Raw genomic sequence first — 54993 nt, forward strand, 5'->3', positions numbered from 1 at the left:
GGTCTCTTCCGCGAACGCGAAGACCGCCTCGGTGGGGCCGTCGGACTCGCCGGTGTTCGTCGGTTCGCCCTGGCGGCGGTAGACCAGCTGCCCCTCGCTGTAGGGCATGATCAGCGTGTCGTCGGAGTCGTTCTCGAGCGGGAGGACCTGCCCGTCGAGCGGGCCTCCGGTCAGTCGTGCGATAGCCATGCCCACAGCGTAGACCGCGGCCCCGACACCGCCCGGCGCCTTGACAGTGCTCGCCTAGAATCGCTCGGGTGACATGGACGGACCTGCCCGGCGATCGCCCGTTCGTCCTGCTCGCCACCCGCGCCGAGGATCTGCCGGCCGACGAGGAGTACGCGCTCTTCCTCCGCTACACCGGGTTGCCGCCCGAGCGCCTGCGCCGCATCCGCCTCGAGCGCGAGCCGATGCCACCTCTCGACCTCGATGAGATCGCCGGCATCATGGTGGGAGGAAGCCCGTTCAACGCCTCCGACGCCCTCGAGAAGAAGTCGTCGGTCCAGCGACGGGTCGAGGAGGAGATGGCCGCGCTGCTCGACGAGGTCGTCGCCCGCGACGTGCCCTTCCTCGGCGCGTGCTACGGCGTCGGCACCCTCGGCACGCACCTGGATGCCGTCATCGACGGCACGTTCGCCGAACCCATCAGCGTGGTCGAGGTGACCCTCACCGACGACGGTCGCGGGGATCCGTTGGCGGCGGGGCTGCCGCACCGCTTCTCCGCCTTCGTCGGGCACAAGGAGGCCATCACGACTCTGCCCGAGACGGCGGTGCTGCTGGGGTCCTCCCCCACATGCCCGGTGCAGATGTTCCGCGTGGGGCGGAACGTCTACGCGACGCAGTTCCATCCCGAGCTCGACGTCGACGGCATCGTCACGCGCATCCACGCCTACGCGGGATACGGCTACTTCGCCGCCGACGAACTGCAGACCACTCTCGCGGCCGTGCGCCGCGCCCCCGTCACGGCGCCGTCGCGCATGCTGCGCACCTTCGTGGAGCGGTACGCGCGATAGCCCGCCCACGCCCGCACGAACGACCGCGGTTGCCCGCCCACGCCCCGGGCACAGACGAGCGCGGTTGCCCGCCCCGGGGAATGACGAGCGCGGTTGCCCGCCCCGGGCACGGACGACCGCGGTCACCCGCCCCGGGCGCGGACGAGCGCCCGTGTCAGACCCGGTGACGCGCCGGCACCCGCACGACCGCTATCGCCGCGGTCACAGCGGGGTGCGCGCGGCGGAGCGCGGGCTCGAGCCCGAGATCGACGAGGTGCACGCGACCGGAGAGTTCGGGACCGCGGCCGAGCACCAGCCCGGCCTTGACGGCCCCGAACGTGACCGTGACGTCGGCGGGGAGAACGGCGCCCTCCGTCATCCCCTCGTCGGGGTCGAGCCCGCTGGGCAGGTCGACGGCGACGACCCGGGGACGCTCCGGGAGAGCGAGGAGGGCTTCGACGAGCGCGCGCGCGGAACCGCGGAGGCGTCGATCGCTCAGCCGGCCGATCCCCAGGATGCCGTCGAGCACGAGGGAGTATCCGCTCAGCCGGGCGCACACGTCGCTGGCCGAGACCACACGAGCGCCGGCGGCGGTCGCGGCATCCAGCGCACCCCGATGCACGCGGTCGCGCACGAGCACCACGTCGACCCGGTCCGCGCGGCCCGCGAGGGCGGCGGCCGCGTAGAGCGCGTCGCCGCCGTTGTCGCCCGCGCCGGCGAGCACGAGAACGGCACCCGGTGCGCCGCGCAGCTCGACGACGGCGATCTCGGCCAGGGCCTCGGCCGCCCACCTCATCAGGGGGCGGCCCTCGGCGATGAGGGGAGCTTCGGCGGCACGCACGGCGTCGGCAGTGTAGGCGGCGGTGCGCTGTGCGACGGGCACGGCCGAGCGGTCCTCGCCCTTCTCCCGGGTCTCAGACATGAGCGGTCCGTCCGGGGGCGCCGCCATCGGATCCGGTCGGTGTCTCAGACATCGCTCTTCACCCGCGCGTCGCGTTCGGCGTCGGTCTCTCGGGCTGCCGCTTCAGGGTCGGTCCGGGCGAGGGTCTCGCGCTCCTTCGCCTCGGCTTCGCGTGCGGCGTTCAGCTCGCCGAGGGCGGCGCTCATCGCCTTCTCGGCGCGCCGGACCCGGAACTGGATCAGCGTCGCCGCCCCGTACTTCGCCCGCACGCGATCGTGGTCCTCTTCGGTGGCGACCGTGATGTACGCGCCGGCGATGAGGATGACCTGGCTCGAGAGGTTCAGCCACAGCAGCAGGGCGATGAGAGAGGCGAACGTCGCCAACAAGGGGTTGCTGCTCGCACCCCCGACGAACAGTCCCGACAACTGCTGCAGGACCACGAGACCGACGCCGCCGATCAGTGCGCCGCGGACGAGCGTGCCCCGCCGGGCGCGCACGCCCGACAGGAGGGCGAAGGCCGCGGCGATCGCGGCGGAATCGAGTGCCAGTACGACCAGCGTCGACAGCAGCCACGTGAGCACGGCCGTGACCCAGGAGTCGGCGGAGACGCCGAGCAGTTCCCGCACGAAGGTCAGCCCCGCCGTGGCAAGGAAGGTGACCGCCGCGCCCGCCACGAGGGCGAGGCCGATGCCGATCGCGAGGGCGAGGTTACGCAGGAGCACCCACACGATGAGGGTGTCGTCGGTGGTGACGCCGGCGATCTGCCGGAGGGCTGCGCGCAGCGCCCCGATCGCGCCGATCGCGGCACCGATCAGACCCAGCGAGCCGAGGATGCCGGCGATCGTGAGTCCTGCGGGCGCCTCGATGTCCTCGACCTTGATCAGTCCGTTCTCCCCGACGAGCCCCGGGACCACGCTGTTCACTGACCGCACGAGGGCGCTGAGCCCTTCGGGATTCCCGGCCAACCAGAGGGACGCGAACGAGAAGCCGATGAGCACCGCGGCGAAGAGGCTGAACAGCGTGCGGTACGTGACGCTGTCGGCCAGGCTCGGACCGCGCGCCCTCGAGTAGACGAGGAAGGCGCGCACGAGGCGGAGCGACAGCGCCCACGCGGTGACGCGACGGATGAGGTCTAGCATGGGTTCAGCGTATCGACGCGTCGGGAACGGTCCCGCAGGGTTGACCGCGGCGCGCGAGCGAGACAGCGCCGACCGGTCCGGGCGGCGCACTCGATCCGCACCGCTTGCTCGCGACGCACCCGGTCACGGGCCCGCGAGAACGCGCGCCCACGCACCGATCAGCAGGTACGGCCCGAAGGCCATCGACGCACCGCGCGCGCCGGCGAGCAGCGCACCGGTCGCCGCGACCCCGCCGGCGACGAAGCCCAGCGCGATTCCGGATGCCACCGCCTCGGGGCCGACCCATCCGAGCACCGCGCCGCACAGCGCCGCGAGCTTGACGTCACCGCCGCCGAACGCGTCGGGCCGGGCGAGGTGCACAGCGAGGCAGGCGAGGAACGCCCCCGCCGCTCCTCCGGCGACCCCCACCGCACGCAACGGCTCCCCGACCGTCACGGCGGCTCCGACCAGCAGCAGGAGCACCGCTCCGGCGCCGGGCACGAGGACGGCGTCGGGGAGGCGGTGGGTGCGGGCGTCGATCACCGCGAGGACGCCGCCGAGCACGGCGAACACCGTCAGCGCGGGGGCGAGGGCCCAGGGCATCCGCGATCTCAGGCGTCCAGCACGTCGAGGTCGACCTCGACGCTCGCTCCGGGGTCGATCCCCTCGGCGTCGCGCACCGCGCGCTTGAGCGGAAGGACGTAGACGTCGCCCGCCTGGGGGAAGATCGACGTGCGCCAGCTCGACCCGCCGATCGTCGCCTCGACCCGCACGCCCCCGAACCCCCGACGGAACGTCTGCGTCTCACGGATGTCGGCACTGAGCTCGGGCGGGAGCGCGACGAAGTACCAGTCGCTGTCGCTGCGGGCCTCCCAGCGGAACACGTCGCCGTCGAATCGTACGATCACGCGGACCTCCTCTCGTCGCGGTCACCCTACTCCGCGCCTCGGACACCCCCGGCGCACCGTCTCCTGGGGAGGAGGCGCCCTCTGCCCGACCTCCAGCTGGCGGCGGCACTCCCTCGCCTCCACGAGACGGGAGCACACTCCCCCCACACCTCCACAAGACGGGAGCACACTCCCCCCACACCTCCACGAGACGGGAGCACACTCCCCCCACACCTCCACAAGACGGGAGCACACTCCCCCCACACCCCCACGAGACGGGAGCACACTCCCCCCACGCCTCGGTGGGTGGGATCACTCCTTCACGTCCGAGACGTCACGACTCGAACGTCGACCGCCCGCGGTGGATCACCCGTGAACCGACGGCCGCGTCGGCCGCGGCGGCGACCAGCACCGCGCTCGCGTACACGACCAGGTCGCGCGCGTCGAAGCCCGTACCGAGCACCAGCGCGATCGGCGGCACCCGCTCGGCGAGCGCAACCGGAAGTCCCGTCAGCTGCAGCAGCTCGACGAGGACGCACCACGCGATGGCCGCGACCCCGAGGATCACCCGCCGCGCCCGAGGCAAGAGCAGAACGAGGCCCGTGTAGACGGCGGCGGCGTACAGGGCGTCGCCCGCGACGTCGGTGGTCACCGACGACGGCAGGACCTTCGCGACCACCAGACCAGCCGCCACGAGCACGACCAGCGCCGCCAGCGCGACGAGACGACGGCGCGCGGGCGTCATGCCGTCACTCCCGCCGCGCGGGCGGGTTCCGCGTAGGCGCGAGCCAAGGTGGCGACCGTGTCGTGCGCGTTCAGGCCGCTCGGGTTGGGCAGAACCCACGTGGGCACGCCCGCGATCGACTCGTCCTGTCTGCCGGCGACGGCGCGGGGGCGCTGGAATCCCTGTCGGTAGGCCGTCAGACCCACCACGGCCACCACCCGAGGACGCCACGTCGCGACGCGGTTGGTGAGCGCATCGGCCCCCGCGCGCAGCTCGTCGCGCGACAGCTCCTCGGCGCGCGCGGTCGCACGGGCGACGAGGTTGCTCACCCCGACGCCGGAATCGAAGATCATGCGCCGATCGTCGTCGCCCAGCTCCTCGGCGTGGCGCGGCAAGCGGGGAAGCACGCCCGCTGCCACCAGCGCGGGCCAGAACCGGTTGCCCGGACGGGCGAACGGGGTGCCCGTCGCCGCGGTCCACAGTCCCGGGTTGATGCCCACGAAGAGCAACCGCACCCCCGGTTCGACGAGGTCGGGGATCGTGGCATCCCGGAACGACTCCAACTCGGCGCGCGTGAAACCCATGAGACCACTATGACCACTACCCCGAGCAGCGGCCGGGCGTCTGCCAGGATCGGAGGAATGGATGCCGTGCCCGCCCTGACCGAGATGCCCGCGCCGCAGTACGTCATCGTCGGCGACAACGTGCGCCTGGCGACGTACACCTGGGGCGACCACGACGCCGATCCCGTGCTGTGCGTCCACGGCTTCGGATCGAGCACCCGCGACAACTGGGTCAACACCGGGTGGGTGCGCGACCTGCTGCGCGCCGGGTTCCGCGTGGTGGCCGTCGACCAGCGCGGGCATGGATCGAGCGAGAAGCCGTTCGACGCCGCGTCGTACACGATGCCCACCCTCGTGTCCGACCTCGTCGCGGTGCTCGACACCTATCTGCTCGACTCCGTGCGCTACCTCGGCTACTCGCTGGGCGGTCGTGTCGGCTGGCAGCTCGCGGTCGACGCACCGGAGCACGTCGACCGCGCCGTCCTGGGCGGAATCCCCGACGGTCGCCCCCTCGCCCGCCTGAAGGTCGATCAGGCCCGGGCGTTCCTCGATCACGGCACCCCGGTCGAGGACGCCACGACCCTGCGCTACGTCTCGCTCGCCGAGCGAGTGCCGGGCAACGATCTGCGGGCACTCGTCGCGATCGCCGAGGGCATGCGCCTGGGCGAGACCGACCCCGACCCGGCCTCGCCGCCGCAGCAGCCGGTCCTGATCGCCACGGGCACACTGGATCCGATCCACGACCAGTCGGCGCACCTCGCCTCGCTGCTGCCGCACGGCGAGTTCGCCGACATCCCCGGCCGCCACCACGTCAACGCCCCCGGTGCGCGGACGTTCCGCGAGGCGGGTCTGGAGTTCCTGGCGCGCTGAGGCGGGCCAGGACTTCCCCACGCGCCAAGGCGAGCCGCGAACCCCGACCGTTCGACCCGCTCGGCTCAGCTGCAGGCGTAGACCGTCGAGGGGGCGCTGCCGTCGATCGAGCAGTTCTGCGTCACCCACTCGCGGATCTGAGACGAGGTCGTCGCGGTCGCCGTCGACGATGGTCCGCCGGGACCTGCCGCCCCTCCGCGGTTCTGCTGCCCCTCGATCACGTAGCGCACCTGACCCGACTCCACGAGGGAGATGAAGTCGTCGAGGGTGGGCACGGCATCCGTTCCGTTGAAGCCGCCGATCGGCAGGAACGAACCGCCGTCGGAGGCGACGATGAGCTGCGCGGCCGACTGCGCACCGAAGGTCGCGGCCAGGTAGGTCGATCCGCTCGCGTTGGTCTCGAGCCACGAGATCAGCGCGGTGTCGGCTGCGCCGCCGGCGCCGAAGCCGCCACCCGTTCCGCGCGCGCCGCCCCCGTCCCGTCCCGAGCCCTGGGCGGAGCCGCCCTGCGAGCCCTGCCCGAAACCGCCCTGCGGTGCGGAGCCGCCGCCGGGCGCGGCGCCTCCGGGCGCGGAGCCGCCGGGAGCCGCTCCGCCACCGGGCACGGCTCCCGAGCCCTGCGTGCCGCCGGCGCCGCCCGGCGTCCCCCCGCCGCCGAAGCCGCCGCGGCCGCCTCCGCCGCCGACGTTCGAGATCTCGGACACCCCGCCGGCCACGGGGTTGATGGAGCTCGGGTAGGCGATGGTGACCGCCGACCATACCGCGGGTGTCAGCAGCAGGCCCACCATGAGCGCCGCCATCGTGGTCGGGCGCGAACGGCGACGAGACCGCAGCAGGGCGATCGCGACCGCCGCGACCGCGGCCTGGGCGATCGACACCGGGACGCTGTAGCCGCCGGTGGCGAAGCCGATTCCGAGGGCCGTCGCTCCCGCGACACCGACGATCGCGATCTGCGGCCAGGTCTTCCCCGCGCGGTGCGCCGCGGTCAGGGCCGTGGCGATCACGAGACCCAGCGGGACGGCGAGCGCCGCGGTGTAGAACTGGTGCATTCCCGCCACGACGGAGAACATCGCGGCGAACGTCGCGAGCCACACCGTGAGCAGGACCGTGAGCGGGCGCGGGAAACGCAGCATCCAGAGCACGACGACGGCGAGGATCGCGGCGGGGACGAGCCACGCGATCTGCCCCGCGAGTTGGGCGTTGAACAGCCGCAGCACACCGGGGTCGCCCGAGAAGGGCGGGGTGAACGACTCGTACGCGGCGCTGTCGGACGTGGCCGAGAAGCGTCCGAGGCCGTTGTAGCCGAAGACCATCTCCCACGGGTTGTTCGACAGCGTGCTGCCGATGTACGGCCGGTCGGCGGCGGGGATGAGCGAGACGATCACGACCCACCAGAGCGACGCCCCCAGGCTCACCGCCCCGGCCACGGCGAGATGACCGACGCGCCGCGCCCAGGACTGCCGCGTGCACAGGTAGGCCGCGGCCAGTGCCGGCCACACGGCCCACGCCTCGAGCATGTAGAACTGGAACGACAGTCCCACTGCCGCGCCCGCGACGATCAGCCAGGCGAGGCTGCGCTGCTGCACGGCCCGCACCGAGGCCCACGCGGTCAGCGCGAGGCCGAGCACGAAGAACGTCTCGGGTTGGTTGGAGCGGGCCACCGCCACGAGGATCGGCGTGACCGCCACGATCGCCCCGGCGATGAGCCCGGCCCGCACGCCCGCGAGCCGGCGCGCGGTGACGGCGGTGAGCAGGGCGGCGCCCACGGCGGCGAGGGCGTTCGGCAGGATCACGGCCCACGCCGAATACCCGAACACGCGCACGAACAGGGCGGGGATCCAGAACGACCCGGGGATCTTGTCGAGCGTGACGGTGCCGGCCGGATCGACCGAGCCGAAGAAGAAGTTCGACCATGACCGGCTCATCGACAGGGCGATCGAGGCGTAGTACTCGCTCGGCGCGCCCGCCCACACCTGCCACCCGGTCAGGACGAGGGCGACGACGCCGATCGCGGCGAGTCCCACCGTCCACCCGCGCGGCCGGCGGACGGCCGTCATGGCGGGGGCGGTGGGCATCGGCGAGGGGTGCAGAGCGGTGGTCACCGGCGCATCGTAGGCAGCGCTTCCCTCACCGCGGCCTCGAGGACCTTATGCGCGAGCGATGGATGCCGACCCGCCCCGCGGGACACGAAAGATCGCGATGCCGCGACGCCGAGCATCGGCGCCCCCGCGTTCAGCGACGGTTTCCGTGGCGTTACGGGCCCGTGAAGCTGGAAATCACCATTGTCATCCGCGGTTGACCGCTGATACCGTCGCCCATCATGTCCTTCTCTCCGGAACGCAGCGCGGTGGTCGATGACGTGTCGAAGGCGATCATCGAGCAACTGCAGGAGGATGGGCGCCGTTCGTACGCCGAGATCGGCAAGGCCGTGGGTCTCAGCGAGACCGCGACGCGCCAGCGCGTGCAGAAGATGCAGGATGCCGGCATCCTGCAGATCGTCGCGGTCACCGATCCGCTGCAGCTGGGCTTCGCGCGCCAGGCCATGATCGGCGTGCGCGTCTCGGGCGACACCCGCGTCGCGGCAGCGCACATGACGGAGCTCCCCGGCGTGACCTACGTCGTCTCGACCGCCGGGTCGTTCGACCTCCTCGTCGAGGTCGTGTGCGAGAGCGACGACGACCTCATCGACCTGCTCAACGACCGCATCCGCTCGCTTCCCGGCATCGTCTCAACCGAGACGTTCGTTTATCTCAAGCTCCACCGTCAGCTCTACAACTGGGGAACACGATGACCCTTCTCGACACCGACCCGAACTCCACCCTTCAGGCGAAAGCCCGCGACCACCTCTGGATGCACTTCTCCCGTCAGTCGGTGATGACCGACGGCCCCGGCGTCCCGATCATCGTCAAGGGCGAGGGCCACCACATCTTCGACTCCACCGGCAAGCGCTACATCGACGGCCTCGCGGGGCTCTTCGTGGTCAACGCCGGCCACGGGCGACGACGCATCGCGCAGGCCGCGGCGAAGCAGGCCGAGGAGCTGGCGTTCTTCCCGCTCTGGTCCTACGCCCACCCCGCCGCGATCGAGCTCGCCGAGCGCCTCGCGCACCTCGCCCCCGGCGATCTCAACCACGTCTTCTTCTCCACCGGAGGCGGCGAGGCCGTCGAGACCGCCTTCAAATTGGCGAAGCAGTACTGGAAGACCCAGGGCAAACCCTCGAAGCACAAGGTGATCTCCCGTGCGATCGCGTACCACGGCACGACGCAGGGGGCGCTCGCCATCACCGGCCTGCCCGTCATGAAGCACATGTTCGAACCCGTCACCCCGGGCGGCTTCCGCGTGCCGAACACGAACTACTACCGCGCCGAGGAGTCGGGATTCGGGGGCGGGACGCCCGAGGAGTTCGGGCTGTGGGCGGCCGACCGCATCGAGCAGATGATCCAGTTCGAGGGGCCCGAGACGGTCGCCGCGGTGTTCCTCGAACCGGTGCAGAACGCCGGCGGATGCTTCCCCGCCCCCGCGGGGTACTTCCAGCGCGTGCGCGAGATCTGCGACAAATACGACGTGCTGCTCGTCTCGGACGAGGTCATCTGCGCCTTCGGACGCCTGGGCCACTACTTCAGTGCGTCGGCCTACGACTACCAACCCGACATGATCACTTTCGCCAAGGCGGTCACGAGCGGCTACTCCCCCCTCGGCGGCACCATCATCAGCGATCGCGTCTACGAGCCCTTCGCCCACGGGGACGCGTCGTTCCCGCACGGGTACACCTTCGGCGGACACCCGGTGTCGGCCGCGGTGGCGCTGGAGAACCTCGACGTCTTCGAGGAGGAGGGGCTGCTCGAGAACGTCCGCACCAACTCCCCCGTCTTCCGCTCGACGCTGGAGCAGCTCCTCGACCTGCCGATCGTCGGAGACGTCCGCGGCGACGGATACTTCTTCGGCATCGAACTGGTCAAGGACAAGGCCACGAAAGAGACCTTCGACGACGACGAGTCCGAGCGGTTGCTGCGCGGGTTCCTGTCGAAGGCGCTCTTCGACGCGGGGCTCTACTGCCGCGCCGACGACAGGGGCGACCCGGTGATCCAGCTCGCCCCGCCCCTGACCATCGGCCCGTCCGAGTTCGTCGAGATCGAACAGATCCTCCGCGCCACCCTCACAGAGGCGGCGAACCGCCTCTGAGGACCGAGGATGCCGGACCCACCCCGTTCGGCATCCTCACCCGTTCCGCTCCACGGCCAGACCCCGGCCGACACGTCCGCTCCCACTCCGAGCGGTGCTCCGCGTGCTGTACCCGACATCAGCCCCACGGACGCGACACCCGATCGCGCCCCGCACCCGCTCGCGCGACACCCGATCGCGCCCCGCACCCCTTAGGAGGAGCCACGAACGAGAACATCGCCGCCCCGGCGGCCACGTCCGGCTCGGCAGCAAAGCTCGCCCGCACCCTCGGCCTCTGGTCGATCGTGGGTCTCGGCCTCGGCTACATGACCCCGACCGTCGTGTTCGACACCTTCGGCCTCGTCGCCGAGGAGACGAACAACGTCGTCCCCGCGGCCTACGCGGTGGCCCTCATCGTGCTCGCCTTCACCGCGGTGAGCTACGGCAAGATGGTGCGCGTCATCCCGAGCGCGGGCTCCGCCTACACCTACGCCCGCGAATCGATCCACCCCGGCGTCGGCTTCGTCGTCGGGTGGACCGCCCTCACCGACTACCTGCTGCTGCCCATGGTCAATGCGTTGATCCTGCGCAGCTACATGGAGGCGCTCTTCCCCGACGTCCCCGGCTGGCTGTGGGTCGTCGTCTTCACCGCGGGCGTCACCGGCGTCATCTACCTGACGATGCGCGGCACCTCGAACGTCAACATGATCCTCCTGGTGTTCTCCATCCTCGTCATGACGGTGTTCGTGGTCATGGTCGTGGTGCAGCTCGTGGGCGGAGCAGGCGCGGGGACGCCCGTCTCGCTCGCGCCCTTCGTCCACGACGACGTGCAGTTCGGCGCCGTCCTGGCGGGCGCGACGATCGTGTGCTTCTCCTTCATCGGTTTCGACGCGGTGTCGATGTACTCCGAAGAGGCCAAGACGCCCAAGATCATGCCCCGGGCGATCCTCCTCACGCTCGTCGCGGGAGGGGTCATCTTCCTCATCGCCGCCTACGTCACGCAGCTGCGCTTCCCCGATTCGTCGGCGTTCCCGACCGAGGCGATCGAGAACAGCACCCTCCCCGAGATCGGCGTCCAGGTCGGCGGCCCGGTGCTGCAGGCCGTGCTCACGGCGGCAGGGTTCGCCGCCACACTGGCGTCGTGGCTCGCCTCGCACGCGTCGGTCTCGCGGATGCTGATGGTGATGGGGCGCAACAACGTGCTGCCGCGTCGAATCTTCGGCTTCGTCAACCCCAAGACGCACACCCCGACGATCTCGATCATCATCGTCGGCCTCGTCAGCCTGCTGGCCATCTCGTTCACCCTCGAGCAGATCGCGGCGTACATCAACTACGGCGCGCTCGTGGCCTTCACGTTCGTGAACGTCTCGGTCATCGCATGGTTCGCCATCCGCAAGGGCCTGCGCAAGACGCCCGGCGACATCTTCCGGTACATCGTGATGCCGGCGATCGGCGTGCTCCTCACGGGTCTGCTGTGGATCAACCTCGACGCGCACGCGCTCATCGGCGGTCTCATCTGGACCAGCCTGGGCGTGGTGTACCTCGTCATCCTCACGCGGGGTTTCCGCCGCCCGATCGCCTCGTTCGACGAGAACCAGCCGGTGACGGGCGTCAACAAGACGGTGTCGGGCCCGAGGTCCGAGGTCTGACGACCAGGGCCTGACCGGCGTCTGGGCCGCGGCACCCCCGACGAGGGGTGTCGCGGCCGCCGTGCAGGGGCGGAGCGGATGCGTGGCGCGCCCCGTTCTTCGGCGCCTTCGACCCCGCCGGCACGGTCACGCTGGACAAGCTCGCCGGTTTGGCCGTGCCGCAGGCCCTCGCACGCTCGACGGCCACGGTGAAGGCGGGGAGGTGAAGAAGGTGTCGCAGGTGGCGCTCTCCTCGTGCGGCACAGCATGAGGTGGACCGGTCGGCGTGACCACCCCCGGCGGGGCTCCTCCCACCCGCTCGGGCCTCTCCCCGCGCGCCGGTAGACTTCCCTCAGTGACCCGCACCCGAGCCGAAGCCGCGTATCTGCGCTCGGTCACGGCGTTCAAGAACCCCACGCTCGATCTGCTGCACGGACGGTTCGCCCCGTTCGTCGTGGCCGTGCTGTCGGTGCTGTTCTCGCCCGACCGTCCCGCCGTCGCGGTCGCCGACGCGCACGTCGAGGTGGCCGAGGCGATCGACGAGCTGCGCGCCGCCGGCCTCGACGGCGACGACGACCGCCGCATCCCCGCCGGCTCCGCCCGCGAGATCTGCCGCGGATGGGTGCGCGTGGGGTGGCTGGGTCTGCAGATCGAAGACGACGTCGAGGTGTACCGCCTGTCGGCGCACGCCGTGGGGGCCCTCGAGATCGCCGGTCGCGCCGGCGGCGGTCGGGCGCGCGTCTCGCGCTCGCGCGTGCGCACGCTTCTCGATGCGGTCGAAAGGCTCGCCCGCGACGCCGAGAGCGACCCCGTCCGCCGCCGCGAGGTGCTGCTCGCCGAGCGCGAAGCCCTCGACGCCGAACTCGCCGCACTGGAGGAGGGCGTCGTCGAGCCGCTCGACGACGAGCACCTGCTCGAGGAGGCCGAGAACGTCATCCATCTCGCCCGCGAGCTGCCGGCGGACTTCTCGCGCGTGGCCGAATCGATCGCCGCGATGCAGCGCGATGTCGTCGCCGAGCTCCGCCGCGACGTGCGCCCCACCGGCGAGGTGCTGCGCGAGTACCTCGAACGCGGGCGCCAGGTGATGCAGGCCACCCCCGAGGGTCGGGCCTTCCAGGGCGCGTTGCGACTGATCGGCGACCCCGAGAACATCGACGACCTGACCGACCAGCTGCACGCCGTGCTCACCCAGCCGTTCTCGAGGCTCATGACCGCCGAGCAGCGAGGCGAACTGGATGCCATCGCCCGCCGCGTCGAGGCCGGGGTGCAAGAGGTGCTCACCGCGCAGCGACGCGCATCGCACGTGATCACCGCGCAGGTGCGCACGCACGACCCCATCCGCGACCGCCAGGTCGACGACCTGCTGCGCGGGGTCATGGCGGGGCTCCACCGCTGGAGCCAGACCCGCGCCCCCGGCCGCGTAGAACCCGTGCGCACGCTGCCGCTGGCCGACATCGGGCATCTCCGGCGCTCGCTCAGCGACGTGCGTCCGAGCGGTGCGCCCGAGCCCCTGGCATCCGAGGATCCCGATGTGGAGTTCGCCGGCGTCGACACGCGCGCCTGGGGCGGACCGCATTACGCCGAACTCGAGGCGTACGTCGACACCCTCGGCCCGGGCTTCGACCTGGCGACCGCCTTCGCCGGGGCCGACGCGGCCACCCGGCGTCCGGTCGACCTCGTCGGTCTGCTCGAGATCGTGTACCGGGGCGGTCTGATCGAGACCGACGAGGTGTCGATCGTGGAGGCCGTACGACCCGACGGAACGACCCGGCGCTTCGCCTTCGGCGCGGTCACCGCCGGGAACACCAACGAAAGGGATGCCGATGACTGACGTCGACACGCTCGCACCCGTCGCCGCGACCCCGGCCGCGGGCGACGGCGCCCCCCCGCACGCTCGTCTGGACGACGCCGAGACCCCCGCGTTCATCGCCCCCATCGCGATGGAGAACGACCCCGACGCGCTGTTCGCCGGCGACCGCGGCATCCTGGACGCCGAGGTGCGGCGCGTGCTCGTGCGGATCCTCCAGCGCCGGTTCCTGCTGGCGGAGTCCTCACCCGCCGAGTGGAAGCTCCTGCTCGAGCATCAGCAGATGATCGAGTCGCGACTGAACGACCTGTTCGTGCGGCTCGTCGTCGACCACTCCCGGGGCGTGGCGTACAAGGAGCAGGTGCGCAGCGACGAGCTCGACGTGCCCATCCTCCTCAAAGACGAGGCGTACTCCCGCGCCGAGACCCTGGTGCTGGTGTACCTGCGCACGGTGTTCCAACGCGAGACGACCGCGGGAGCCGCGTCGGCGCGTGTCGACGTCGAAGAGGTCGAGCAGACCGTGCTGACGTATTTCGCCGAGACCGACGGCACGCGAGCCAGTCAGCAGCGGGCCGTGCGCACCGCGATCGCGCGACTGGACCGCGAGGGCATCGTCGAGGAGGAGTCCGAGGGCCGCTACCGCATCGGCCCCCTCATCGAGGTCGTGCTGAGCGCCGAGACGCTCCGCGACCTGCAGAAGTGGTTGGACGAGCAGACGGTGGATGCCGCGACGCCGGCTCCGCGCGAGCCCGAGGCCGTGGCATCCGGGGCATCCGCGGGTCCGATGACGGATGCCGAGCACTCCCCCGGCGGCGAGGCCGTGGCATCCCTCTCCTCCGACACCCTCGAGAAAGACCACCTCTCATGACCATGCTCGACACGCTCTTCGGGCTCATCCCTGCGGCGTCCCGCGGGCAGCAGTGGGTGGCTGAGGACCTGCAGCTGGTCAACTGGGGCGGCTACGACGGCACGCACCGGGTGCGCTTCGCGCCCACCGCGACGCTGCTGTGCGGAGGATCGGGATCGGGCAAGTCCACGCTCATGGACGCCTACGTGGCGCTGATGATGCCCCACACGACCCCCTTCAACGGCGCCTCCAACGGCGCGGTGGTGGGGCGCCCGCGGGGGCAGGAGCAGCGCAACATCCTGTCGTACGGTCGCGGCAAGCTCGACGAGTCGCGCACCGACGAGGGCACGAAGGTGCGGGTGCTGCGCGGCGACGGCGTCGACACGTGGACCGCCATCGCCATGACGTGGGCGGACCACGACGGCGCCCGGTTCACGGCGGTGCGGGCGTGGTACATCCCGGCCGCGGCGCGCACCCTCGACGACGCCGTCAAGGTGCGGGCGAGCGTGCACGGCGAATTCGACCTGCGCGCGCTGGAGCCGGCCGCGCGCACCCACCTGTCGGATGCCGCGGTGCGGGCGACGGGCCTGGACACCCTCGCGACCGACCGCGAGTTCTCGGCGCGGCTGCACGCGGTGCTGGGCATCGGCGCGGCGGGGGCGGGGGCGAAGGCGATGAGCCTTCTCGCGCGCATCCAGGCCGGTCAGCAGATCACGACGGTCGACGACCTCTACAAGCGGATGGTGCTCGAAGAACCCGAGACCCTCGCGGTCGCCGACGCCGTGGTGTCGCACTTCGACGGGCTCGAGTCCACGCGCACCCGCATGCTCGAGGCGCGGCAGCAGGTGCGGGCCCTGCAGCCCATCCGCGCGATGAGGTCGCGCATCGACGAGGCCGCCGAGCGGCTGCGCCTCATCGATGCGCTCGGGCGCTTCGGCGACCCCGCGTCGCGGGCATCGCTGTGGCGCGCGCAACGGCGCGTGGACCTGCTCGGCGCGGTCGAGGCGGAGCTGCGTGATCGCACGCACGCCACCGACGCGCTCGTGCGCGAACGGCAGGGGCTGGCCGATGCGGCCGAGGCCGAGCGCGAGGGACTCGCCGACGTGCTGCGCGCGGCCGGCGGCGACCGGCTCGACGCCGCACAGCGCGAGCTGCGGGGACTCGAGCGGCGCCTGGCGGGCATGCAGCGCGACCGCGAGCGGTTCGAGGCGGCGCTGGCGGTGCTGGCGGTCGAGGTGTCGACGGCCGAGGGATTCACCGCCCTCGCCGACGAGGCACGGCGCACCCTCGCCGACGCGGATGCCAAGACCGCCGTCCGCGACGCGTTCGTCGCCGCCAGCAGCACCCACACCGACCTGCGCCAGAAGCTCGACGCGCTCGAAACCGAGCACCGCCGCACGCAGACGCGCGACGACAACATCCCCCCGCGTCTGCACGAGGCGCGCGAGGCGCTGGCTGCCGCCGCCGGACTCTCCGCCGCCGAGCTGCCGTTCGTCGCCGAGCTCGTCGACGTCCGCACCGAGTACGAACCGTGGCGCGGGGCGTTCACGCTCGCCCTCGGCGGCTTCGCGACGACGCTGCTGGTGGACGCCGCGCACCTGGCATCCTTCCGCTCCGCGATCGACGGCGTGCGTCTGTCGGAACGTCTGCGGTTCGAGGGGGTGTCGACGGGACTGCTCGAGCGCACCGGCCTCGACCCCGCGACGCTGCCCGGACGCCTGGAGTACCGCCGCTCCCCCTTCACCGGCTGGCTGCAGGACCGGCTCGAGCAGCAGTTCGCGTTCGTGTGCGTGGACGACGCCTCGGAGCTGTCGGTGCACCGTCTGGCGCTCACGATCTCCGGGCAGAGCTCCCAGGGGTCGCGCGGGGCGCACGGCGGGTCCATCCGCCACAGCGTGCTCGGGTTCTCGTCGCGGGTGCGCCTCACCGAGCTCGGCGAGCAGATCGTCACGGCGCGTCGCGACCTCACCGCCGCGAAGGTCGCCGTCGATGAGGCCGCGGCCGCCCTGGACGCGTTCGACGAACGGCGCAGCGCTCTCGAGAAGATCGCCGACCTCACGTGGGACCAGGTCGACACGGCATCCGTCCACCGCGACCTCGAACGCTGGACCGAGACGATCGCCGAGATCACCGCGGGAAACCCGCGGATCGCGGAGTTGCAGGAGCAGATCGCGGGGACCCGCGCCCGCGCCGCGCGGCTGCGCGAGGAGATCGGCGGGGCCAAGACCGAGCAGCAGGCGCTCGCCGCGCGATGGGCCGAGATCACCGACGACGTGGATGCCGCCCAGATCCTGCTCGAGCGTGCGGAGGATGCGGGAATCGCCCTCTCGGCCGACGAGCTCGCCTATCTCGACGCCCTGTTCGTCGCGCCGGGCGCATCCGATGCCACGCCGTCTCAGCTGCTGGCGCGGTTCGATGCGGCCCTCGAATCCGCGTCGAAGCGTCTGCTCGAGGAACAACGGGCAGCGCAGGAGACCTGGGCCGACCAGCGCGACAGCCTGCGGAGGACGTTGACCGCCTTCATCGACCGCTGGCCGAGTCCGAACCTGCTCGCGGACCCCGACGAGTCGCTCGGCGACTTCGAGCGCATCCTCGCCGACCTCGAAGCCAGCGGCCTGCACGAACTCGAGGCCGAGTGGCGGGACTCGCTGCTGCGCCTGTCGGGAAACGACCTGACGAACCTCGACTCGGCGCTGACGCGGGCGATGCGCGAGATCCGCGAGCGCATCGCGCCGATCAACGACATCATGCAGGACCTGCCGTTCTACGACGACGCGCACCGTCTGCAGATCGTGCCGCGCGAGAGTCAATCGGAGGTGCGCCGCCGGTTCCGTCGGGAGCTGCGCGACGTGCGCGCCGCGATCGACGCGGCCGGGTCGGACGAGGAGCGCGAGGCTGTCTACGGACGGATGGCCCGGCTCATCGGCCGGATCCGACCGACCGCTCCGGACTTCGCCGACCTCGTCGACGTGCGCAACCACGTGCGGGTCAGCGCCGAACGCTTCCGCGCCGAGACCGGCGAGCACGTCGCCCTGTACGACCACATCGGTGAGAAATCGGGTGGGGAATCGCAGGAGCTCATCGCGTTCATCGTCGGCGCAGCGCTGCGGTACCAGCTCGGGGATGCCGGCGCAGCGCGCCCGCGATACGCGCCGGTGTTCCTCGACGAGGCGCTCATCAAAGCCGACGCGCACTTCACCAAGCGCGCCATCGGTGCGTGGCGCGGGCTCGGTTTCCAGCTCGTCATCGGCGCACCGAACGACAAGTACAGCGCGATCGAACCGCACGTGGACGTCGAGTACGACATCCTCAAGGACACGCGCGGGCGGTCGTGGGCGAAGGCGAAGGTGGGGGTCGCGGGCTGAGGGGTCGCGGGCGGAACGACCCCGGGGTACCTGGGGATCCGGACCGCGGCAGCCGTCACGGGAACCCGCGCGCGGCAGGGTGCACCTGGGGATTCGCACCGCAGCAGACGCCGCTAGAACGGCGGGGGGTCCTCCGCGATTTGCGCGCCCAGCGGAGACGTCCAGCGCAGGTCGCCGGTGTCGGGGATGCGGGATGGATGCCAACGGGATTCGTGGCGGAGGCGGTGATGATGTCGACACTCCGGCGCGAGGTTGTCGTCATCAGTGCTGCCGCCGTCGACCCACGCCGTGAGGTGGTCGAGATCGCAGTCCCGCGCGGAGCGTCCACACCCGGGGAACACGCACGTGGGTGACGTGACCCCGAGCCAACGGCGCAGGGCGGTGGGCACCCGGTAGGTCGTGCGGTCGAGCGCGAGCGGAACGCCGGTCAGCGGGTGCGTGAGGACACGGACCCACGAGGTCGCTTCGCCCGCGAGCCGGCGAGCGGTGTCGAGGTCGATCGGACCGTAGCCGTCGAGGATGGCGGGCTCCGTGCCCGCGCCCAGCAGGGTGAGCGCGGGGACGGTCACGACGACCGCCGCGGGACGTGTCGACGCCGGAGTCGCCGCGGTCGGTGAGATGGGTCCCGCCGGGGCGGTGGGCGTCGAACCACGGACTGCCGGGACAGCGGGCGTCGAACGACGAGCCCCCGAACCGCCGCTCCCTGAACCAGTGCCCACCGAACCGCCGCTCCCCGAAGAAGGCAACACCGATCCACCGATGTCGGCAACCCCGTCAGCCGGAGAATGCGTCTGCGATGCCGGCGTCGTCAGCGGCGTGGGCGGCGTCGTCAAGAAGTCGGTGAAAACATTGGCTCGTAGCTGCGCGAGCGTCCGGTCCTCGTCGGCGGCGACCCTCAGGTGACGGGCGGCCCGATCGACCCGAGCCATCGCGGCGGTGGCGCGATCAGCGGGCAGAAGGGCCGAGAGCATCGCCATACCGTCGAGTTCGGCGGTGAGCCACACGCCGCGGTCACGCGTCGCGCGTCGATGCCGGATCTCGAGAGACTCGCTGTGCACCCGCTCTCGCAGGGAGCGAGCGGCGACGACGAAGCGGGCGGGCGGAAGGCGGAGCGCGCGATCCAGCGCGCCTTGGTCGAAGGCCCGCCACGACTCATGCCCGTCGGACGAAGGACCGGACGGAGTCGTTGCACAGGAGGGATCCGGGGTCGGCGCTCCATCGTCCGCAGGGCAGTCATCGTCGGCCGAGTCGACCTCGCCGGAGCCGTGTCCGAATTCATCCGGCGACGCCGTCGCCGCGGCGGTTGGTACGGCCTCCGCGGCGGGAAGCGAGGTCGCCAAACGCGCCGACTCGATCGCGTGACGCTCGGAGATGGACCCCTCCACGAACGCCGCCCAGACGTCGGGGCAGCGCGTCTGCAGCGTGTCGGAGTGAGCGGCTCGCGCTCGCACCGTCTGCTCCGACACGCAGAGTCTCGTCGCCATCTCGGCGACAGCGGCTCGCTCCGCCATGTCACGTCGGTCGCGTCGCACGGCTGCGACCGTACGCCCGCGTGTGTCGTTCCACGCCAGGTCGAGAGTGGGATCGGGACCGACCCACGGCGCGGGGTCTGCCGCCGCGCGAGCGAGCACGAGCCGGATGAGCCGGTACTCCGCGGCCGTCGCACGGTGCCGTTCGCGCGCCGTCCGCTCCAATTCGTCGACGAGCTCCTCGGGGGCCGCGGAAGAACTCTCAAGATCGCGAACGTCGACCGTCTCGACGTCGAAGGCGCCGGGGTCGACGAGCCCGACCTCGAACGCCCAGGCGGTGTCGGCATCCATCCGCAGGTCGTCGTCGCTGGGCCACGGCACGCCCCACGCCGTGCACACCGGCTGCTGCCGGGTGCTGCGAGGTGCCGCGATGTCCATGATCCAACGTTAGCGAGGGGGTCCGACATCGGTCCCGGTCGCCGCTCCTCCCCCACGAGAAGAGCGGCATCCCCTCCGCGGCGGACCGCGCCGCTCCGTCCGCAGGAGACGGGCGCAGCTGTCTTCCCGGGCGACGGACGCGGCTGCGCCCATGCGCTCACCCACGCGGCCGGCGGAAGTGCGACCACGGCGTGGCTGTTCAGTCGTCGCTCGGGGCCGTTCTGGCAGCGCCTCGGGTTCGTCTCCGCCGATCGTGAGGAGCTCGCGACCGTCCTGGCCGATTCGCATCAGGTTCAGTCGTTCCGCGCGACGGGACAGCTCTCCCGAGAAGCGGCGTGGTCGCGACCTCTCAGCGCGACCGTGTCGGACTTCGACGACCCGCGCTGACGGTCGCGCTCACGGGTAGGACCGAGGCGCCACGGAGAGTCGACACGGCATTGATCGTCATGCCTTCGCCAGGTCGGCGGAAACCACGTCGGCGGAAGCCAGGTCAGCGTAAGCCAGGTCAGCGTAAGCCAGGTCAGTGCGAGCCAGCGCCTCCGCCGACGACACCCCGACCACCTCGCCCACCCTCCGCTCCCCCCACGCGGGCTGCGCGGACACCTGCATCGCGACCTGACGCACGAGTCCCACCACGCGTCCCGTCACGGGCGCGGCGCCGGGGTCGAGCGCACGGCGAACGGCATCCAGGATCCCCACCAGCCGCTCGTCGTGGCATCCGATGTCCTCCGCACCGATCCACGCGAGCATCTCGGCGATGGTCCAATCGCGGGTCAGTGGACCGAAGAACAGGGATTCGGCGGAAGCGGGGTGTCTCATCGGACCAGAATCAGGGGCTATGACCCTTGTCGACAGAGCCACTTCCGCCCTGGTGGACCATCGCACGGCCACTGTGTCGGCCGAACGCCTCGCCGAGCGTCTGGGCAGATGGGCCAGCGCCGACACCACGCTCGCGGCCGGCCTCGCCGACGGCATCGCGCGCCTCGTCCGCGAGGGCGAACTGCGCGGCGGCGACCGACTCCCCTCGGAACGCACCCTCGCCGCCACGGTCGCCGTCTCGCGCGGAACGGTCGTCAGCGCCTACGCACGCCTCTATGACGACGGCATCCTGGATCGACGCCAGGGAAGCGGAACACGCATTGCCGGCGCCGCCCCGACCGCCGCACGCCACGCCGCAGGGCGCGGAGAAGCGCTGTACGCCACCCTGCCCTCCAGCATCGACCTGCTGCGCGCCGTGCCCGCGATCTCGCCCCTGGCCGTCGACATCGTGCAGCGTCATCGTCCCGTGCTGAACGCCACCACGGTCGAGGCCGACCCCGCCGGTCTCGCGGACCTCCGCGCCGCGATCGCCGCCGCGATGGCCGCCGACGGCACGCCCACGACCTCGGCGCAGATCCTCGTCACGCACGGCGGGCAGCAGGCGCTCAGCCTGCTCGTCGACGAGCTCGTCTCCCCCGGTGACACGGTGCTCACCGAAGAGGTGGCCTGGCCCGGACTCACGGATGCCGTGCGCCGGCGCGGCGGGCTCGTGCACGGCATCCGCCTCACCCCCTCCGGCATCGATGTCGAGGCCCTCGAGGCGGCGATCGTGGTGCGCCGGCCCGTGTTGATCGCCCTGAACCCGCACAATCACAACCCCACCGGCGTCCAGACCAGTTCTCCGGTGCGTCAGCGCATCGCCGAGCTGTCCGCCGAGCACGGGATCACCGTGGTGGAGGATCGCGTGCTCGCCCACGCGTCCTTCGACGGCGTCACCCCACCCTCTCTCGCGGCGCTCCGACCCGACGCCCCGATCGTCGTGGTCGAGTCGCTGTCGAAGTGGGCCTGGGAGGGCCTGCGGGTGGGCTGGTTGCGCGCGGATCCGGTGCTCGTGCGGCGCCTCCGGGGTCTTCGCCAGAGCAGCGACCTGTCGACGAGCGTGCCCGCGCAGCTGCTCGCGCTCGACCTGCTCGCCGAGGCGCCGGCGCTGCGGCGGGATCTCACCACGGTGCATCGCGAGGCCGCGGTCGCCGCGGGGAGGCTGCTCTCCGCGCACCTGGCCGACTGGGAATGGCGACCGCCGCGCGGCGGCCTGTGCCTCTGGGCGCGCCTCCCGACGGGCTCGGCCGGCGCATTCGCCCGGCACGCGGCGGGCTTCGGGGTATCGGTCGCCGGCTCCGCGCAGTTCGCCTCCGATATGGATGCCGACGACCACATCCGCATCCCCGTCACCCCGGCCCCGCACGTGCTCGAGGAGGGCATCCGCCGCCTGGATGCGGCCTGGCGCACGTATCGCGGCGGCGAATGAGGATGCCGATCGGCTCAGTCCGCTCAGCACGTTGCGGGCGTGCCCCTCTCTTCGACCGGGCTGCCATCGCGGGGGCGGAGGGGCGCTGACGGCCCTGCCGAGCGCGACCCGCGGGCTCGCCGCGCGACGCTGGAAACGATGACCCTCGGGAATGTCCACCCCCCTCTCTACGCTGAGGTCAGGGGCACGGCGAAAGGCGGCACGAATGCAGGGACTCGAGATCACGGTCCTGTTGGGCCTCGCCATGCTCGTGGGTACGGTGCTGGCACCGCGGCTCAGGGTGGCGACGCCGCTGGTGCTGCTCGTGATCGGCCTCGCACTCGGGTTCATCCCCCAGCTCCGGCAGATCGAGCTCCCGCCCGAGACTGTGCTGCTGCTGTTCCTGCCGGTGATGCTGTTCCGCGAGGCGTGGACGACGTCGCTGCGCTCGGTGCGCCGATCGCTTCGCTACATCATTCCGATGAGCACGCTGCTCGTCGTGGCATCCGCCTTCGCCGTCGCCGGCGTCGCCACCTGGATGGGGGTGCCGTGGGAAGCCGCCCTCGTGCTGGGCGCCGCCGTCGCCCCGCCCGATGCCACGGCGGTCGCCGCCCTCGGCCGCCTCCTGCCCCCCAAGACGTTCATGAAGCTCAAGGCCGAGAGCCTCACGAACGACGGCACGGCCCTGGTGCTCTACGCGATCGCGGTCGCTCTGCTCCTCGGCGACCAGATCACGCCGTTGCAGATCACGGGCATGGTGCTGCTGTCGTACCTCGGCGGGGCTGCCGCCGGCATCGCCGTGGCCGTCCTCGCGTTCTTCGCCCTGCGCCGCATGCAATCGACGCTCACCATCAATCTCACCCTGGTGCTCGTGCCGTTCGTGGCGTTCCTCATCGCCGAGATCATCGAGGCGTCGGGGGTGCTCGCCGTCGTGTTCGCCGGCCTCATCGTGGCCTGGGTCTCCCCGCGCATCACCACGGCCCTCTCCCGGCGGGCCGCGGATGCCACCTGGCCCTTCGGCGTCTACCTGCTCAACGGGGCGTTGTTCGTGCTGATCGGGCTCGAGGTGCAGCTCGTGCTGCACGAGATCTCGCCGTCGGAGATCGGCATCCTGCTGCTCATCACCGTCGCCGCCTGGGTGGCGCTGTTCGTCGTGCGCTATATGTTCCAGTGGCTGTTCTCGCCGTTCTCGCGGCCGCCGGCGGCATCGACGCGCTCGCTCCGGCACCGTTCGCGGGTGGTGAGCACGGTCTCGGGCTTCCGCGGTGCCGTCTCTCTCGCCATCGCCCTGTCGGTGCCGACCGTGACCGCGGCCGGCGATCCCGTGCCGGGGAGGGATGCCATCGTCTTCGTCACCGCGGGTGTCATCGTGCTGACCCTGCTCGTGCAGGGGCCGCTGCTGCCCGTGGTGATCCGTTGGGCGAAGCTGCCGAAAGACGACGCGGCCATCGAGGAGTACGAGCTGGCTGAACGCGCGATCTCGGGTGCGGCGCTGGCCGCCCTCGACGAGCTGGCCGTCGAGCACGGGGTCAGTGACCGGGTTCGCGATCGCGCCCGCCGCGAGGGCTACGAGCGACTCGAGCTCGCGAACGCGCGGGCCGTCGCCCGACAGCGCGCGGCGGAGGAACGCGACCTCGCCGAGCTCGACGCATCGCTCGACGACGATGCGCCGTCGGCCACCGGGCCCATCCCGCCGGGAGCCTCCGACGACGACGTCGACGATCGCGCACCCTCCGCGGCTGCGCTCCCGCGACCGATCTTCGGCGCGGGACGGGGGACCGACGAGGGCCGGATGATGGACGCGGGACGGGCGACCGACCCGGCGATCGGTGCAGACTCGGGTGTGGGAACGGGCGCGACGAGGCCGATGACGGGGCCCTTCGAGATGCTCGCCGTGAGCGACGACATCGACGTCACGCAGCGCTCCCCGCTCCTCCGACACAAGGAGGCGCAACGGCTGCGTCTGGCGATCCTCGACCGCAAGCGCGAGGTGCTGCTGCGCCTGCGCCGCGAGGGCACCATCGACGACCTCGTCGCCCGGAAGATCCTGGCCGGCCTCGACCTGGAGGAGATCCGCGCGCGGGGAGTGGAGAAGTCGGCCGAGTGAGAGCGTCTCACGGCGTGGACGGACCCGACCGGGGCTCTGCCTGTTCGCGTGCGGAGAAGGGACCCAGCACGCAGCACCGGGCGCGCAGGACCGAGCCCCGCGCGCAACCGCACCGTCAGCGCCCCTCGCCGGCTGAGAACTGCCCCGGCACGAGCAACCCGCTCTCGTAGGCGGCGATCACGAGCTGCGCCCGGTCGTGTGCGCCGAGCTTGAGCATGATGTTCTTCACGTGCGTCTTGGCCGTGTGGGGCGAGATGACCAGGGATGCCGCGATCTCATCGTTCGACCGACCTCGGCCGATGTGTCGCAGCACCTCGCGTTCTCGGTCGGTCAGCATCGTCAACGACGGCGCCTCGCCCGACGCGGGAGAGGTGCGCCGCACGTACTTCTCGATCACGCCGCGTGTCGCCGCGGGTGACAGCAGGGCGCCCCCCTCGTCGATCGTGAGCACGGCGCGCACGATCTCTTCGGGCTCAGCGCCCTTGCCGATGAACCCGCTCGCGCCCGCACGCAGCGCCGCGACAACGTACTCGTCCTCCTCGAACGTCGTGAGGATCAGCACGCGGGTGTCGGTGAGGGCGGGGTCGGCGCAGATGCGCCGGGTGGCTTCGATGCCGTCCATCCTCGGCATCCGGATGTCGCACACGACCACGTCGGGCCGCAGGCTCGCGGCGAGCGCGACCGCCTGCTCCCCGTCGGCGGCGTCGCCGACCACCTCGATGCCGGCGGCTTCCAGCAGGTCGCGCACCGCCGCGCGGATGAGCGTCTGATCATCGACGATGAGGACGCGGGTCGGGCTCACGGGGCACCTCCGGGCCGGGACGCCGATCGCGGGGCGTGCACCGGCAGACGCGCGGCGAGGCGGTAGCCGCCGGGGGCGGGACCCGCGTCGAGCAGACCACCCGCGGATTCGACCCGCTCGCGCAGTCCGATCAGTCCGAAACCCGAGGGCGAGGGCGGTGTCCCGGACTCCGCGCGATCGAGCGGATTCGTGACGACGATCTCGATGTCGTCCCCCTCGCGGCGCAGCAGCACGTGCACACGGCGGGCGGTGCCGTGCTTGAGGGCGTTGGTGAGCCCCTCCTGCACGACCCGGTACGCGACGATGTCGACGCCGAGGGGCAGCTGATCGGCGGGGTCGCGGTCGTCACGGACGACCACCTCCCACCCGGCGACGCGCACCGACTCGACGATGTCGGCGAGGCGCGCGAGTCCGGGTTGGTCGCGGCCGTCGACGTCGTCGGGGGTGCGCAGCACGGCGAGCATCGACCCGATCTCGGCGAGCACGTCGCGGGAGGCGGTGCGGATGGTGGAGAGGGCCTCGCGCGCCTTGTCGGGGCGCGTCTCGAGGGCGGAGCTCGCCACGCCGGCGTTCAGGCTGATGACCGAGATCTGGTGGGCGACGGCGTCGTGCAGGTCGCGGGCGATGCGCAGGCGCTCCTCGCTCACGCGACGCCGTGCCTCCGCGTCTCTCGTCTGCTCGGCCCGCCGGGCGCGCTCGAGCACGGCCGCGACGTAGGCGCGGCGGGAGCGGGCGGCATCTCCCAACGCACCGGCCAGGGCGACGGTCAGCCCGACCTGGAGAAACCGGGTGTCGAGACCCGTCGTCTGGGTCACCACGATGCTGGCGCCGACGAGTCCGGTGACCGCGGCGATGGCGACGGGCGCGGCCTCACGGCGCCCGATGCGGTCGGCCATCGAGTAGGCCGCGATCACGACGGCGAGGGCGGCACCGGGGGCGAGGGTGCCGAGGGCGAGGGCCGCGACATACAGGGCGATGCAGACCACGAGCGTCACGCGCGGCCACCGGCGGCGCAGCGGCAGCAGGAGCGCCGGCAGGACGACGAGCACGTGTACGAGCGGGCTCCCCGGACGCAGTTCCGGGAAAGGCACCGGAGCAAACGACGGCACGACGACGAGCACCGCGATCACCACGTCGACGAGCCAGGCGCGCCCCGGGGGTACCAGGCGCGGCGGGGTGTCCGTGGCCGGGTCGGGTCGCATCACCCCAGTCTGGACCGCCCGCGCGCGGTCGGGATCACCCGCGCAGGGCATCCGTGGAATACCCCCACGGGGGGAGGAGGCCACCCCGCGGGAGCGACGCGGGGCACCGACCTCGCGAGCGACAGTGAGGGCATGGCATCCGAATCTCCTCCCCCGCTTCTCTCCGTCACCGACCTGCACAAGTCGTACGGCCGTGGATCCGCGCGCTTCGACGCGCTGCGCGGCGTCAGCCTCGACATCCGCCGCGGCGAGAGCCTCGCGATCGTCGGCAAGAGCGGCTCGGGCAAATCGACGCTCATGCACCTTCTCGCCCTCATGGATGCCCCCTCGAGCGGCTTCGTCCGTCTGGAGGGGACGGATGCCGCGACCCTGCGCGGCCGTCACCTCAACCGCACGCGCAACAAGACGTTCGGCTTCGTCTTCCAGCAGTTCTTCCTCACCCCCAACGCCTCGGTGCTGGACAACGTCGTCCTGCCGTTGAAGATCGCCGGCGTGGGGCGCGCGGAGCGGCGCCGCCGTGGACTCGCGGCGCTGACGGAGCTCGACATGCAGGACAAGGCCCGGAACAAGGCGACGGCCCTCTCCGGCGGCCAGAAGCAACGCGCCGTGATCGCCCGCGCACTCGTCAACGACCCCCGGGTGATCTTCGCCGACGAACCCACGGGCAACCTCGATTCCGCGACCGGCGCGGTCGTGGAGGACATCCTGTTCCGCCTGAACAGGGAGCACGGCATCACCCTGATCGTGGTGACCCACGACGAGGACCTCGCCGCCCGGTGCGACCGCCGGGTACTCATCCGCGACGGCGTCATCGTCGCCGAAGAGCGGAGCGCCGCATGAAGACCACCGATCTGGTCGCCACGGCGGCCGCGAACACGTTCCGCTCCAAGACCCGCACGATCCTCACCGTGCTGGCCATCTTCGTGGGCGCCTTCACCCTCACGCTCACCAACGGCCTCGGCACGGGCATCAACCGATTCATCGACGACACGGTGTCGTCGATCGGCGCGGCCGACGTGCTGACGGTGACCAAGACCGGCACCGGGGACGCGGCATCCGGAGAGCCACAGAAATACGACCCCGAGGCGGTGTCGTCGGCCAACACGAACCCGGGCCGCCCGGGCGCCACCGCGACCGTGTCGGCATTGACGGATGCCGACGTCCAGACCTTGGAGGCCCTTCCGGGCGTCGCCTCCGTCACGCCGGCCAAGGCCGTTCAGATCGACTACGTCCAGGTCGACGACGGCGAGCGGTACGTCGCGAGCGCCGGTTCGCTCATCGGCGGGCAGACCCCGCAACTGGCGTCGGGCAGCGCGCCCGACGGATCGGCCGAGGCGCTGCAGACCGCGATCCCCGAGTCGCTCGTGACTCCCCTCGGCTTCACCGGCGCCGAAGACGCCGTCGGGGCGACGCTGACCGTCGCCGTCTCCGACCCGGTGCGCACGCAGCATCTCGTCGAGGCCACCATCACCGGCGTGACCGAGGGCGCCTTCGCCTCCACGACGTCGCTGACCACCAACCCCGCCTTGGAAGACGCGCTGTTCACGGCGCAGAACACCGGGGTACCCGCGGACCAGCTCGATCGATACGCCAGCGCGAGCGTGACGCTGACCTCGTCGAGTGCGCAGGAGGTCGACCAGGTGAAGACCGCCCTGACGGATGCCGGGTACTCCGGCCAGACCGTCTCCGATCAGCTGGGAACCTTCAAGGCGGCGATCGACGGCATCGTGCTCGTGCTGAATGCTTTTGCGGTGATCGCGCTGCTGGCGGCGAGCTTCGGCATCGTCAACACGCTGCTCATGTCGGTGCAGGAGCGCACACGAGAGATCGGCCTGATGAAGGCGATGGGCATGGGCAGCGGCCGGGTCTTCTCGCTCTTCAGCCTCGAGGCGGTCATGCTGGGCCTGCTCGGCAGTCTCATCGGTGCGGTCGTGGCCATCGGGGTGGGAACGGCCGTGAGCGCGCAACTCGGGCAGACGCTCTTCAGCGACCTGCCGGGCCTGCAGCTCATCGCCTTCGATCCGGTGTCGATCCTGGTGACGACCGTGGCGATCATGGCCATCGCCTTTCTGGCGGGCAGCCTCCCCGCCGCCCGCGCGGCCCGGGCCGACCCGGTGGAGTCGTTGCGCTACGAATGATCGCGACCCGGGCTGTCCACGCGGGTCCGCGCTTCGAGACCCGCGGATGCGCTCCCGCTCCCCGCCCTTACGCGCGTGAGTGCGCCGACGCGCGCGTCACCTGGTCGGGGGTGGGAGTGACGCCGGTGTATCTCGCGAACTGGCCGGCGGCCTGCAGGGCGATCACCTCGGCGCCCGTGATCACGCCCTTCCCCGCGGCGCGGGCGGCGCGGATGAGCGGCGTCTCCGCCGGGAACGCCACGACGTCGAACACCGTCTCGGCCGCGGCGACGTGCGCGGGCGAGAAGGCCAGGGCCTCGGCATCCGGTCCGTCCATTCCGATCGGCGTCACGTTGACGATGATGCGGGCGCCGGGTTCGGGGTCACGATCCACCCACCGCGCACCGTAGGCGGCGGCGAGCGCGGGCCCCGCCTCGGGGTTCCGAGCGACGACCGTGAGATCGGTGAAACCCGCGCCGTGGAAGGCGGCGACGACGGCCTTGGCCATTCCCCCCGAGCCGCGCACGAGAACGGATGCCGCGGGGTCGAGCCGGTGGCTCTCGATGAGGCTCGCGATGGCTTCGTAGTCGGTGTTCGAGGCGGTGAGCACCCCGTCGTCGTTGACGATGGTGTTGATCGAGCCAATCGCCGCGGCGGACGGCTCGATGCGGTCGACGAGGGGAATGACCGCCTCTTTGAACGGCATCGACACGGAACAGCCCCGGATGCCGAGAGCCCGCACACCACCGATCGCCGCCGCGATGTCGGTGGTGGTGAACGCCTTGTAGACGAAGTCGATGCCGAGTTCGGCGTAGAGGAAGTTGTGGAAACGCGTGCCGATGTTCGACGGGCGCCCCGACAGGGAGATGCAGAGGGTGGTGTCTTTGCTGAGCTCGGGCATGGGTCTCATCTCGTCAGGGCGGCGGATCCCTCATGCTACGGCGGACGTCGGCGCGAGATCGTGCAGCCCGCGGGCGCGCGGTGGTCAGACCGGCGTGGGTCGACCGGAGGCATCTGCTGCCGGCACGACGAAGGGCCGGAGCCTTTCGGCATCCGACCCTGTCGTGGTGAACCTCGCACGGAGGTTCGGGGCGATTACGCTCCCCCGTTGATCACCGAGAGGTACGACCCGAAGGGACGCTCGGTGTCGATGGCGGCGAAATCGTCGGCGATGCCCTCGTGAGGCGCGGTGTCGTTCTTCATTTGTCGAGTGTCGCGCACGCCCCCGCGGAGGACGAAGCTCTTGACACTGCCTAACATCTCACCTAGCTAACTACTTGAGCCTCTAGGCTTTCGATCCGCTGCTCGAGGTACGAGATGTAGTCCGCCATGTACGACAGCTTCGCCTCGAGCCGATCCAGGCGAGGACTGATGTGCCCCTGATTGAAGCTGAAGGGCACCTTGAGCGGATTATCCGAATCGATCTTGGTGATAACGGCATGCAGTCGGTCCACGTCTCCGGGCACGTTGGTCATGTACGCCAGCGTACGCTCGGGGCACTTCAGGGCGCAGGTGTTGACGGGGCGAGCACGATGATCCCCGCTCCCACGAGGGCGACCGCCGACCCGACGTAGTCCCACACCGTGGGACGGAAGCCGTCGATCACGATCCCCCAGGCCAGGGACCCGGCGACGAACACGCCGCCATAGGCCGCGAGCACGCGCCCGAAGTGCGCGTCGGGCTGCAGGGCTGCGATGAACCCGTACGCACCGAGCGCCACGATGCCGAGCAGCGCCAGCCACCACCCGCGGTTCTCCCGCACCGCCTGCCAGATCAACCACGCACCGCCGATCTCGGCGACGGCGGCGAGCGCGAACAGCAGGATGATGCGGGCCGTGGTCATCCCGCCATTATCCGCGGAGGGCTCCGCCCACCTCACGCGGTGCGCGGGGGACCACCCCGCGGGATCGGGGCGCGACGGGCCGCGTTACGACAGGGCGTACGGCGCGTGACGCTCGAGGAACATTCCGCCCGGATCGACACCATCCAGGCTAGATTTCGGGCCGGAGGTGCTCATGTCCCGACCCCGAACCGTGACGCACACCTACACGCTGCAGGGCGGGTGGCAGAAGTCGTCCGAGGGCGCGTTGACCGCCGACCTCGCCGACGCGCTGCGCCGCAGAGGCGTGTCGATGGTGCGCGCTCGACGCGGACTGTTCGACGTGCGCGAAGTGTCGCTGCTGAACGATCCCCCGCCGCGGTGACGGCCTCCGCCACCCCGACGCGGCGACCCGATGCAACCGCCCGGGCGCTGCGCCCCGGGCATGACAGTCTCGACACGTGAAAGCCTTCCGATGCCGCGTGTGCGGCAATGCCCTTTACTTCGAGAACTCCGTCTGCCTGTCGTGCGGGACGGGTCTCGGTTACTCGCGCGATGAGGCCGACATCGTGCCGGTCGACGGCAACGGCCGGTACGTGGATGCCGCGGGGCTGGTCTGGCACGTGTGCCGCAACCTCAACCTGTCGGGGTGCACCTGGCTCGCGCGCTTCGAGGGCGGCCAGTGCTCGGCCTGCGATCTGACGCGAGTGCGTCCGAACGACGCGGATGCCAAGGGGCTCTCGCAGTTCCCGGTCGCCGAACGCGCCAAACGCTGGCTGCTCGTCGACCTCGACCGCCTCGGCTTCGCGGTGGTCGGAAAGGGCGAGGACCCCACGTACGGCCTGTGCTTCGACCTGCTGTCGAGCGTCGCGGAGAACGTCACGATCGGCCACGCCGACGGGGTGATCACGATGGATCTCGCCGAGAGCGATGACGCGTACCGCGTGCGTGTGCAAGAGCAGCTCGGCGAGCCGTACCGCACCATGCTCGGTCACTTCCGTCACGAAGTCGGTCACTACATGGAGTGGCGCCTGGTCGAGGGCACCGACCGTATCGGCGAGGCTCGCCGCCTGTTCGGCGATGAGACCGCCGACTACCAGGCCGAGATCGACCGCCACTACTCTCAGGGGCCGCCGGCGAACTGGTGGGAGCGCTACATCTCCACCTACGCCACCATGCACCCCTACGAGGACTTCGCCGAGACGTGGGCGCACTTCCTCCACATGACGGACACGGTCGAGACCGCGCACATCTACGGTCTCGCGCGGACGGGCGGCATCCAGGACTCCCCCTCCTTCCGCGCGTTCGTGACGGACACGTGGATACCGCTGTCCACCGCGCTCAACATGGTCAACCGCTCGATGGGTAAGGCGGATCTGTACCCGTTCGTCATCCCGGAGCCCGTGCTCGACAAGCTCGACTTCGTCGCGTCCCTGCGGCCGGGGAGCTGACGGCGGGGTCGGGGCTCAGGGACTGAGGGACTCGGGCGCCGGGGCTCAAGGACTGAGGGTCCCGCCGCCCAGGGGCCGCGTCTCAGCGCCTCCGGCCCGGGACCTCGGGTCTCGGGCTCGGGGTTCGGCGCGGGGGCGTGGGCGCTCGACGCCGGTAGTCTCGCGGCGTGCGCATCGTCGTGTCGGGGACCCACGCCAGCGGGAAGAGCACCCTCATCTCGGACGTCGCGCTGCGGCATCCGCGGTTCACGGTCCTCCCCGATCCGTTCGAGTTGCTCGACGACGCCTCGGATGTGCCCTCCCCGGCGATGTTCACTGCGCAGCTCCGCCTGTCGGCCGACCGGCTGACGGAGGAGACCGCGACCGACGTCATCGCCGAACGCGGACCCCTCGACTTCCTCGCCTACCTACTCGCCCTGGCCGAGCTGTCGGGCCGCCCCCTCGACGACGGGGTGCGTGGGCAGGCCGTCGCTCGCGTCGTCGCCGCGATGCGGACCGTCGACGTGCTGGTCGTCCTCCCCCTCACCGCGCGGGATCCGATCCACGTCTCCGACGACGAGCACCTGAAGCTGCGCCAGACGATGAACGACGTGCTGCTCGAGCTCGTCGACGACCCCGACCTCGTCGGCGGGCACCTCCTCGTCCGCGAGATCACGGGAACGCCGGCGAAGCGCCTAATGGCGGTGGAGGACCTGTTGGGCTGATCGGGCACGGCACCCGCTCGGGCCCTTCATGAATCCCGTTCACGCCGTGGCATCCCGACCTTCCCTCGACCCACGCCCGCGGGGGCTACCCCCTCGCCTGGGGGCGGGTGTTGGCCTACGCTCGCGGCATGAGGAAGATCGGTGCCACGGCGGCCGCGATCCTGGTGGCCGCAATGCTCTCGGGGTGCGGCGCGCTCCCTGTCACGCCGTCGCGATCGGCCTCGGCGGCGCCGACGCAGACGAGTTCCGTGACCGAAGACGTCCTCGCGCAGGAGTCCGCGTACTTCCGAGCCCTCCGCCAACAGTTGCCGCAGACGGATCTGTCCAACCCCGGCCTGTGGATCGACCTCGGCCAAGCGGTCTGCAAGGCGTTCGACGAGGGCCTCACTCCGAAAGAGGTCTTCGACTCGATGTCGGGCGGTGCGATCACGCAGCCGGAGGCCAGCGCGGTCGTCGTGCTCTCCGGCATCCATCTGTGTCCGGAGTACGCGCCGACGCCGTGAGCGCGTTGACGCATATCGCCGTCATGCACGACATGCAGTCGGAACGTCTCCGGCTTCGGCCCTGGGCCGTGGAGGACGCGGCCTTCCACCGCCGGTTGTGGGAGGAGCGCGACCCGCGGGTCCCCGCCCGGCGGCGGATCAGCGCCGACGGTCACCCCACCCTGGCCGACATGCAGCAGTGGCTGAGCACGTACCGGCCGGAGCCCGCGCCGGGTCTGTGCGTCGTGGAGCTTCGGGAATCCGGCATCCCGGTCGGTTACTGCGGTCTCGTTGCGAACAGCGTCGGCACGCCCGGGGAGCCGGAATTGGCTTTCGAGTTCCTCCGTGCGTTCTGGGGTCGCGGCTACGCGACGGAGTCGTCGCGGCTGATCGTCGACCGGGCGGCGTCTCTCGGCTACGACCGCCTGGCTTCGACGGTGCGCGCCTGGAATGCCGCGTCGTTCGCCGTGCTGGACAAGCTCGGGTTCGTCGACACCGGGGAGCGGGAACGGGATGCCGTTCACGGGGACTCGGTGCTGATGCGATTGACCGTGCGGTGACAACGGGCGGGCGGTTCCGCCCCCTCCCGCGTGGAGCCCTCGCCGCGCAGAAGTCACGCCCGGGAGTAGCGTGGATCGGGTGACGGAACCGCAGTGGCATCCCTCGGACGACGGCATCAACTTCCACACCCGCAAGTGGGTGAAGCCGGAAGACCTGAATGCGAACGGCACGCTGTTCGGCGGCAGCCTGCTGCGCTGGATCGACGAGGAAGCGGCGATCTACGCGATCATCCAGCTCGGCAACTACCGCGTCGTGACGAAGTTGATCTCGGAGATCAACTTCGAGGCATCCGCGCTGCAGGGCGACCTGATCGAGATGGGCCTGACGGCGACGACCTTCGGTCGCACGTCGCTCACGATGCGCGCCGTCGTGCGCAACATGATCACGCGCAAACGGATCCTCACCATCGAACGGCTCGTTTTCGTGAGCGTCGACGAGGACGGGCGCCCCACGCCCCACGGCTACACCGACATCACCTTCGACCGTGACAGGATGCCGCACGAGCACCCCGCGACCGGGAGCATCTCCCTGGAGTGAGGTCGGCGGCGACACGTCGTCTGGACGAACACGCCGAAACGCCCGTCGCACGGGTACCAGCAGGGGCACGAAGAGATGAGGGTCTCATGACGCACACCATTCGAGTCGTGTACTGCACGCAATGCGCGTGGATGCTGCGAGCGGCCTGGATCGCGCAAGAGCTGCTGACCACGTTCCAGAGCGAATTGATGGGCGGCGGCGCGACACTCGAGCCCGGCACCGGCGGGATCTTCGAGGTCTACGCCGACGGGGAGCGCGTGTGGTCCCGCAAGAGCGACGGCGGCTTCCCCGACATCGTCGAGCTGAAGCGCCGCGTGCGCGACCGGATCGCGCCGGAGCGGGACCTGGGGCACGCGGATCGGGCGGCGCGGGCGCAGCAGATCGGGGCCCGGGCGGGGGCCGGCACGGATCCGGCGGCGCGGGCGTAGCAGAGGGGGGCTCGGGCGGGGGCCGGCTCGATGTCACACGAATCCGGCGGCCGAACTCGGCGAAGCGGTCCTGGGCCGGGAAAGCGGGCGCGGCGCGCGACGCCCGAGCACGGCGCGACAGTCCTCTCCTCCGGTGTCGGGTTCAGGAGCTGAGCACCGGGGTCAGAGCGGGGGAAAGTGCGCGATCTGACGCGGCGGTCGCGCCCGCGATACCGCCGTGATCAAGGGAGCGATCGCCTCGTTGCCGCCGTCATCATCCCAGTGTTCGAGGGCGACCTCATCGTCGTCGTGTGTCGAGTTGCCGTCCATGTCTGGACTCTACGCGCGACCGTCCAAGCCGGATAGGTGGGCGCGAGCAGACCGCTCGTCCACCGCGGAGGCGGTGGTCTCCGCATTCTCCTTGGGTAAGGGGCGGTGGACCCGATCGTTCACGCCGACCGCCCACGTGGACTCACATTCACCTGGTCACGAAGATTCCCGCGTCCGTCGTCCACCGTCTGCCGCCCGGAACGACAAGAGGCCCGAACCCCCGCGATTCTGCGGAAGTTCGGGCCTCAACTGTCGGGGTTATCCACCTCTGTTCCAATAATTCAGCGGCCCCGGTTACGCCTACCCAGATCCGCGAGATTCTGGGCTCAACCGGGGATTCTCCGCGCGAGCTCCAACCAAGAGTCAAGCGGGGCTGGAACCGTTTGAGCGATAAAACACGGGACGAAGTTGCTGCGCGCTACGAAGCCGGCGACACCACTACGCAGCTCGCAAAGGAATACGGCGTCGCCAAGTCCACGATCATCGGCATACTTCGCGAACGGAAGGTTGTGGTCCGCCGACAGCCACTTCCAAGTGAGCAGGTGAACGAGGCTGCGCGACTCTACGAATCGGGACTGTCGCTGTCGCAGATCTCAGCGCAGTTGAGCGTGAATCAGGAGACTATGCGGACGGCGATCATCCGGGCTGGTGTCGCCCTCCGCGAACCGACGAAGGCGAAGATCGCGTAGGCGACGACCCCTTCGTAGAAATAGTGAAGGACCGCCCGTCCTTGCGGGGCGGTCCTTCACGTGTCTGGGCGGGTCGTCACAGGTCCGGAAGGTCATCCAGGTTGTTGCGGGTGGTGTTGTCGCGATCGGTGCGGAGGTGATTGCCGTGCGCGCCGTTCACGACACGGATCTCCGTGCGCTTCTCCGGCCACTGGACGAAGTACGTGTGGATGTGGAGCTCAATGTCGCTGATCGCGTCTGCCTGTGCGCGGGGCGACCAGAACTGGCCCGGTGTGCCGATAGCCGTGATGTCGCCATCACGGTGCTTGCGGGAGTGTGTTATTCGTCGATCTGCCATGATTCATTCATTTCTCTTGATGAGGGTGAGATGAAGGCAGTGGTGAGTGGAGTCGGTGACAGCGCGCGGCGCCGACTCCACTCAGTCACTTCTCGTTGCGGACGCCCTTGTGCTGATCGGGGCTGCCGTTCATGATTCGACCCGTCGCGGTGTCGCGCTTGAACCAGGTCTTTCCGACCTGAAACTCGCTACGTCCCTTGACGGCTCCGATGCGGTGGCCGTTTCCAGTGTTCTTCGCCATTTCCGGCTCCATCTCCGGGGCTGACCATCAGCCCCTCACCAAGTAGTCGGAGCACAGGGGCGTTGAGTTAGCGGCAGCTCTCGCAAAAGCCGTCAACGATGACGCTGGAACAGTTGGAAGCAGTCGCCCTGGCAGGCCTCCTCAGTTCTTGCGGCTCGATCGCAGTTGCACCTTTTACAGACCGGGCAGAACCCTCGTCCGCACGTATCGCAGGGGTAGCCTCAGAATGAGCGGTCCTTTCCGCAGCACTGGATCTGAAGAAGCGGGCGGCGGTCGAAGTCGCGGGGCTGGACCGTGTACGTCGGCTCGACCTCCCAGACGTCATCCCCCGCAAGAACAGCGATGATCCGCCGGTCATCAGCGATGGCATCCGCGTAGAACTCTGCCGTTCTGTTCCAGGTATCGCGCCACGTAATCCGTCTGGTGAAGTTCGTGCCGGGCGCAAAGGAACGGAGCGCGTGGCCTTCCGGCGGCACTTGTCCGCGCCACGGGTAGACCTGGGGCCACCCATCGTCGGGATCGGGCTGGATGCTGGCGTGGTTCATTTCACCGTCGTAACGGTTGATTAGGACCACTGCACCGAGTCCTCGGATACGCCTCGCGATGGCGATAGCGCAGGCCTGATAGCTCGCTTGGCTGGCGTCGAAAAGATCCTGAACGTGTTGAGCACGCACAAGGCTCGCGCCAACGACGTCGTTTATCAGCTCCTCGGGAAGAAGCAGGCGCTGGGCAATCTGGTCGCAGACCGTCTCGAGTAGAGCCGCGGCGTCCGACTGATCTGCGATCCAATCGAACAGTCCTTGATCCTGCTCGACGATCCAGTGGCCCAGTTCATGGGCGAGCGTGAAATTCTGCCGGCGGCTGTTGGGCGTCGGCGCGTAGAGAATGACGCCGTCTTCAAGAAACGACATCCCGTCACAGAATCCGCCATCGTCGCGGCTACTTGAGAGCGAAGTGACGCCGCGGACATTAAGACCGAGGTGCGTCGTGAGAGCAGCCACTGGGTCGAGAGCGAACTGCTCCCGTGTGGGTGCGTCCAGAATTGCCACCGCACGATCAACCCAGGGCCCGAGCTTCATTGGCCGCCAGGTTCTTCCACAGCGCTCACCATCGCTTCGAGCGAATCGAGCAGGACTTCCGCTTCGGGAGCGCCGCCGCGGTGGACCGCCGCGAGCATGCGCGACTCAAGCGCTGACGACGCCAACGCAATCGTGGTGCCCTGAAGGCGTGCCCAACGTTCCGCGAGATTCTTGAACGCCGCCGACGACATGACGGCTGCCAGCTTGGAGCGTTCCGGATCCTCCCCCGACCGTCTTCTAAGTCGATCAGGGTCAGTCCCGACTTCATTGGCCAGCGCATTGATAAGCGCCGGAACCTTCGGCGCGTTGCGTTGGCTCTCCCAGGCGAAGACTTCCTTGCTCGTGACATCCCAGCCGCGTGCAGTGAGCCGGAGCGCCAAATCGCTCACGGTCAGCCCCGCTCGTTTACGAGCTGCAACGAACGCTGGACCGTCGAGTTCAATCTCGGGGTCCGGTACGAGACCGAGCACGGCAGCGACCGGGTCGTCCTCGAGCGCTGGCGCTCCCTGCGCGCTGGACCACGCCAGGTCAGCAGCTTCCACCAATCCCCGGAGATCTGGTCGCCCTTCAAGACTCGCGGCACTCGAAGCGAGCGCTGATTGGCCAGCCCGCGCGTCGAGTATCTGCGCGATCTCGTCGTCTTTGTCATCTGAGCTCATCATCACCCTCCTTCCTGTATCGCTGCGTTGATCTTCGACAAGACGCTCGTATTGATCTAACTAACTCGGGCAGGCGTGACACCAAGCTCTGCTGCGACATCACCACGCAGGCGGTCTAGCACGATGTACTGCGCCAGGACATAGTGCTCCTGGGCATCAAGACGTGCAATCACGGGTCGCGCCCGCGCTATCTTCTCGAGACGCTCGAGCGTTTCATCTTCGCCAGAACCCACTTCGCCCGGCAAGAACTCTTCGGAGAACTCGAAGCCGCGGACCACAGCGGCCGATCGAACCATGTCGAGTGCTCGCCGCTCGGCAGTGACCACGAGCAGCGGTTCCCAGCTACGTGGAGTCTCGGCGGGCGGCGACTTCATGAGCGAGACCATCGCCTCCTGCACGGCATCGGCGGCGAGGTCCACACGCCCGCTTCCGCGCAGCACTTCGTAGGCAACCCCATACATCGCGTTGCGATGCTTCTGGTACAGGGCTGCCCAATCTATGTCGGCGTCAGCCATGAGCTTGTTTCAATCGAGGGGTTTGCATCTTGTCACTTCTCCAGTCGGAGCGGGTGGTCACGCTTACAATGTAGTCGGGCATCGCGTTCGGGGAGTTAGCAACGTACTGAGATCCGCCGGACGGCGAGTCTGATCGCTCTGTCAGGATTCTGAGGTGGCTGAACTTGTGGACATCGATGAGACGGGATCCCTCGGCAAGCGTGCGCAGTTAGCCGCACCTAACCCTCGTCGCGGTGATTGTCGATGAGTCCGGTCTGCAGCCACTAGCTGAGCGAATGCAGCGGCTTGCAGTCAACCGCGGCTGGAATCGTTTGAGTGACGATGCGCGGTACGAAGTCGATGCGCACTACGAAGTCGGCGACACCACGACGCAGCTCGCGAAGGAGTTCGACGCCGCCAAGTCGACGATCATTGGCATCCTCCGCGAAAGGAACGTGGTCGTGCGTCTGCAGCCACTCTCCAAGAAGCAGGTGGGTGAAGCCGCGCGCCTTATCAATCTGGCCTGTCGCTATCGCAGGTGGCGGCGAACCTGAGCATCAACCAAGAGACCATGCGGGTGGCGATCATCGCCGCGGGGATACTACTTCGACTGCCAACGAAGGCTAGTTCGGAGGTTGACTGATGATTGCGACGGCGACTACGGATCTGCAAGCAACTTCTCCGGGCCACTGAATCGAAGAAAAGACGACTGGTGGTTAGAACATCGAATGGAACCGACGCCGGTCGTCTAGTAGCGCCACCGAAAGAATGGCTCCGCCGTAAATCGGCGCGTTGTTCGACACATTGAGAATGTCTTTCAGGTGACTTCCATCGAGGCCGTGCGCGTCCCAGGCCCTAGCCATCAGATCGTGGTCGTGGTTGCTTGAAGAGGTAGACACGAGGACGAGTGCGAGCACAAGTTCGCGTCGCTTTCCGAGCAAGTTCCACACGCCCGTCTCCCACATGCTCTCGAACAGCTCGCGCGCTCGGTCGCGGGCGACGAAGAGCGCGAGCTCCAGATACGAGTTCCAAGTCGCCGGGGAATCCTCGATGCCTGCCGGCCGAAAGAGGCCCCAGGCACCCGGCAGCTCTAGCTCGATCAGCCTCAGGTCTCGAGCCTCCAAGAGCCGAAGCGCCCCATCTATGTCGAATGAGTGATCCCGGAGGAGCGCACCAACTGGCCCGTTCAGAATCCGCTCGTCGGCCGTCAAGGAAACGACGCGTCCACCCACCTCGATGGACACGGCCGGGCTGAGCTCGGGCGCGACAATCATGAAAGTCAAGCTGCCCGCGTGCTCGCCAGGATCGAGCGGCACCAACAGCGTCTTTTCCTCAGTCTTGTCATTGCCGTAGTCGAAGATCATCTTGGTTCCCGACGCGTCAACCTTCGCCGTGCCCGCGCTCGTCCCGACGGTGAACACGTTCCGGATAAGCAGTGCGTCATGTCCGAGTGGGTCGACCATCGCCTGCTGCAACTCATTCGTCAGGAGGTCGGCGGCAGCTTCCACCGCGTCCGCGTCCCAGACGTGCCGACTTTGAGCGAAATCACTGCTTAGACCACCTGTGGCTAGGTCGTGATCGAAGCGAGCAAGGTCATCCGGGACGGCACTCCGGAAGTCCTGTGAGGAGACGAAAGCGATTCGATCACGAACCTTTTCGGCAAGGAAGCTCACAGCCTCCCTGCGATCATCACTCGTTCGGAGAAGAGCAACGATCAAGCCAGGATCTTCAAGAACAACGGATTGCACATAGCTGAGCATGAGGTCGGTGTCCGAAGCCAGACCACTCGCGCTTTCGCAGATGCCAGCGAACGCCTTCACGCACAAGTACCCAGCGAGGTATCCGCCATCGGCGAAATGCAGCGGTGAGAGTAGGAGATCGGCCTTCTTTGAGACAGATTGCTTGGCAAATCGCATTCGCGCGAGCTTCTGCGCGATAAGTTCGGACAGGTCGTCGTCGCTGATGCTGCCACCGCTTTGAGCTGCTTTCGCGCGAAGGTCCTCGGCGACGAAGTTGGAGAGGAACATCTGCCCGACCGACGACAGTGACTCTGCACCCCCCGGAGTCGCATCAAATTGCGCGTAACAGGCGATTCCCTCAAGCCAGGGCCTCATCAAATTGCTGAACGCGGCAATGCGCGCTGCATCCGCTGCCCGTTGAGACTCCGGGCGGTCGCGAACCGTTGAACTCGCCCTCAACCACAGAAGAGTCAGAGCGGTGCCCAGCCACCGGCTCATCGACGAGAAGTGCGCCGCCTCGTGAAGAAAAATCGGCATGATGTTGGGGTTCCCCGCACCCACTGCCAACTCTGCCAGTTCCTCATCGAGCTCGACCTCGCGCAAGAACGCACGGTTTGAAAGCAGGTCGACAAAGCTTGAGTGAATGCCCTGCACGTCAGCCGGGCTCAGACTGCTGTTCGATTTCCTTGATCAACTTGCCGAGCTCTGCGCCGGTTGCCTGTGTAGCCGACGAAGCGACGTCCCACTCGATGGAGCCTTCCTCCGTCGAGCCGTCGGTGCGTTCGATCCGATACTTCAGCTTGACACGGTCTCTTGAAACCATGCCGCCGATGGCTCGCACCAAGGGGTATCCGAGCACGACGACGATGAGCCCGATACCAACTTCTATCGAATGGAGTCCGGCCTGAGCTTCCTTGACTACGCGGACCTCATCTCCAAACTGTTCCTCCAGTTCGAGCTGTTGAAGCCGCGACAATCCCTCGATTGTGAGCTGTGACACCGCATTGACCCCTTCTCAACATCCGCTGCGATCAGAATAGCCACCCGAGGCATAGCGCCGAACATGCCCCATGGCCGGAATCAATCCTCATCGCGAATTCGAGTCGCTGTGGTGTGCCTGACAGCGGCCCTGGCCGGAGTGGCACCGCGGCCTCCTCTCGTCAACTTCGTCACGACTGCGAGCCGTCGGTCGGATCATCTCGCCACGACGTCTCGTCCTCTCGCCAGACGCCTTCCTCTCGCAGCTTCACCTCGATCAACTCTGCCTGCGTTCGCATCACGGACTCCTCAAGCCTGCCTGTCCGCCAGAAACGGAGGTTGTGCGTGAACTCTGCGACCCACTGGTGAAATGGCGCAGACGCCTTGAGAACGGCCTCAGCGTTGGACCTGTCGGACACGGCGCGGAGTGCCTCGAGGGAACTCAGCGCTTGGAACAGGCACAACTGCCCCTCGGCATTGATCCATTTCCCGAACGTCGCCTGATCGTCCGCCTCGTCTACCGTTTCGTAAAGCTGCAGCATGCGCGTCCGCATCTCGCTCACTTGCGTCGCATCACCAGTCGCGACGTCAAGCGTGCGAAGTGGCGTGAGCGCATCCAGCAGTCGGTTGTACGCCGCGTTGACGTCGGCGGCATGGGAGCGACGTCGGTCAGTTGATTGCTGGAGAGCCATAAGCACAAGGCCAATCACTGCCGCCCCGACAACGCCGATGATCAGGTCGGGGACAAAGGTCGACCACTCCGACTTCACCGTCACACCGATGTACACCAGCGCGCCAAGAATGAGCAGCGTGAGGCACACGACGAAGAGCATCCATTGCCAACGCGGGGTCATAGGCGCACTATAGCGAGCGTCGACTTTCCCGCCGCGCATTCGCGCCCGCCCTTCGGTGTCGGCTGTCCCGCCTACGCTTCGAGAACGGAGGGAATCGAATGGACATCGACTGGCATCACCTGATCTGGGACGGCCGCTGGGCCGCGCTCGAAATCCTCTGAAACGCCGTCGTTGTGAACGTCGTCACGCATTGGTGGTTTGGACCGTTCCTGCTCGTGATCGTCATCTCAGCCGAGTGGAGGAAGATTGCCCGCTTCGGCGCTTACATCGCCCGAACCTTCACGCATTCGCGCAGCGCGGGATAGCTCGCTGGACAACGCCAATCCCGATAGTGAACCCATCAGCAGTCGCCGCATCCAACGGTCAGTCAATCCGCTGCACAGATCCTGCACAGGCCAACGCGGTTCTTTGTAGGCCATGCTCAATCGGCTGGCCACAGCTCCCACCGATTCGCGCGTCCACGCTTCACGACGGCCTGAGGGTACGCGGATGAAGCTCGCTGAGTCGGGCGACAACCTCAGACACAGGAAGCCCCGACGGAATCACCGCGATCGGCTCGGGCTTCGGTGGTGGCGGAGGAGCTGGTTGTCGATTGCGCTCGACCATCTCTGCGAACATCGCGCGGACTTTGGTCATGCGCGCGGCCCAACCCGGCCACGCGGGACACGGGCGAGCCCCATGCAGCCCGATCGACACCCAGCCATGCCCGACCAGGGGTGTCGGGCACTCGGAGCACATCTCTTCCGGAGCGAGAGACGCGATGCTCAGCCAGTGGGCGAGCTCGACGACGTCGCGAGCGATCTTCTCGCGCAGGTCTTTGCGCTCTGCTTTGTCAGTAGCGGCCTTCAACTCGACTCGAAGACCCGGCAATCGATCCCGAAGCGCACGCACTTCGCGCTCGCGATCGAACTTGAACCAGAACAGGTTCGCTTCGCGACGGTCACGTGGCAGTTTGCCTTGCGCGTCGACCACAAGTTAGGGGTCGACGACGGTTTCGCAGAGCAGAGCGATGCTCTCCTCGCAGCGGGCGAGCTTGACTGTCAGGTCGAGAATCTCCTTCTCACGTCGCTCCAAGGCCACGGCCGGAAATCGTCGACCCGACTGGTAGTCCTCCAGCTCACTTCGGAAGTGCACCAGCAACGACTCCTGCTCGAGGAGGGCACGCCGCGCGGCGAAAAGCTCGGGATCGAACCGATCCTTGTCACGGTCCCAGCGCGCCTCCGTTTCGGTGCGCTCCGCCGCTCGGGTGCGCCGGCCCTCATCGAGGTAGGCATCGGTCTCGTCGGCGGTCCACTGCCGAAAATGTGATTCAGCCCGTGTCCACTCGCGGATGATCACCATCGCGGCATCGAGCTCCGCCTCGTTGTCTTCGGTCACCCATGGGTTCCACAGCGCATCCTGGTGCGTCTCGATGAAGAACGCGCGAGCCTCGAGGAGCTCCTCGAAAGTCGAGGTGCCGCCTGGGCGCTGCTTCCAAAGCACGCCTTGATCTTCGAACACGTCCGCCGCGCCAGCCACTGAACCCATGCAGCCACCGTGTGACCGCTGGGGTCCGAAGTCAAGCGAACAGATCGGGGCGCGGGGAAGTCGCAGCTGCGCTCTTTGCTAGAGGACCGCTCCCCCGCGCTTGCTTACCTCCAGCGCTCGAACTCGCACGCCTCGTCGTAGCCGTAGTAGGCACGCATCTCGTCTCGGTCCAGCACCACCTTGTCCTCGGCGATGAACGCGTCGATTCCGTCTACGAGAACTACCTCATCTTCGTCCAGGTCCAGGTTGCAGACCGGACACTCGAACGCGAGCGGAATCCACTCGACTGACACCTCGACGTAGACGCCTTCGACATGTCCGTCGCTGTCATACTCGGGGATCTCTTCATGATCGTCCTGATGCTCGAGTGCGTAGTGGAGGTACCCGGAGCGGTTGCAGGCGGGGCACGGGTGACGCTCCCACACGTCGCCGTCGCGGCCAGAAACCGTGCGGGTCGGCTTCCGAGCCTCCATGGTGATCAGCACCGTCTCACGGTCGGCTTCGCTCATCGCCGGAAAGAGACTTGCGGAATACTCGGTCGCCGCCAGGAGCTTGGCGTCGAGCTCCAACTTGACCTTGTCCGCGCGGGCGTCGCGAAGGCCGGTGACGACGGGAAGGTGTGTCGGTCCCCAGTAGTCGTCTTCGACGAACCCCGGCAGCAGCCCATGGAGCAATCCCACAGTGTGCGCGAGCTTTACGACGGCCTCGGCCAGATCCGCGGAATCAACCATCGCGATGTGCGCGGCCGCATTCCGCGTTTCCATCACGAACTTGATGTCGTGTGGCTCCCCCAGCTTTGGGTCCACTTGGCGCAGCACCGAGTACCCCTCGCCCCAGGTGGTTGTCCGAAGCGTATGAATGTTGAGCGCGCCGGTCGCGTTCCCCTTCGACAGCGCGTACCGCGAGGTCGCAATCTTTCCGTCCGCCAAGAGGGCCGTGTCGATGGTTGCGAGGCACGCCATGATCAGCTGCTCTGCCGCATGGCCTAACGAGAGCGCAGCGCGGATGAGCACCTGATCATCCGCATCTGCGTAGTGGCTGACGGCGTAGCGAGCGGAGGATGCCGAAGCGTCCCAAAGGCGCTTCGGAAGGGCGTCGAACGGGTGAGGCATGCCCCGAGCCTACTGACGAGAATGTCGACGACTCAGCGCTTGCCAGCCACGTTTTCCCCATCTGCGCTGCTTACAGCGCCTTATTGGCTCGAGCCAGCCGTTGACCGCAGCCTGGAGTTCGCTGGTCGTGGCTAGGTGTCGCAGGCGCGGGGAACGGGTTGCGTCGTGCGGGATGACGATGCTCTTGACCATCGCACCCACCTCCTTACTGTTGTCGCGGCCGAGAACTCGTTAGTTCTCTGGCAAGCCGCGGTGCAGCAACGAAGCGGGTGATCGTCGAAGGTGCTGTTTTCGGGCAGCCGCCCGGGCAGAGTGCGCGAAAGCACTCGATGCCCGGGACAGCCGCCCCTCTCCCGATCCCCCAGCTACGGGGAGGGAGCCTTGCCGCGACTCTACGGAGATTTCACTCCGGAATCCGCGGCGCCGAAGATGGCCTCGATCGCGCTCTGCCTCGTCTGGGCTTCGCGTTCGATCTCGGCACGCACCGTCTCGGCACGCAGGAGCACCTTGGGGTCAGACTTCGAGGTCTGCACCCACGCCTCCGACGCCAGACGTATCTCTTTGGTGACGCTGCGGTCGTTGAGCTGGGCGATCATGTCCAGCTGCGCCCGCAACCCGTCCGTGATCCGTATGGACAACGGGCGGACAGCTCCGAGAGCCGTTGCCGGCACCTCGGGTGGTTCGTTCTCACTCATCGTGAGCCCTCCCCATCGGAAGCGATGGATGACCCCTGGGTGGGATCCTCTACATCGCAGCCCAACGAGGAGGGGACGAGTGATCATTAAGGAACGGTCAGAAAAGTCCATACGCGTTGTCCATCCCACAACGCACGGTCGCTACGGACGTCGGTCGGGCTGATGACCGATCGGGCTTAGCAGGATCCAATCCGACTCCTGCGCTGGTTCGGGCACAGCGCGCGTGCAGATGCGCCACTCGCGACCCTCTATTTCTACAACAATCGCCGACGGCGTTCCGAGCGCAAGCACCTGCCCCAACGACATCGTGGGCCTGGCGTTAGGGTCATCTGAAGTCGTGCCGGGGTACAGAACCGTCGCGAGCGGCTGATCGACGCGGTCGACACAAAGGCGCAGCGTGCCACCCGGAGCATCTAGTGTTGCCTCGGTAATCGCGCCCCAGCCGCTGTAGCCCCAGCCGACCGCGACGGGACTGTCGGGTGATGTCGACGCCAAGTACTCCACCAGCCCCCGCGTCGCCGCCTCGACCTCAGTGCTGACGTAGTCCGCAACGCAGTCATAACCCTCGTACGTGCGGATGCGTGCTCGGTCGACGCCAAGGGCCACCAGCCGGTTAGCGACACCGTCAGCATCCGGGTTGACGACCACAACCTCTTGAGTGCCATTGGCAATGGTCGTCACGAACAACCGTGCGAGCGCTGTATCGGTGAGCGGAAGCGAGTACCCAATGAGCACAACACGCTCTGCCTCGCGCAGCCCATCTCGGGCCTGCTGCCAGGTGAACCGCGTCTTCGGGTTGTCGAAGTAGGTGCTCTTGGTAGACGTCGGCGGGACGATGAAGACCTCGCGACCGCCAATAGTGGCGCGGTGAGCGGCTGTGCCACGTCGTTCGACCGGTGGGATTCGCTCGAGGGTGGCCCCGGTCCGATCCCCAGGCACAGCAAACCAATCGATCGATCCGTGCAGTTTGTGCAGCGAGAACGTCCCTCGGTCCTGGAAGTACGGACCAGATCCGAACAGCGTGCCACGCCCGTTCGGAAAGCCAGTGACGACATCCGCCGACCTGATCGATTCGTCACCGTCGAAGCGCGGACTCTTGTCGATCGTCGTCTCGACGATCGTGTCGTAGTTGAGTGTGATGACATCGCTCTGCGCCCAGTGCAACAGGTCGACGAACTCGCCGAGCCAGCGTGGGAACCCCGCGGTATCCGCCAACAGCTGACTTGCCGCGACCTCGATCGCGATCGCCTCTGACAACTCGGCGAACCTAGCGCTGTCCTGCAGGTGCTCTGCCTCGCTGTGGAACGGTTGCCGCTCTGCGAGCCACGTGAGCCAATTCTCGAACGTGATCCCTATGGGACTGAACGCTGGAAGGTCGTCGAGGTCCAGACGAGCCGCAGCACGGCGTCCGAGCTCGTCCGTGATCGGCATCTCCGACGACGCAGCGAGCGAGAAGCCGGCTCCCAGCACGTATGCCGTGCGCCGTGAGGTCGGAGCTACGATCTGGTGTGCCATGACTCCATCTTGGCGCGTCACCCCAAGGACCCGTCTAAGTCGATTGCGGCGCGGAGACATCTGCGAGTCGTGGGTTCTTAGGCCCACGAGAGAGCGATGGGGGCCGTTGCCACGATGTGCGTTTGCGATGCACACTCGCGACGCCACTGCAGCTTTGACGCGCCGGATGATCATCGCGATCGCAAGCATGCGGACTCCCACGACATACCAATGGTGAGCGGTCAGTGCCCGAGGGCCCTGTCACACTGAGCCTCATGGGAGAGCTCGCCTATATGATCCGCGCCGACTGGGCGCAACAGGCCACCGCCATGGTGCCGCAGAGCAAGGTGATCCGGGACTGGGTTGGCCCAGCGCCGTACCTGTTTGCCGTCCCGGATCTCACGCGCTTCAAGGAGTCGACCCGAAACCTCGAGCGAGAAGTTGCTGACTACATCGCTCCGGAGGGTTCGGAGCGATGCGTCCATAGCATCGCGAACTTTGGCGAGCTCCGGAACACCGACACCGTCGTCGAGCGCTGCGTCATCGTCGTTCATCCGCGACAGCGGGAAGACGTCGAGACCCTGCGGGAACTCGTCGACGACGGCAGACTCGAGAAAGTGTTCGTCCTCGTCTGGTGGCAGGCGGATGAAGTGCGCACCTGGCTCGATGCGCACGGCGCGCTCAACCTCCACAGTGGGCAGGCAGCATCAGCGCCTGACCCGCTCATGGTTGAAGCGGCAACGATGATAATCGGCGAGCAGTACAACGGCCTGAGCTCTGGCTACGGAAAGGACACCGTCGTGCAGCTCGTGCGTACTTTCGCCAAAGAGGGGTTTGCTCTCGACCCAGAGGCCTGGCTCCGCGCCTACTTCGTCGCAGGCGGCGACCTAAGGCACTCTGATTCGGTCAAGAAGCTTGTGAAAGAAATGCGCGACGGCGTCAAGCACCGCGTCAAGCCACGCTACGTCGACAACATCTTCCAGCACATCGTCGCCCGGGTGGATGCGCACGCATCGACAGCCGGGACGCACGTCTCATGACGCTTCACTCAGCGATGCAGGAAGTACTTCGGACGGCTGGAACGCCGCTCACGCCGCGCGCGGTGGCCGACGAGATCAACTGTCGAGGGCTGTACCAACGGGCCGACCAGAAGCCGGTCGGATCGACGCAGGTGAGCGCGCGTGCGCGCAACTACGGTCACATCTTTGAAGTGACCGACGGACGAATCGGGCTGTTTGGACGCGGGGCAGTAACGCTGGCACCTCAAGCCACCTCAAGTTCTCCCGCCGAAGCGACGCGCTTGACCGTTCCCGCTCCGACCGACCATCGGAGGCTGGACGACCTCGAGCGCGCGTTGCTCGACCCACACCGATTCCGAAGCGCCCGCGAGATCGACGCGCAGGTGCTGAACCAATTCGGGCTCTACGCCATCAGAGCGCGGAGCTTGGACGTGATCCCTGAGCCCTACCGCGCCGTCGCCGAGCAGCGCGAATCAACCCTGATCTATCTCGGTGAAGCCACCGGCCAAACCCTCCAGCAGCGATTCCTACGTAACGAGCTGCGCGGACGCGGTCACGGCACGTTTTTCCGGAGCATCGGGGCAGTCCTCGGGTACCGACCACTAGTGGGCTCGATCGTCGGCAAAGCGAACCAGCGCAACTACCGCTTCTCCCCCGCGGACACAGCTGCAATCGTGGAGTGGATCAACGCCAACCTCGAGGTCTCGTGGGTTGCGTTCGGGGAGGGCGTCCACGTGGCAGAAGTCGCGCTCATCCGCAAGCATCGGCCACTCCTGAATCTCAGGGACAACCCTGCCGCGGTGCCGCAGCTGTCCGAACTGCGCGCGTACTGCTGCGCGATCGCTCAGGGCACGGCGCTGACGTAGCGGACCGCCGCTCCTCCACCGAGATGGCCAGTACGAGCCACTAGTTGGGGATGAGCCCGATACTTGTGGCGTGACCACTTTGCCGCCGTCAGCTGTCCGAATTGAGGCGTGGCTAGATTTCATCGAGAAGCGCGAACAGTGGCTGCACGATGCGCAATCACTTGAGATCGCCGAAGAACACCAGCTCGAATTCCAGGCTGTCTACCCGATCTGCGCGCAGGCGATCCGATACGCGAGCGCATACGTCGTCCTGTGCCGGGCGGGTCGGTCCCGCGAGGCCGTCGCCGTCGCTCGTCAGGCGCTGGAGCACGCGCTCACGGGGCAGTGGGCGCACTTTGAAGAGAGCGGTCCTGACCAGCTCGTTGAGGGGTACCGCCATACCAGCAGGCGAGCCTTCCGCGCGGTGAGCGCGTTCTTGAATACGCCTCAGGACGAGCTCGACGAGGCTCTTTTGTCCATGGAGGGCGAGGGGAAGCGGCTGCTTCGGATATCCAAAATGATCGAGCAGATCGACTACAACGCAGTCTTCGCTACCCAGTACCTGAAGCAATCCCAAGTCGTCCATGTGACGAGCGACACGGTGGCGGCGTTCCTAGACCTTGACGACGACAAACAGTTCACGGTGCTGAGCGAGGCAATTGATCCCAATGAACGCCAGACCGCGCACTTCACCGCAATGGCCGCGATGTTCGCGTCGTGGGTGCTCGAGACGCTTCAAGTGGACGGAACCGGTCTGAGAGAGCTCGACCGCATGTCCGACGAGCTCGCGCTGCCGCTCAGCGTCCGTGACTGATCGGAGCGTGTCGGCGAGCGGCGATAACGTCTGAGGCATGTACGTGACGCGCGGCACCTTCAGTCAGGACCTTAAAGACGCCAACACGACGCTCGGAGGCTACCTGCGGGCGACGTTTCCGAACCTCAAGCCGATCCAGGCGGACTACAAGTCCCGCGCAGACGCTCTCGTCGTGGATAGTGCCGGAGCCAGCCCCACGTTGATCGGGACCGCAGTCGATCTCATCCCCCGGCTCATCGCCGAACCGAACGAGCTACCGACGTCAGCTGCCTTGCTGTTTCCGCTCAACCAGGATTACCGCGAGGAGCTGGCGGCACTGGTCGGGCTTGCGAACGACGCCGACCGAGAGACGCAGGCCAGGGCCGCCTGGGGACTTGCACTGTGCGTATCGGCTTACCGCGCGGGCGCTGCCATCGCACCGCGAATCCCGGAACTCGCGCGCGCGCGGGAGTTCTCTGCGTCTCTGATGATGACGGAGGCGCCGCCCGAAGCCGTGGCCGAGCTCGTCGCCCTGCGCGAGTTGCTCGAATCACGCCTCATGTCGAAGCTGGCGCCGCCGACCGTGTTCGGCCCGCTCTTTGACCTGTCCAAGCTAGGGAAGGGACAGCGGATCGCGGCGGAGGCGGACATCATCTCAAGCGGCCTGCTCGTCGATGTGAAGTCGAACCTTGCGCCCAAGACCAAGGCAGGTGACCGTCCGGACGTTTTGAAGCCGGAGCACGTCCACCAGCTGCTGGGCTACGCACTGCTTGACTACTCCGACGCGTACTTGATCCAGAGCATCGCGATCTACTCGGCGCGATACGGTTCGCTGATCGACTGGCCCCTGTACGACGTCGCCAACACGGCCGCGGGGAGGACGTTCGACTTCACCGCCGCGCGCCAGCAGGTATGGGACCTCATGCAGGAAGACATCGAGTTCGTTTAGCCTCGGTCCCGCTCAGTGAGTCCGCGATCCGGGATATCTGGGCCGTCGCGTCGACGGAGCCGCGCACACTCAGGCCCCGTTGCCTGGTCGCGCACCCCCGGCATCGCGGTGCGACGGATCGCGGATCTTCATGTCGGACACTCGAAGTCGGATCAGCGCGATGCGTTCGTCATCGCTCACGCCGCCAGGTCGCTGCCGCACGTGCTTTGCACAATTACCGGCGAGGAGGAGAGCGTCGCTGAGCTGTGCGTGCTCTGCACCTTCGACGACGACCTCGTCACCCAGATTAGCGGCGCGAGCAACCACTACCGAGCGCTGCTAGCCAAGATCCACCCAGCGCTGGAGCGAGCGGTCGGGCCACGACTCGCGCATCCGGCGATGCTCGACCTTCTTCAGGACTATGCGTCACCAGAAGCGCTTCGCGCCGCGGGCCATGAGCGAATCGAGTCGAGGCTCCTCGTCCGCGCACCACGTATTGGGAGCCAGATGGCCGATGACATCGAGCGGGCGCTGAACGAGCAGTTCGTCATCGTGCCTGGCACCCGTGGTTCGGGGTCAGTGCTGGTGCGACATGCCGGACTCTCGCGTCGCACCGTTACCCCGGGCCGGGTGGAACTCGACTCAATCGCTGCGGCCGCAGAGCCACGCTGTGCGGATTGCGGCGTCGTCAAGCGGGGGCGTCGCGCAGGCGTACGTGTGTACGGCGTGCGGCCGCCGGGAGGATCTACCGCAGATCCCGCATCCGGGTGAGGGGACGGATCTGATCGAGTTCCCGACCTGGCGCCGAGGCGGGTAGGCGAGCCTGCAGCCTGCCAGTATGTGGCCGTGGACCTTACTCCTGTAACCGATCTCATGGACGAGCTGTCACGCAGCACCTGGGCATCGCTCGTCGACGCGCACGACCTCGATGTGGACTGGGGCGAGGTCACGATCACCCATACGATCCTGCTCGCGCTGAAGCGGTTGGTCCGCGAACAATCACTGCCGCTTCTCGTGGAACGCGTGCGTGCGCACGACGAGAAGGCAAGCGGGGCAGACCTCGAGCTGTGGGTTCAGTCGGCATCCGGCAACGCGGTTGGGTTCAGCATCCAGGCGAAGCGGGTCTATCTCGGCCGGAAGAAGCCCGAGTACCAAGCGCTCGGCCACAAGGGCGCGCTGCCAAAGGAGAAGCAGTACGACACGCTCATCCGGCACGCTGCCCAGAACAGTACGTTGCCCTTCCACCTCTTCTACAACGGCTGGGCTCGCCCTCGTACGGACATCGCTTTTCCATCCGGCCGGGACGCGGAGTTGTTCGGATGCGCAGTCGTCCGAACAGCCGAAGTGCGACGAATTCGGAAGGCCCACGTTAGGCGCGGCATGAACGAAGTCTCGCGCTTTGCCAAGATTTCGATGCCCTGGTCGGACTTGCTCCGATTGCCGTCTGGCGGGTCGACAAATGGAGGTGATGGTTCTAGCGACGGTGGAGCCTCTGACGGAGGCGATCCGACAAGTGGCGGGAGCGCTGGCGATGGCGGAAGCCCCGGCGGAGTCAACCCAGGAAGCGGCACTCCATATCCCTCACAGTCGCCTGCCGCCCAGGGTTCGCTCAGGGTGTCAGACGAAGATCTCCGCAGGCTGTTTGAGCTTCATTCGGGCGAGCCCATTGACGACGCGGTAGTGCTCAGGGACGGACTTCCTGACTATGTCACCGCCACTCTGTCAGGCGTCGGGGCCGCGGGACATGACGATCTTGAGGACGACTCAACGCTGCCGGAAGTGGTTGCGGTGATCAAGGGCGCCTGACGGTTATGAGCCGAGAGGTCGGCAAGAGGCGGCTGTCGAGGTTGTGCGACAAGAGAATGACCTCGGGAACCAGCTCGACGAGGTCGCTGACAAGCTTGTGAACTCCGACCACTGGATCAACGTCCGCTCGCTCGCACAGCAGAGGACAACAATCGCGCGCTTTATCGTCGTCGTCTCGGACGGGTGGATGCTGTCGGAGCCGTTCCTGGAGCAATTGCGCGTTGCAGCGCAGGCGGGGGCAGCACGTCAGCGACGGAGGTAGCCCCTAAGACTCCGCAGTGCGGATGAGGGAACGGAGGGTGAGCATGGCCCGCTCTTAGATTGCGAGAAGCCCCGCTGTCACGTTGCAGCCGGTGGGTTACACCGACCCGACGGGAACTTCATGGACATCACGCGTTACGTCAAGCATCGGCGCGAAGAGCGGCTCGCTGAGCCTCGATCTCCTGGCGTTCTCAAAGTAAAAGAGGGCGGTGGTCGTAGGCGACCACCGCCCTCTGTCAAGGCGCGCTGCTCTCGTTGTCGACGCCCTCAACGCGCTCGATCCGCACCTCCAGCGCGGGCGACATCTCCACCAGCAGCGCCGACCAGATCACCGTCTCGATGTAGTCGTCGCGGTCGACCAGCTCCTCCCACCAGTGGCTGTTGCCATGGTCGCGCGTTCGCACCCGGTAGATGCCGGGCTCGAGCAACCGCCGGGCGAGTTCGCTCGGCAAGTCCGTGTTCTCGCCCTCGTTGTCCGCCAGTCCCACCATCGCGACATCGCCGAAGAGGCGTGCGTCGTGGGCCTGCGGAACGTGGAACCGCCACAGGAACGTCGCGCGCCGGTTGTACAGCAGGCTGCGGATGAGCCCCTCCTCGTTGACGTACATCGTGACGCCGAGGTCCGGGATGTCGACTGCTTCAATCCAGCCGCCGACAACCCGCTGGTAGTCCTCCAGCGACTCGAACGTCCGAGAGGTAACAGGGGCGCTGTTGTCTGACGGGATGATGATGCCCTGCACCATGGTTCTTCTCCTTTGTGCGTGCGACCGGGAACCGGAATGGTTCTCGTGGAATCGCTTGGCACAAACGAGGTGGCGGATCGTGAGCGGGGAGGTGGGTCGGGGCGNTTGGACGTCGCTCAAGCCGGCCGCCCGGGTTGGAGGTGGGCCTCAGGCTGCAGGAGCCTTGGCCCGCGCGGTCTTTGGCGCCGAGGTGGCGTCGAAGATCGCGGCGATGGCGTCGCGTTTACCCGCTGCCTCGCGTTCGATCTCGTCGCGGACGTCTTGTGCGCGGCGTTGGATGGCTGGGTCGGCCTTGGTCTTGTCGATCCAGGCTTCGACGGCGAGCCGAACTTCATCGGTGACGGTCCGGTCGTTGAGCTGAGCGATGATGTCCAGCTGGGTGCGGGTCGACTCGTTGAGTCTGACCGCGAGGGGTTTGATCGGACCGTAGCCGAGTCCATTGGCGGACGCAGGCGTAGCGGTCGGGGTGTTGACCTCCATCAAAGAACGCCTCACGAGAACCGAGACCCACCTCCGATCAGGAGCCGAACGAGTACTGGCATACGTGGACCTCCTAGAGAACCCCGGCGACCTCTACAGCAGCCTCGCAGGCAACACCCGCCGCGACCTCCTCGCCGCGTTCTTCCGGCGCCTCATCGTTTACGTCGAGGACGACGGCATCCACATCCGCCCCGTCCGCACCGACGTCAACGAAGCACTGCACGACTGGCAGGCGAATACCGCCACCACAAACGAAAGAGCCTCCCGCGTTTCCGCGGAAGGCTCTTCTTCGTCGACCAACCCAAGGGACAACTTGTCCAATGGTTTGAGTAACAATCAATTGGTCGGGATGACAGGATTTGAACCTGCGACCCCTTGACCCCCAGTCAAGTGCGCTACCAAGCTGCGCCACATCCCGTTACCCGCGAGCGGGCAACTCGTCTATCTTAGCCGCTCCGCGCGCGTCTCGCGAACCAGCGCCGCCCCGGGCGTGTGCGGGCCGGACGAGGGCTGGCGGAGCAGTGCATTGCCGATGTCGGAGCCCCTCGCTACCGTCTCGGACATGACGATCGAGATCCTCCCCGCCACCGGTGAACGATTCGACGACGCCGAGACGGCGCTCGACAGCGGCGACGGTCCCGAGTGCCAGTGTCAGTGGTGGCTGCTGCCCAACGGCCCGTGGAAGGAGGCGTCGATCGACGACCGCACCGAGATGTTCCGCACCGAGCTCGCCGGGGATCGCCCACCGGGCTTGATCGCCTACATCGACGGCGAGCCCGCCGGCTGGGTACGGGTCGGACCGCGCGCGACGCAGCCCAGGTTGGTGCGCACCCGCGACGTGACGGCATCCACCGAAGAACCGCTCGACGCCGACGACGTGTGGGCCGTGTCGTGCTTCGTCGTCCGCACCGAGCACCGCAAGAAGGGCCTGACGGCCCGACTCCTGGATGCGGCGGTCGCCACCGCCCGAGAGGGAGGCGCCCGCGTGGTCGAGGGCTACCCGCTCGATCCGACCGCGGCGAAGAAGTCGTCGAATCAGTTGTTCCGCGGCATCCTGCCCGTCTTCGAAGCGGCGGGATTCACCGTCGTCGACCGACCCAAACCCGACCGCGCCCTCGTCGCGCTGACGCTCCGCGACTGACCGGCCGGGCTTACTCAGGTCGGCCCGATCCCGACCGCGCGCTCGTTGGGCTGACGCTCCGCGCCGCACCGGCCGGGCTCACCCCGGTCGACCCGAACGCGACCACGCGCTCGTCGCGCTGACCCTCCGCACCTGACCCGCCGACTTACGATGGAGGTTCGCCGAACGGGGACCCCACATGACGGATGCCAGCACCACCACGCGCGTCGACGCGTGGCTGTGGGCCATCCGCGTCTACAAGACCCGGTCGGCCGCGACCACCGCGTGCCGCGCGGGACACGTGCGCGTCAACGGCGAACGCGCCAAGGCCGCGCAACCCGTTCGGCCGGGCGACGAGTTGCGCGTACGCATCCAGGGGTTCGACCGGATCCTCGTGGTGAAGAAGACGATCGCGAAGCGGGTCGGCGCGGCGCTCGTCGCCGAGTCGGTCGACGACCGCACTCCCCCGCCGCCGTCGAAGGAGAGCATGCCGTTCGTGCCCGTCCGCGACCGCGGCGCCGGTCGCCCCACGAAACGCGACCGCC

61 protein-coding genes and 1 tRNA gene (2 of these 62 running past the window's edge) are annotated in these 54993 nt (G+C 68.3%); 30 read left to right on the forward strand and 32 right to left on the reverse strand.

From position 1 onward, the window contains the following. Window positions 1-189: the 5' portion of a response regulator gene (locus ACTJJP_RS12700; protein ID WP_440775359.1), read on the reverse strand. Its footprint begins 39 nt before the window's first position; only the first 189 of its 228 coding nucleotides appear in the window; it begins with the start codon at window positions 187-189; its stop codon lies off the left edge, out of view. A gap of 68 nt (window positions 190-257) precedes the next feature. Between ACTJJP_RS12700 and ACTJJP_RS12705 the strand changes: the two genes are divergently transcribed. Continuing rightward, window positions 258-1013, forward strand: coding sequence for a glutamine amidotransferase (locus tag ACTJJP_RS12705; protein ID WP_440775360.1), 756 nt, complete (start codon window positions 258-260; stop codon window positions 1011-1013). A gap of 154 nt (window positions 1014-1167) precedes the next feature. On the opposite strand, the gene ACTJJP_RS12710 is transcribed toward ACTJJP_RS12705, so the two are convergent. From ACTJJP_RS12710 to ACTJJP_RS12735, 6 genes are all read right to left on the reverse strand, one after another. After that, entirely contained in the window at window positions 1168-1914 is a 747-nt protein-coding gene (locus ACTJJP_RS12710; RefSeq protein ID WP_440775361.1) for an NAD(P)H-hydrate epimerase, read from the reverse strand. A gap of 44 nt (window positions 1915-1958) precedes the next feature. Next, window positions 1959-3032 (reverse strand): YihY/virulence factor BrkB family protein, encoded by a 1074-nt coding sequence (locus ACTJJP_RS12715; protein WP_440775362.1) that lies wholly within the window; start codon window positions 3030-3032, stop codon window positions 1959-1961. 123 nt (window positions 3033-3155) lie between these two features. Further along, window positions 3156-3614 (reverse strand): prepilin peptidase, encoded by a 459-nt coding sequence (locus tag ACTJJP_RS12720; RefSeq protein ID WP_440775363.1) that lies wholly within the window; start codon window positions 3612-3614, stop codon window positions 3156-3158. Window positions 3615-3622: 8 nt separating this feature from the next. Continuing rightward, complete coding sequence (locus ACTJJP_RS12725; RefSeq protein ID WP_440775364.1) at window positions 3623-3919, reverse strand: DUF1905 domain-containing protein; 297 nt, start codon at window positions 3917-3919, stop codon at window positions 3623-3625. Between the two features lie 313 nt (window positions 3920-4232). Beyond that, window positions 4233-4643, reverse strand: coding sequence for a DUF2809 domain-containing protein (locus ACTJJP_RS12730; protein WP_440775365.1), 411 nt, complete (start codon window positions 4641-4643; stop codon window positions 4233-4235). Beyond that, window positions 4640-5206 carry a mismatch-specific DNA-glycosylase gene (locus ACTJJP_RS12735; protein ID WP_440775366.1) on the reverse strand — a complete coding sequence of 189 codons (567 nt, stop codon included), beginning with the start codon at window positions 5204-5206 and terminating at the stop codon, window positions 4640-4642. Before ACTJJP_RS12735 ends, ACTJJP_RS12730 begins: the two co-directional genes overlap by 4 nt. A gap of 57 nt (window positions 5207-5263) precedes the next feature. Here ACTJJP_RS12735 and ACTJJP_RS12740 point away from each other — a divergent pair, with 57 nt between their 5' ends. Beyond that, window positions 5264-6055, forward strand: a complete 792-nt coding sequence (locus ACTJJP_RS12740; RefSeq protein ID WP_440775367.1) for an alpha/beta fold hydrolase — start codon at window positions 5264-5266, stop codon at window positions 6053-6055. Between the two features lie 65 nt (window positions 6056-6120). On the opposite strand, the gene ACTJJP_RS12745 is transcribed toward ACTJJP_RS12740, so the two are convergent. After that, window positions 6121-8157: an ArnT family glycosyltransferase gene (locus tag ACTJJP_RS12745; protein WP_440775368.1), complete on the reverse strand. Its 2037-nt coding sequence runs from the start codon at window positions 8155-8157 to the stop codon at window positions 6121-6123. Between the two features lie 218 nt (window positions 8158-8375). Between ACTJJP_RS12745 and ACTJJP_RS12750 the strand changes: the two genes are divergently transcribed. From ACTJJP_RS12750 to ACTJJP_RS12775, 6 genes are all read left to right on the forward strand, one after another. Next, the gene (locus ACTJJP_RS12750; RefSeq protein WP_440775369.1) at window positions 8376-8846 is read left to right on the forward strand and encodes an Lrp/AsnC family transcriptional regulator; all 471 of its coding nucleotides are present in this window, start codon (window positions 8376-8378) and stop codon (window positions 8844-8846) included. Further along, window positions 8843-10237 carry an aspartate aminotransferase family protein gene (locus ACTJJP_RS12755; RefSeq protein ID WP_440775370.1) on the forward strand — a complete coding sequence of 465 codons (1395 nt, stop codon included), beginning with the start codon at window positions 8843-8845 and terminating at the stop codon, window positions 10235-10237. The genes ACTJJP_RS12750 and ACTJJP_RS12755 overlap by 4 nt, the downstream gene beginning before the upstream one ends. A 215-nt stretch (window positions 10238-10452) precedes the next feature. Next, window positions 10453-11865, forward strand: a complete 1413-nt coding sequence (locus tag ACTJJP_RS12760) for an APC family permease (RefSeq protein WP_440775448.1) — start codon at window positions 10453-10455, stop codon at window positions 11863-11865. 334 nt (window positions 11866-12199) lie between these two features. Then, entirely contained in the window at window positions 12200-13675 is a 1476-nt protein-coding gene (locus tag ACTJJP_RS12765) for a DUF3375 domain-containing protein (protein ID WP_440775371.1), read from the forward strand. Further along, complete coding sequence (locus tag ACTJJP_RS12770) at window positions 13668-14519, forward strand: DUF4194 domain-containing protein (RefSeq protein ID WP_440775372.1); 852 nt, start codon at window positions 13668-13670, stop codon at window positions 14517-14519. Before ACTJJP_RS12765 ends, ACTJJP_RS12770 begins: the two co-directional genes overlap by 8 nt. Next, window positions 14516-17863: an ATP-binding protein gene (locus ACTJJP_RS12775; RefSeq protein WP_440775373.1), complete on the forward strand. Its 3348-nt coding sequence runs from the start codon at window positions 14516-14518 to the stop codon at window positions 17861-17863. Before ACTJJP_RS12770 ends, ACTJJP_RS12775 begins: the two co-directional genes overlap by 4 nt. 113 nt (window positions 17864-17976) lie before the next feature. On the opposite strand, the gene ACTJJP_RS12780 is transcribed toward ACTJJP_RS12775, so the two are convergent. Together ACTJJP_RS12780 and ACTJJP_RS12785 are read right to left on the reverse strand one after the other, a co-directional pair. Beyond that, entirely contained in the window at window positions 17977-19770 is a 1794-nt protein-coding gene (locus tag ACTJJP_RS12780; RefSeq protein ID WP_440775374.1) for a DUF222 domain-containing protein, read from the reverse strand. A 444-nt stretch (window positions 19771-20214) separates the two neighbouring features. Continuing rightward, a complete protein-coding gene (locus ACTJJP_RS12785) occupies window positions 20215-20589 on the reverse strand; it encodes a hypothetical protein (protein WP_440775375.1) in 375 nt (124 codons plus the stop codon). 19 nt (window positions 20590-20608) lie between these two features. On the opposite strand from ACTJJP_RS12785, the gene yczR reads away from it, so the two are divergent. Both yczR and ACTJJP_RS12795 read left to right on the forward strand, forming a co-directional pair. Continuing rightward, a complete protein-coding gene (yczR, locus tag ACTJJP_RS12790; RefSeq protein ID WP_440775376.1) occupies window positions 20609-22057 on the forward strand; it encodes a MocR-like transcription factor YczR in 1449 nt (482 codons plus the stop codon). Between the two features lie 205 nt (window positions 22058-22262). Further along, on the forward strand, window positions 22263-24143 hold the full coding sequence (locus tag ACTJJP_RS12795) for a Na+/H+ antiporter (protein WP_440775377.1): 1881 nt from the start codon (window positions 22263-22265) through the stop codon (window positions 24141-24143). Window positions 24144-24258: 115 nt separating this feature from the next. Here the strand turns inward: ACTJJP_RS12795 and ACTJJP_RS12800 are convergent, their stop codons facing one another. Next, window positions 24259-24945: a response regulator transcription factor gene (locus ACTJJP_RS12800; protein ID WP_440775378.1), complete on the reverse strand. Its 687-nt coding sequence runs from the start codon at window positions 24943-24945 to the stop codon at window positions 24259-24261. After that, the gene (locus ACTJJP_RS12805) at window positions 24942-26147 is read right to left on the reverse strand and encodes a sensor histidine kinase (RefSeq protein WP_440775379.1); all 1206 of its coding nucleotides are present in this window, start codon (window positions 26145-26147) and stop codon (window positions 24942-24944) included. The genes ACTJJP_RS12800 and ACTJJP_RS12805 overlap by 4 nt, the downstream gene beginning before the upstream one ends. 132 nt (window positions 26148-26279) lie before the next feature. Here ACTJJP_RS12805 and ACTJJP_RS12810 point away from each other — a divergent pair, with 132 nt between their 5' ends. After that, the gene (locus ACTJJP_RS12810; protein WP_440775380.1) at window positions 26280-26987 is read left to right on the forward strand and encodes an ABC transporter ATP-binding protein; all 708 of its coding nucleotides are present in this window, start codon (window positions 26280-26282) and stop codon (window positions 26985-26987) included. Further along, window positions 26984-28285, forward strand: a complete 1302-nt coding sequence (locus ACTJJP_RS12815) for an ABC transporter permease (protein WP_440775381.1) — start codon at window positions 26984-26986, stop codon at window positions 28283-28285. Before ACTJJP_RS12810 ends, ACTJJP_RS12815 begins: the two co-directional genes overlap by 4 nt. A 67-nt stretch (window positions 28286-28352) precedes the next feature. On the opposite strand, the gene ACTJJP_RS12820 is transcribed toward ACTJJP_RS12815, so the two are convergent. The 3 genes from ACTJJP_RS12820 to ACTJJP_RS12830 all read right to left on the reverse strand — a co-directional run bounded on the left by ACTJJP_RS12820 (window position 28353) and on the right by ACTJJP_RS12830 (window position 30107). Continuing rightward, window positions 28353-29165 carry a shikimate 5-dehydrogenase gene (locus ACTJJP_RS12820; protein ID WP_440775382.1) on the reverse strand — a complete coding sequence of 271 codons (813 nt, stop codon included), beginning with the start codon at window positions 29163-29165 and terminating at the stop codon, window positions 28353-28355. A gap of 364 nt (window positions 29166-29529) precedes the next feature. Further along, window positions 29530-29739 (reverse strand): hypothetical protein, encoded by a 210-nt coding sequence (locus ACTJJP_RS12825; RefSeq protein ID WP_440775383.1) that lies wholly within the window; start codon window positions 29737-29739, stop codon window positions 29530-29532. Window positions 29740-29765: 26 nt separating this feature from the next. Next, window positions 29766-30107, reverse strand: a complete 342-nt coding sequence (locus ACTJJP_RS12830; RefSeq protein WP_440775384.1) for a YnfA family protein — start codon at window positions 30105-30107, stop codon at window positions 29766-29768. A gap of 172 nt (window positions 30108-30279) precedes the next feature. Between ACTJJP_RS12830 and ACTJJP_RS12835 the strand changes: the two genes are divergently transcribed. From ACTJJP_RS12835 to ACTJJP_RS12865, 7 genes are all read left to right on the forward strand, one after another. Then, entirely contained in the window at window positions 30280-30468 is a 189-nt protein-coding gene (locus ACTJJP_RS12835) for a hypothetical protein (protein WP_055957637.1), read from the forward strand. Between the two features lie 76 nt (window positions 30469-30544). Further along, window positions 30545-31534: a zinc-binding metallopeptidase family protein gene (locus tag ACTJJP_RS12840; protein ID WP_440775385.1), complete on the forward strand. Its 990-nt coding sequence runs from the start codon at window positions 30545-30547 to the stop codon at window positions 31532-31534. 167 nt (window positions 31535-31701) lie between these two features. Next, window positions 31702-32238: an AAA family ATPase gene (locus ACTJJP_RS12845; protein WP_440775386.1), complete on the forward strand. Its 537-nt coding sequence runs from the start codon at window positions 31702-31704 to the stop codon at window positions 32236-32238. A gap of 128 nt (window positions 32239-32366) precedes the next feature. Beyond that, on the forward strand, window positions 32367-32741 hold the full coding sequence (locus ACTJJP_RS12850) for a DUF732 domain-containing protein (RefSeq protein ID WP_440775387.1): 375 nt from the start codon (window positions 32367-32369) through the stop codon (window positions 32739-32741). Next, window positions 32714-33280, forward strand: coding sequence for a GNAT family N-acetyltransferase (locus tag ACTJJP_RS12855; RefSeq protein WP_440775388.1), 567 nt, complete (start codon window positions 32714-32716; stop codon window positions 33278-33280). Before ACTJJP_RS12850 ends, ACTJJP_RS12855 begins: the two co-directional genes overlap by 28 nt. 79 nt (window positions 33281-33359) lie before the next feature. After that, complete coding sequence (locus tag ACTJJP_RS12860) at window positions 33360-33818, forward strand: acyl-CoA thioesterase (RefSeq protein WP_440775389.1); 459 nt, start codon at window positions 33360-33362, stop codon at window positions 33816-33818. Between the two features lie 86 nt (window positions 33819-33904). Then, the gene (locus ACTJJP_RS12865) at window positions 33905-34246 is read left to right on the forward strand and encodes a SelT/SelW/SelH family protein (RefSeq protein ID WP_440775390.1); all 342 of its coding nucleotides are present in this window, start codon (window positions 33905-33907) and stop codon (window positions 34244-34246) included. 162 nt (window positions 34247-34408) lie between these two features. Here the strand turns inward: ACTJJP_RS12865 and ACTJJP_RS12870 are convergent, their stop codons facing one another. After that, window positions 34409-34555, reverse strand: coding sequence for a hypothetical protein (locus tag ACTJJP_RS12870; protein WP_440775391.1), 147 nt, complete (start codon window positions 34553-34555; stop codon window positions 34409-34411). 383 nt (window positions 34556-34938) lie between these two features. On the opposite strand from ACTJJP_RS12870, the gene ACTJJP_RS12875 reads away from it, so the two are divergent. Next, window positions 34939-35244: a helix-turn-helix domain-containing protein gene (locus ACTJJP_RS12875; protein WP_440775392.1), complete on the forward strand. Its 306-nt coding sequence runs from the start codon at window positions 34939-34941 to the stop codon at window positions 35242-35244. Window positions 35245-35320: 76 nt separating this feature from the next. Here the strand turns inward: ACTJJP_RS12875 and ACTJJP_RS12880 are convergent, their stop codons facing one another. The 5 genes from ACTJJP_RS12880 to ACTJJP_RS12900 form a co-directional block, all read right to left on the reverse strand. After that, complete coding sequence (locus tag ACTJJP_RS12880) at window positions 35321-35581, reverse strand: DUF3892 domain-containing protein (protein ID WP_440775393.1); 261 nt, start codon at window positions 35579-35581, stop codon at window positions 35321-35323. An 85-nt stretch (window positions 35582-35666) separates the two neighbouring features. Continuing rightward, window positions 35667-35822 carry a hypothetical protein gene (locus tag ACTJJP_RS12885; protein WP_440775394.1) on the reverse strand — a complete coding sequence of 52 codons (156 nt, stop codon included), beginning with the start codon at window positions 35820-35822 and terminating at the stop codon, window positions 35667-35669. Window positions 35823-36043: 221 nt separating this feature from the next. Next, window positions 36044-36871, reverse strand: coding sequence for an ImmA/IrrE family metallo-endopeptidase (locus tag ACTJJP_RS12890; RefSeq protein WP_440775395.1), 828 nt, complete (start codon window positions 36869-36871; stop codon window positions 36044-36046). 26 nt (window positions 36872-36897) lie between these two features. After that, window positions 36898-37560, reverse strand: a complete 663-nt coding sequence (locus tag ACTJJP_RS12895) for a hypothetical protein (RefSeq protein ID WP_440775396.1) — start codon at window positions 37558-37560, stop codon at window positions 36898-36900. A gap of 56 nt (window positions 37561-37616) precedes the next feature. Next, window positions 37617-38075 (reverse strand): sigma-70 family RNA polymerase sigma factor, encoded by a 459-nt coding sequence (locus ACTJJP_RS12900; protein WP_440775397.1) that lies wholly within the window; start codon window positions 38073-38075, stop codon window positions 37617-37619. 233 nt (window positions 38076-38308) lie between these two features. On the opposite strand from ACTJJP_RS12900, the gene ACTJJP_RS12905 reads away from it, so the two are divergent. Continuing rightward, window positions 38309-38608, forward strand: a complete 300-nt coding sequence (locus ACTJJP_RS12905; RefSeq protein ID WP_440775398.1) for a hypothetical protein — start codon at window positions 38309-38311, stop codon at window positions 38606-38608. 162 nt (window positions 38609-38770) lie between these two features. Here the strand turns inward: ACTJJP_RS12905 and ACTJJP_RS12910 are convergent, their stop codons facing one another. The 8 genes from ACTJJP_RS12910 to ACTJJP_RS12945 form a co-directional block, all read right to left on the reverse strand. Next, window positions 38771-40447 carry a hypothetical protein gene (locus tag ACTJJP_RS12910; protein WP_440775399.1) on the reverse strand — a complete coding sequence of 559 codons (1677 nt, stop codon included), beginning with the start codon at window positions 40445-40447 and terminating at the stop codon, window positions 38771-38773. A gap of 1 nt (window position 40448) precedes the next feature. Then, on the reverse strand, window positions 40449-40793 hold the full coding sequence (locus tag ACTJJP_RS12915; protein ID WP_440775400.1) for a hypothetical protein: 345 nt from the start codon (window positions 40791-40793) through the stop codon (window positions 40449-40451). A gap of 169 nt (window positions 40794-40962) precedes the next feature. After that, the gene (locus tag ACTJJP_RS12920; protein ID WP_440775401.1) at window positions 40963-41625 is read right to left on the reverse strand and encodes a hypothetical protein; all 663 of its coding nucleotides are present in this window, start codon (window positions 41623-41625) and stop codon (window positions 40963-40965) included. 465 nt (window positions 41626-42090) lie between these two features. Then, window positions 42091-42597 carry a hypothetical protein gene (locus ACTJJP_RS12925; protein WP_440775402.1) on the reverse strand — a complete coding sequence of 169 codons (507 nt, stop codon included), beginning with the start codon at window positions 42595-42597 and terminating at the stop codon, window positions 42091-42093. Window positions 42598-42600: 3 nt separating this feature from the next. Then, window positions 42601-43143: a hypothetical protein gene (locus tag ACTJJP_RS12930; RefSeq protein WP_440775403.1), complete on the reverse strand. Its 543-nt coding sequence runs from the start codon at window positions 43141-43143 to the stop codon at window positions 42601-42603. 113 nt (window positions 43144-43256) lie between these two features. Further along, window positions 43257-44264: a hypothetical protein gene (locus ACTJJP_RS12935; protein ID WP_440775404.1), complete on the reverse strand. Its 1008-nt coding sequence runs from the start codon at window positions 44262-44264 to the stop codon at window positions 43257-43259. A gap of 392 nt (window positions 44265-44656) precedes the next feature. Continuing rightward, the gene (locus tag ACTJJP_RS12940; protein ID WP_440775405.1) at window positions 44657-44959 is read right to left on the reverse strand and encodes a hypothetical protein; all 303 of its coding nucleotides are present in this window, start codon (window positions 44957-44959) and stop codon (window positions 44657-44659) included. A 141-nt stretch (window positions 44960-45100) separates the two neighbouring features. Further along, window positions 45101-46474 (reverse strand): hypothetical protein, encoded by a 1374-nt coding sequence (locus ACTJJP_RS12945; RefSeq protein WP_440775406.1) that lies wholly within the window; start codon window positions 46472-46474, stop codon window positions 45101-45103. A 254-nt stretch (window positions 46475-46728) separates the two neighbouring features. On the opposite strand from ACTJJP_RS12945, the gene ACTJJP_RS12950 reads away from it, so the two are divergent. From ACTJJP_RS12950 to ACTJJP_RS12975, 6 genes are all read left to right on the forward strand, one after another. Then, entirely contained in the window at window positions 46729-47493 is a 765-nt protein-coding gene (locus ACTJJP_RS12950) for a hypothetical protein (RefSeq protein ID WP_440775407.1), read from the forward strand. Further along, entirely contained in the window at window positions 47490-48338 is an 849-nt protein-coding gene (locus tag ACTJJP_RS12955; RefSeq protein WP_440775408.1) for a GIY-YIG nuclease family protein, read from the forward strand. The genes ACTJJP_RS12950 and ACTJJP_RS12955 overlap by 4 nt, the downstream gene beginning before the upstream one ends. Before the next feature lie 70 nt (window positions 48339-48408). Next, the gene (locus tag ACTJJP_RS12960; protein WP_440775409.1) at window positions 48409-49131 is read left to right on the forward strand and encodes a hypothetical protein; all 723 of its coding nucleotides are present in this window, start codon (window positions 48409-48411) and stop codon (window positions 49129-49131) included. A 37-nt stretch (window positions 49132-49168) separates the two neighbouring features. Next, a complete protein-coding gene (locus ACTJJP_RS12965) occupies window positions 49169-50059 on the forward strand; it encodes a hypothetical protein (RefSeq protein ID WP_440775410.1) in 891 nt (296 codons plus the stop codon). Between the two features lie 108 nt (window positions 50060-50167). Beyond that, the gene (locus ACTJJP_RS12970; RefSeq protein WP_440775411.1) at window positions 50168-50809 is read left to right on the forward strand and encodes an IS110 family transposase; all 642 of its coding nucleotides are present in this window, start codon (window positions 50168-50170) and stop codon (window positions 50807-50809) included. Window positions 50810-50884: 75 nt separating this feature from the next. Next, window positions 50885-51844 (forward strand): DUF6615 family protein, encoded by a 960-nt coding sequence (locus tag ACTJJP_RS12975; RefSeq protein ID WP_440775412.1) that lies wholly within the window; start codon window positions 50885-50887, stop codon window positions 51842-51844. 497 nt (window positions 51845-52341) lie between these two features. Here the strand turns inward: ACTJJP_RS12975 and ACTJJP_RS12980 are convergent, their stop codons facing one another. Next, complete coding sequence (locus ACTJJP_RS12980; RefSeq protein ID WP_440775413.1) at window positions 52342-52848, reverse strand: DUF3846 domain-containing protein; 507 nt, start codon at window positions 52846-52848, stop codon at window positions 52342-52344. A 147-nt stretch (window positions 52849-52995) separates the two neighbouring features. Further along, complete coding sequence (locus ACTJJP_RS12985; protein ID WP_440775414.1) at window positions 52996-53328, reverse strand: hypothetical protein; 333 nt, start codon at window positions 53326-53328, stop codon at window positions 52996-52998. Between the two features lie 64 nt (window positions 53329-53392). On the opposite strand from ACTJJP_RS12985, the gene ACTJJP_RS12990 reads away from it, so the two are divergent. Further along, window positions 53393-53707 (forward strand): hypothetical protein, encoded by a 315-nt coding sequence (locus ACTJJP_RS12990; RefSeq protein ID WP_440775415.1) that lies wholly within the window; start codon window positions 53393-53395, stop codon window positions 53705-53707. Here ACTJJP_RS12990 and ACTJJP_RS12995 read toward each other — a convergent pair. After that, window positions 53670-53746 (reverse strand) — tRNA-Pro (locus tag ACTJJP_RS12995). The genes ACTJJP_RS12990 and ACTJJP_RS12995 overlap by 38 nt on opposite strands. A 144-nt stretch (window positions 53747-53890) precedes the next feature. Here ACTJJP_RS12995 and ACTJJP_RS13000 point away from each other — a divergent pair. Beyond that, window positions 53891-54469: an N-acetyltransferase family protein gene (locus ACTJJP_RS13000; RefSeq protein ID WP_440775416.1), complete on the forward strand. Its 579-nt coding sequence runs from the start codon at window positions 53891-53893 to the stop codon at window positions 54467-54469. Between the two features lie 178 nt (window positions 54470-54647). After that, a protein-coding gene (locus tag ACTJJP_RS13005; protein WP_440775417.1) for an RNA-binding S4 domain-containing protein crosses the window boundary here: on the forward strand, window positions 54648-54993 show its 5' portion. Its footprint extends 38 nt past the window's final position; only the first 346 of its 384 coding nucleotides appear in the window; it begins with the start codon at window positions 54648-54650; its stop codon lies beyond the right edge, outside the window.

The organism is Microbacterium sp. 22296, assembly GCF_052045385.1.
Lineage (GTDB): Bacteria > Actinomycetota > Actinomycetes > Actinomycetales > Microbacteriaceae > Microbacterium.

What these genes read in the sequence shown, in the direction of transcription:
- ACTJJP_RS12710 (WP_440775361.1), bottom strand. Translation starts at nt 1,914, where the DNA reads ATGTCTGAGACCCGGGAGAAGGGCGAGGACCGCTCGGCCGTGCCCGTC.
- ACTJJP_RS12715 (WP_440775362.1), bottom strand. Translation starts at nt 3,032, where the DNA reads ATGCTAGACCTCATCCGTCGCGTCACCGCGTGGGCGCTGTCGCTCCGC.
- ACTJJP_RS12720 (WP_440775363.1), bottom strand. Translation starts at nt 3,614, where the DNA reads ATGCCCTGGGCCCTCGCCCCCGCGCTGACGGTGTTCGCCGTGCTCGGC.
- ACTJJP_RS12730 (WP_440775365.1), bottom strand. Translation starts at nt 4,643, where the DNA reads ATGACGCCCGCGCGCCGTCGTCTCGTCGCGCTGGCGGCGCTGGTCGTG.
- ACTJJP_RS12735 (WP_440775366.1), bottom strand. Translation starts at nt 5,206, where the DNA reads ATGGGTTTCACGCGCGCCGAGTTGGAGTCGTTCCGGGATGCCACGATC.
- ACTJJP_RS12740 (WP_440775367.1), top strand. Translation starts at nt 5,264, where the DNA reads ATGGATGCCGTGCCCGCCCTGACCGAGATGCCCGCGCCGCAGTACGTC.
- ACTJJP_RS12750 (WP_440775369.1), top strand. Translation starts at nt 8,376, where the DNA reads ATGTCCTTCTCTCCGGAACGCAGCGCGGTGGTCGATGACGTGTCGAAG.
- ACTJJP_RS12755 (WP_440775370.1), top strand. Translation starts at nt 8,843, where the DNA reads ATGACCCTTCTCGACACCGACCCGAACTCCACCCTTCAGGCGAAAGCC.
- ACTJJP_RS12770 (WP_440775372.1), top strand. Translation starts at nt 13,668, where the DNA reads ATGACTGACGTCGACACGCTCGCACCCGTCGCCGCGACCCCGGCCGCG.
- ACTJJP_RS12775 (WP_440775373.1), top strand. Translation starts at nt 14,516, where the DNA reads ATGACCATGCTCGACACGCTCTTCGGGCTCATCCCTGCGGCGTCCCGC.
- ACTJJP_RS12780 (WP_440775374.1), bottom strand. Translation starts at nt 19,770, where the DNA reads ATGGACATCGCGGCACCTCGCAGCACCCGGCAGCAGCCGGTGTGCACG.
- ACTJJP_RS12785 (WP_440775375.1), bottom strand. Translation starts at nt 20,589, where the DNA reads ATGAGACACCCCGCTTCCGCCGAATCCCTGTTCTTCGGTCCACTGACC.
- yczR (WP_440775376.1), top strand. Translation starts at nt 20,609, where the DNA reads ATGACCCTTGTCGACAGAGCCACTTCCGCCCTGGTGGACCATCGCACG.
- ACTJJP_RS12795 (WP_440775377.1), top strand. Translation starts at nt 22,263, where the DNA reads ATGCAGGGACTCGAGATCACGGTCCTGTTGGGCCTCGCCATGCTCGTG.
- ACTJJP_RS12805 (WP_440775379.1), bottom strand. Translation starts at nt 26,147, where the DNA reads ATGCGACCCGACCCGGCCACGGACACCCCGCCGCGCCTGGTACCCCCG.
- ACTJJP_RS12810 (WP_440775380.1), top strand. Translation starts at nt 26,280, where the DNA reads ATGGCATCCGAATCTCCTCCCCCGCTTCTCTCCGTCACCGACCTGCAC.
- ACTJJP_RS12815 (WP_440775381.1), top strand. Translation starts at nt 26,984, where the DNA reads ATGAAGACCACCGATCTGGTCGCCACGGCGGCCGCGAACACGTTCCGC.
- ACTJJP_RS12820 (WP_440775382.1), bottom strand. Translation starts at nt 29,165, where the DNA reads ATGCCCGAGCTCAGCAAAGACACCACCCTCTGCATCTCCCTGTCGGGG.
- ACTJJP_RS12825 (WP_440775383.1), bottom strand. Translation starts at nt 29,739, where the DNA reads ATGACCAACGTGCCCGGAGACGTGGACCGACTGCATGCCGTTATCACC.
- ACTJJP_RS12830 (WP_440775384.1), bottom strand. Translation starts at nt 30,107, where the DNA reads ATGACCACGGCCCGCATCATCCTGCTGTTCGCGCTCGCCGCCGTCGCC.
- ACTJJP_RS12835 (WP_055957637.1), top strand. Translation starts at nt 30,280, where the DNA reads ATGTCCCGACCCCGAACCGTGACGCACACCTACACGCTGCAGGGCGGG.
- ACTJJP_RS12850 (WP_440775387.1), top strand. Translation starts at nt 32,367, where the DNA reads ATGAGGAAGATCGGTGCCACGGCGGCCGCGATCCTGGTGGCCGCAATG.
- ACTJJP_RS12865 (WP_440775390.1), top strand. Translation starts at nt 33,905, where the DNA reads ATGACGCACACCATTCGAGTCGTGTACTGCACGCAATGCGCGTGGATG.
- ACTJJP_RS12870 (WP_440775391.1), bottom strand. Translation starts at nt 34,555, where the DNA reads ATGGACGGCAACTCGACACACGACGACGATGAGGTCGCCCTCGAACAC.
- ACTJJP_RS12880 (WP_440775393.1), bottom strand. Translation starts at nt 35,581, where the DNA reads ATGGCAGATCGACGAATAACACACTCCCGCAAGCACCGTGATGGCGAC.
- ACTJJP_RS12885 (WP_440775394.1), bottom strand. Translation starts at nt 35,822, where the DNA reads ATGGCGAAGAACACTGGAAACGGCCACCGCATCGGAGCCGTCAAGGGA.
- ACTJJP_RS12895 (WP_440775396.1), bottom strand. Translation starts at nt 37,560, where the DNA reads ATGAGCTCAGATGACAAAGACGACGAGATCGCGCAGATACTCGACGCG.
- ACTJJP_RS12900 (WP_440775397.1), bottom strand. Translation starts at nt 38,075, where the DNA reads ATGGCTGACGCCGACATAGATTGGGCAGCCCTGTACCAGAAGCATCGC.
- ACTJJP_RS12920 (WP_440775401.1), bottom strand. Translation starts at nt 41,625, where the DNA reads ATGACCCCGCGTTGGCAATGGATGCTCTTCGTCGTGTGCCTCACGCTG.
- ACTJJP_RS12935 (WP_440775404.1), bottom strand. Translation starts at nt 44,264, where the DNA reads ATGCCTCACCCGTTCGACGCCCTTCCGAAGCGCCTTTGGGACGCTTCG.
- ACTJJP_RS12940 (WP_440775405.1), bottom strand. Translation starts at nt 44,959, where the DNA reads ATGAGTGAGAACGAACCACCCGAGGTGCCGGCAACGGCTCTCGGAGCT.
- ACTJJP_RS12945 (WP_440775406.1), bottom strand. Translation starts at nt 46,474, where the DNA reads ATGGCACACCAGATCGTAGCTCCGACCTCACGGCGCACGGCATACGTG.
- ACTJJP_RS12950 (WP_440775407.1), top strand. Translation starts at nt 46,729, where the DNA reads ATGGGAGAGCTCGCCTATATGATCCGCGCCGACTGGGCGCAACAGGCC.
- ACTJJP_RS12955 (WP_440775408.1), top strand. Translation starts at nt 47,490, where the DNA reads ATGACGCTTCACTCAGCGATGCAGGAAGTACTTCGGACGGCTGGAACG.
- ACTJJP_RS12965 (WP_440775410.1), top strand. Translation starts at nt 49,169, where the DNA reads ATGTACGTGACGCGCGGCACCTTCAGTCAGGACCTTAAAGACGCCAAC.
- ACTJJP_RS12980 (WP_440775413.1), bottom strand. Translation starts at nt 52,848, where the DNA reads ATGGTGCAGGGCATCATCATCCCGTCAGACAACAGCGCCCCTGTTACC.
- ACTJJP_RS12985 (WP_440775414.1), bottom strand. Translation starts at nt 53,328, where the DNA reads ATGGAGGTCAACACCCCGACCGCTACGCCTGCGTCCGCCAATGGACTC.
- ACTJJP_RS13000 (WP_440775416.1), top strand. Translation starts at nt 53,891, where the DNA reads ATGACGATCGAGATCCTCCCCGCCACCGGTGAACGATTCGACGACGCC.